Annotated in this window: 62 protein-coding genes, 1 tRNA gene and 1 riboswitch (1 of these 64 only partly in view); of the genes, 32 read left to right on the forward strand and 31 right to left on the reverse strand. The window is 44.2% G+C overall.

The features are described from left to right. The 6 genes from VF412_RS06375 to VF412_RS06400 all read left to right on the forward strand — a co-directional run. On the forward strand, positions 1–185 hold a 185-nt coding region (locus VF412_RS06375; RefSeq protein WP_331338384.1), incomplete at its 5' end, for a methylenetetrahydrofolate reductase. A gap of 22 nt (positions 186–207) precedes the next feature. Further along, positions 208–3,801, forward strand: a complete 3,594-nt coding sequence (metH, locus tag VF412_RS06380) for a methionine synthase (protein ID WP_331338385.1) — start codon at positions 208–210, stop codon at positions 3,799–3,801. Between the two features lie 102 nt (positions 3,802–3,903). Next, on the forward strand, positions 3,904–4,803 hold the full coding sequence (locus VF412_RS06385; RefSeq protein ID WP_331338386.1) for an FkbM family methyltransferase: 900 nt from the start codon (positions 3,904–3,906) through the stop codon (positions 4,801–4,803). Positions 4,804–4,927: 124 nt separating this feature from the next. Further along, positions 4,928–6,277, forward strand: coding sequence for a UDP-glucose/GDP-mannose dehydrogenase family protein (locus tag VF412_RS06390; RefSeq protein ID WP_331338387.1), 1,350 nt, complete (start codon positions 4,928–4,930; stop codon positions 6,275–6,277). Between the two features lie 27 nt (positions 6,278–6,304). Further along, complete coding sequence (locus tag VF412_RS06395; protein WP_331338388.1) at positions 6,305–7,135, forward strand: N-acetylglucosaminyltransferase; 831 nt, start codon at positions 6,305–6,307, stop codon at positions 7,133–7,135. 23 nt (positions 7,136–7,158) lie between these two features. Further along, on the forward strand, positions 7,159–7,674 hold the full coding sequence (locus tag VF412_RS06400; RefSeq protein WP_331338389.1) for a class I SAM-dependent methyltransferase: 516 nt from the start codon (positions 7,159–7,161) through the stop codon (positions 7,672–7,674). On the opposite strand, the gene VF412_RS06405 is transcribed toward VF412_RS06400, so the two are convergent. Continuing rightward, positions 7,675–8,157 (reverse strand): hypothetical protein, encoded by a 483-nt coding sequence (locus VF412_RS06405; protein WP_331338390.1) that lies wholly within the window; start codon positions 8,155–8,157, stop codon positions 7,675–7,677. A gap of 214 nt (positions 8,158–8,371) precedes the next feature. Further along, a complete protein-coding gene (locus tag VF412_RS06410) occupies positions 8,372–8,797 on the reverse strand; it encodes a PPC domain-containing DNA-binding protein (RefSeq protein ID WP_331338391.1) in 426 nt (141 codons plus the stop codon). A gap of 128 nt (positions 8,798–8,925) precedes the next feature. Here VF412_RS06410 and cysK point away from each other — a divergent pair, with 128 nt between their 5' ends. Further along, entirely contained in the window at positions 8,926–9,915 is a 990-nt protein-coding gene (gene cysK, locus VF412_RS06415; RefSeq protein WP_331338392.1) for a cysteine synthase A, read from the forward strand. Between the two features lie 6 nt (positions 9,916–9,921). Further along, a complete protein-coding gene (locus VF412_RS06420) occupies positions 9,922–10,671 on the forward strand; it encodes an endonuclease/exonuclease/phosphatase family protein (RefSeq protein ID WP_331338393.1) in 750 nt (249 codons plus the stop codon). Between the two features lie 48 nt (positions 10,672–10,719). Here the strand turns inward: VF412_RS06420 and VF412_RS06425 are convergent, their stop codons facing one another. Together VF412_RS06425 and VF412_RS06430 are read right to left on the reverse strand one after the other, a co-directional pair. Next, a complete protein-coding gene (locus VF412_RS06425) occupies positions 10,720–11,247 on the reverse strand; it encodes a hypothetical protein (RefSeq protein ID WP_331338394.1) in 528 nt (175 codons plus the stop codon). After that, positions 11,234–11,767, reverse strand: a complete 534-nt coding sequence (locus VF412_RS06430; RefSeq protein WP_331338395.1) for a sigma-70 family RNA polymerase sigma factor — start codon at positions 11,765–11,767, stop codon at positions 11,234–11,236. Before VF412_RS06430 ends, VF412_RS06425 begins: the two co-directional genes overlap by 14 nt. 68 nt (positions 11,768–11,835) lie before the next feature. On the opposite strand from VF412_RS06430, the gene VF412_RS06435 reads away from it, so the two are divergent. From VF412_RS06435 to VF412_RS06445, 3 genes are all read left to right on the forward strand, one after another. Then, positions 11,836–12,468 (forward strand): hypothetical protein, encoded by a 633-nt coding sequence (locus tag VF412_RS06435; protein WP_331338396.1) that lies wholly within the window; start codon positions 11,836–11,838, stop codon positions 12,466–12,468. A gap of 11 nt (positions 12,469–12,479) precedes the next feature. After that, a complete protein-coding gene (locus tag VF412_RS06440) occupies positions 12,480–12,758 on the forward strand; it encodes a heavy-metal-associated domain-containing protein (RefSeq protein ID WP_331338397.1) in 279 nt (92 codons plus the stop codon). 518 nt (positions 12,759–13,276) lie between these two features. After that, the gene (locus tag VF412_RS06445; RefSeq protein WP_331338398.1) at positions 13,277–15,349 is read left to right on the forward strand and encodes a sodium-translocating pyrophosphatase; all 2,073 of its coding nucleotides are present in this window, start codon (positions 13,277–13,279) and stop codon (positions 15,347–15,349) included. 113 nt (positions 15,350–15,462) lie between these two features. Here the strand turns inward: VF412_RS06445 and VF412_RS06450 are convergent, their stop codons facing one another. Then, positions 15,463–15,819: a hypothetical protein gene (locus VF412_RS06450; RefSeq protein WP_331338399.1), complete on the reverse strand. Its 357-nt coding sequence runs from the start codon at positions 15,817–15,819 to the stop codon at positions 15,463–15,465. 142 nt (positions 15,820–15,961) lie between these two features. Between VF412_RS06450 and VF412_RS06455 the strand changes: the two genes are divergently transcribed. Further along, positions 15,962–16,549 (forward strand): exopolysaccharide biosynthesis protein, encoded by a 588-nt coding sequence (locus tag VF412_RS06455; protein WP_331338400.1) that lies wholly within the window; start codon positions 15,962–15,964, stop codon positions 16,547–16,549. Between the two features lie 70 nt (positions 16,550–16,619). Then, the gene (locus VF412_RS06460; protein WP_331338401.1) at positions 16,620–17,006 is read left to right on the forward strand and encodes a cysteine rich repeat-containing protein; all 387 of its coding nucleotides are present in this window, start codon (positions 16,620–16,622) and stop codon (positions 17,004–17,006) included. Here VF412_RS06460 and tsaA read toward each other — a convergent pair whose 3' ends face one another. The 4 genes from tsaA to VF412_RS06480 are packed head-to-tail and all read right to left on the reverse strand — an operon-like array spanning position 17,007 to position 21,462. Beyond that, positions 17,007–17,771 carry a tRNA (N6-threonylcarbamoyladenosine(37)-N6)-methyltransferase TrmO gene (tsaA, locus tag VF412_RS06465; RefSeq protein ID WP_331338402.1) on the reverse strand — a complete coding sequence of 255 codons (765 nt, stop codon included), beginning with the start codon at positions 17,769–17,771 and terminating at the stop codon, positions 17,007–17,009. Continuing rightward, positions 17,753–18,541: an RNA methyltransferase gene (locus tag VF412_RS06470; protein ID WP_331338403.1), complete on the reverse strand. Its 789-nt coding sequence runs from the start codon at positions 18,539–18,541 to the stop codon at positions 17,753–17,755. Before VF412_RS06470 ends, tsaA begins: the two co-directional genes overlap by 19 nt. Further along, entirely contained in the window at positions 18,541–20,610 is a 2,070-nt protein-coding gene (metG, locus tag VF412_RS06475; protein ID WP_331338404.1) for a methionine--tRNA ligase, read from the reverse strand. Before metG ends, VF412_RS06470 begins: the two co-directional genes overlap by 1 nt. A gap of 3 nt (positions 20,611–20,613) precedes the next feature. Then, entirely contained in the window at positions 20,614–21,462 is an 849-nt protein-coding gene (locus VF412_RS06480; RefSeq protein ID WP_331338405.1) for a carbonic anhydrase, read from the reverse strand. Between the two features lie 133 nt (positions 21,463–21,595). Between VF412_RS06480 and VF412_RS06485 the strand changes: the two genes are divergently transcribed. Continuing rightward, positions 21,596–22,570, forward strand: coding sequence for an aminotransferase class IV (locus VF412_RS06485; RefSeq protein ID WP_331338406.1), 975 nt, complete (start codon positions 21,596–21,598; stop codon positions 22,568–22,570). Positions 22,571–22,603: 33 nt separating this feature from the next. Here the strand turns inward: VF412_RS06485 and VF412_RS06490 are convergent, their stop codons facing one another. Both VF412_RS06490 and VF412_RS06495 read right to left on the reverse strand, forming a co-directional pair. Beyond that, a complete protein-coding gene (locus VF412_RS06490; RefSeq protein WP_331338407.1) occupies positions 22,604–23,647 on the reverse strand; it encodes a rod shape-determining protein in 1,044 nt (347 codons plus the stop codon). Between the two features lies 1 nt (position 23,648). Continuing rightward, positions 23,649–24,263 (reverse strand): hypothetical protein, encoded by a 615-nt coding sequence (locus tag VF412_RS06495; RefSeq protein ID WP_331338408.1) that lies wholly within the window; start codon positions 24,261–24,263, stop codon positions 23,649–23,651. Between the two features lie 148 nt (positions 24,264–24,411). On the opposite strand from VF412_RS06495, the gene VF412_RS06500 reads away from it, so the two are divergent. The 6 genes from VF412_RS06500 (at position 24,412) to VF412_RS06525 (ending at position 28,179) form a co-directional block, all read left to right on the forward strand. After that, a complete protein-coding gene (locus tag VF412_RS06500) occupies positions 24,412–25,176 on the forward strand; it encodes a glycosyltransferase family 2 protein (protein ID WP_331338409.1) in 765 nt (254 codons plus the stop codon). Next, complete coding sequence (locus VF412_RS06505; protein ID WP_331338410.1) at positions 25,154–26,131, forward strand: hypothetical protein; 978 nt, start codon at positions 25,154–25,156, stop codon at positions 26,129–26,131. The genes VF412_RS06500 and VF412_RS06505 overlap by 23 nt, the downstream gene beginning before the upstream one ends. A gap of 91 nt (positions 26,132–26,222) precedes the next feature. Next, positions 26,223–26,298, forward strand: a tRNA-His gene (locus VF412_RS06510). Between the two features lie 100 nt (positions 26,299–26,398). Beyond that, complete coding sequence (locus VF412_RS06515) at positions 26,399–26,815, forward strand: hypothetical protein (protein ID WP_331338411.1); 417 nt, start codon at positions 26,399–26,401, stop codon at positions 26,813–26,815. A gap of 604 nt (positions 26,816–27,419) precedes the next feature. Beyond that, positions 27,420–27,710: a DUF4258 domain-containing protein gene (locus tag VF412_RS06520; RefSeq protein WP_331338412.1), complete on the forward strand. Its 291-nt coding sequence runs from the start codon at positions 27,420–27,422 to the stop codon at positions 27,708–27,710. A gap of 1 nt (position 27,711) precedes the next feature. Beyond that, the gene (locus tag VF412_RS06525; protein WP_331338413.1) at positions 27,712–28,179 is read left to right on the forward strand and encodes a hypothetical protein; all 468 of its coding nucleotides are present in this window, start codon (positions 27,712–27,714) and stop codon (positions 28,177–28,179) included. 135 nt (positions 28,180–28,314) lie between these two features. Here VF412_RS06525 and VF412_RS20140 read toward each other — a convergent pair whose 3' ends face one another. The 5 genes from VF412_RS20140 to VF412_RS06545 are packed head-to-tail and all read right to left on the reverse strand — an operon-like array spanning position 28,315 to position 30,593. After that, complete coding sequence (locus tag VF412_RS20140; RefSeq protein ID WP_422653090.1) at positions 28,315–28,428, reverse strand: DUF7309 domain-containing protein; 114 nt, start codon at positions 28,426–28,428, stop codon at positions 28,315–28,317. Further along, positions 28,425–28,997, reverse strand: a complete 573-nt coding sequence (locus VF412_RS06530; protein WP_331338414.1) for a DJ-1/PfpI family protein — start codon at positions 28,995–28,997, stop codon at positions 28,425–28,427. The genes VF412_RS20140 and VF412_RS06530 overlap by 4 nt, the downstream gene beginning before the upstream one ends. After that, the gene (locus VF412_RS06535) at positions 28,994–29,692 is read right to left on the reverse strand and encodes an aspartate/glutamate racemase family protein (protein WP_331338415.1); all 699 of its coding nucleotides are present in this window, start codon (positions 29,690–29,692) and stop codon (positions 28,994–28,996) included. The genes VF412_RS06530 and VF412_RS06535 overlap by 4 nt, the downstream gene beginning before the upstream one ends. After that, entirely contained in the window at positions 29,689–30,096 is a 408-nt protein-coding gene (locus VF412_RS06540) for a GNAT family N-acetyltransferase (RefSeq protein ID WP_331338416.1), read from the reverse strand. Before VF412_RS06540 ends, VF412_RS06535 begins: the two co-directional genes overlap by 4 nt. Continuing rightward, positions 30,093–30,593 carry a MarR family winged helix-turn-helix transcriptional regulator gene (locus tag VF412_RS06545; RefSeq protein ID WP_331338417.1) on the reverse strand — a complete coding sequence of 167 codons (501 nt, stop codon included), beginning with the start codon at positions 30,591–30,593 and terminating at the stop codon, positions 30,093–30,095. The genes VF412_RS06540 and VF412_RS06545 overlap by 4 nt, the downstream gene beginning before the upstream one ends. A gap of 295 nt (positions 30,594–30,888) precedes the next feature. On the opposite strand from VF412_RS06545, the gene VF412_RS06550 reads away from it, so the two are divergent. Continuing rightward, the gene (locus tag VF412_RS06550) at positions 30,889–31,242 is read left to right on the forward strand and encodes a hypothetical protein (protein ID WP_331338418.1); all 354 of its coding nucleotides are present in this window, start codon (positions 30,889–30,891) and stop codon (positions 31,240–31,242) included. 241 nt (positions 31,243–31,483) lie between these two features. Here the strand turns inward: VF412_RS06550 and VF412_RS06555 are convergent, their stop codons facing one another. Next, positions 31,484–31,771: a hypothetical protein gene (locus VF412_RS06555; protein WP_331338419.1), complete on the reverse strand. Its 288-nt coding sequence runs from the start codon at positions 31,769–31,771 to the stop codon at positions 31,484–31,486. A 198-nt stretch (positions 31,772–31,969) separates the two neighbouring features. Between VF412_RS06555 and VF412_RS06560 the strand changes: the two genes are divergently transcribed. After that, positions 31,970–32,161 carry a hypothetical protein gene (locus tag VF412_RS06560; protein ID WP_331338420.1) on the forward strand — a complete coding sequence of 64 codons (192 nt, stop codon included), beginning with the start codon at positions 31,970–31,972 and terminating at the stop codon, positions 32,159–32,161. A 32-nt stretch (positions 32,162–32,193) separates the two neighbouring features. Here the strand turns inward: VF412_RS06560 and VF412_RS06565 are convergent, their stop codons facing one another. Next, positions 32,194–34,482 carry a DUF1566 domain-containing protein gene (locus tag VF412_RS06565; protein ID WP_331338421.1) on the reverse strand — a complete coding sequence of 763 codons (2,289 nt, stop codon included), beginning with the start codon at positions 34,480–34,482 and terminating at the stop codon, positions 32,194–32,196. A gap of 356 nt (positions 34,483–34,838) precedes the next feature. Here VF412_RS06565 and VF412_RS06570 point away from each other — a divergent pair, with 356 nt between their 5' ends. Continuing rightward, positions 34,839–36,170, forward strand: coding sequence for a hypothetical protein (locus VF412_RS06570; RefSeq protein ID WP_331338422.1), 1,332 nt, complete (start codon positions 34,839–34,841; stop codon positions 36,168–36,170). 27 nt (positions 36,171–36,197) lie between these two features. Here the strand turns inward: VF412_RS06570 and VF412_RS06575 are convergent, their stop codons facing one another. The 4 genes from VF412_RS06575 to VF412_RS06590 form a co-directional block, all read right to left on the reverse strand. Further along, positions 36,198–36,560, reverse strand: coding sequence for a DUF1304 domain-containing protein (locus tag VF412_RS06575; protein ID WP_331338423.1), 363 nt, complete (start codon positions 36,558–36,560; stop codon positions 36,198–36,200). A 17-nt stretch (positions 36,561–36,577) separates the two neighbouring features. Then, the gene (locus tag VF412_RS06580) at positions 36,578–37,126 is read right to left on the reverse strand and encodes a hypothetical protein (RefSeq protein WP_331338424.1); all 549 of its coding nucleotides are present in this window, start codon (positions 37,124–37,126) and stop codon (positions 36,578–36,580) included. A gap of 50 nt (positions 37,127–37,176) precedes the next feature. After that, on the reverse strand, positions 37,177–37,491 hold the full coding sequence (locus VF412_RS06585) for a hypothetical protein (protein WP_331338425.1): 315 nt from the start codon (positions 37,489–37,491) through the stop codon (positions 37,177–37,179). A gap of 92 nt (positions 37,492–37,583) precedes the next feature. Beyond that, entirely contained in the window at positions 37,584–38,303 is a 720-nt protein-coding gene (locus VF412_RS06590) for a hypothetical protein (protein ID WP_331338426.1), read from the reverse strand. A gap of 201 nt (positions 38,304–38,504) precedes the next feature. Between VF412_RS06590 and VF412_RS06595 the strand changes: the two genes are divergently transcribed. The 3 genes from VF412_RS06595 to VF412_RS06605 all read left to right on the forward strand — a co-directional run bounded on the left by VF412_RS06595 (position 38,505) and on the right by VF412_RS06605 (position 41,446). Beyond that, positions 38,505–39,038: a hypothetical protein gene (locus VF412_RS06595; RefSeq protein ID WP_331338427.1), complete on the forward strand. Its 534-nt coding sequence runs from the start codon at positions 38,505–38,507 to the stop codon at positions 39,036–39,038. 147 nt (positions 39,039–39,185) lie between these two features. After that, positions 39,186–39,896, forward strand: a complete 711-nt coding sequence (locus VF412_RS06600) for an HD domain-containing protein (RefSeq protein WP_331338428.1) — start codon at positions 39,186–39,188, stop codon at positions 39,894–39,896. 113 nt (positions 39,897–40,009) lie between these two features. After that, positions 40,010–41,446: a methyl-accepting chemotaxis protein gene (locus tag VF412_RS06605; RefSeq protein ID WP_331338429.1), complete on the forward strand. Its 1,437-nt coding sequence runs from the start codon at positions 40,010–40,012 to the stop codon at positions 41,444–41,446. Here the strand turns inward: VF412_RS06605 and VF412_RS06610 are convergent, their stop codons facing one another. The 3 genes from VF412_RS06610 to VF412_RS06620 all read right to left on the reverse strand — a co-directional run bounded on the left by VF412_RS06610 (position 41,447) and on the right by VF412_RS06620 (position 43,939). Continuing rightward, positions 41,447–42,355, reverse strand: a complete 909-nt coding sequence (locus VF412_RS06610; RefSeq protein ID WP_331338430.1) for a polysaccharide deacetylase family protein — start codon at positions 42,353–42,355, stop codon at positions 41,447–41,449. It abuts the gene before it with no gap. 282 nt (positions 42,356–42,637) lie between these two features. After that, positions 42,638–43,156: a nuclear transport factor 2 family protein gene (locus VF412_RS06615; protein WP_331338431.1), complete on the reverse strand. Its 519-nt coding sequence runs from the start codon at positions 43,154–43,156 to the stop codon at positions 42,638–42,640. Between the two features lie 27 nt (positions 43,157–43,183). After that, the gene (locus VF412_RS06620) at positions 43,184–43,939 is read right to left on the reverse strand and encodes an SDR family oxidoreductase (RefSeq protein WP_331338432.1); all 756 of its coding nucleotides are present in this window, start codon (positions 43,937–43,939) and stop codon (positions 43,184–43,186) included. A gap of 128 nt (positions 43,940–44,067) precedes the next feature. Here VF412_RS06620 and VF412_RS06625 point away from each other — a divergent pair, with 128 nt between their 5' ends. The 3 genes from VF412_RS06625 (at position 44,068) to VF412_RS06635 (ending at position 47,470) form a co-directional block, all read left to right on the forward strand. Next, positions 44,068–44,976 (forward strand): LysR family transcriptional regulator, encoded by a 909-nt coding sequence (locus VF412_RS06625; RefSeq protein WP_331338433.1) that lies wholly within the window; start codon positions 44,068–44,070, stop codon positions 44,974–44,976. 110 nt (positions 44,977–45,086) lie between these two features. Next, positions 45,087–45,184: riboswitch (purine riboswitch) on the forward strand. 10 nt (positions 45,185–45,194) lie between these two features. Then, positions 45,195–46,184 carry a DMT family transporter gene (locus tag VF412_RS06630; RefSeq protein ID WP_331338434.1) on the forward strand — a complete coding sequence of 330 codons (990 nt, stop codon included), beginning with the start codon at positions 45,195–45,197 and terminating at the stop codon, positions 46,182–46,184. A gap of 131 nt (positions 46,185–46,315) precedes the next feature. Next, the gene (locus VF412_RS06635) at positions 46,316–47,470 is read left to right on the forward strand and encodes a DUF1513 domain-containing protein (protein ID WP_331338435.1); all 1,155 of its coding nucleotides are present in this window, start codon (positions 46,316–46,318) and stop codon (positions 47,468–47,470) included. 72 nt (positions 47,471–47,542) lie between these two features. Here VF412_RS06635 and VF412_RS06640 read toward each other — a convergent pair whose 3' ends face one another. From VF412_RS06640 to VF412_RS06650, 3 genes are all read right to left on the reverse strand, one after another. After that, entirely contained in the window at positions 47,543–48,376 is an 834-nt protein-coding gene (locus tag VF412_RS06640) for an alkaline phosphatase family protein (RefSeq protein WP_331338436.1), read from the reverse strand. Positions 48,377–48,465: 89 nt separating this feature from the next. Next, positions 48,466–49,197, reverse strand: coding sequence for a L,D-transpeptidase family protein (locus tag VF412_RS06645; RefSeq protein ID WP_331338437.1), 732 nt, complete (start codon positions 49,195–49,197; stop codon positions 48,466–48,468). Between the two features lie 148 nt (positions 49,198–49,345). Further along, positions 49,346–49,732 (reverse strand): hypothetical protein, encoded by a 387-nt coding sequence (locus VF412_RS06650; protein ID WP_331338438.1) that lies wholly within the window; start codon positions 49,730–49,732, stop codon positions 49,346–49,348. 118 nt (positions 49,733–49,850) lie between these two features. Between VF412_RS06650 and VF412_RS06655 the strand changes: the two genes are divergently transcribed. Continuing rightward, positions 49,851–50,684, forward strand: coding sequence for a LysR family transcriptional regulator (locus VF412_RS06655; protein ID WP_331338439.1), 834 nt, complete (start codon positions 49,851–49,853; stop codon positions 50,682–50,684). Positions 50,685–50,798: 114 nt separating this feature from the next. Here VF412_RS06655 and VF412_RS06660 read toward each other — a convergent pair whose 3' ends face one another. After that, positions 50,799–51,239, reverse strand: coding sequence for a hypothetical protein (locus VF412_RS06660; protein ID WP_331338440.1), 441 nt, complete (start codon positions 51,237–51,239; stop codon positions 50,799–50,801). Positions 51,240–51,326: 87 nt separating this feature from the next. On the opposite strand from VF412_RS06660, the gene VF412_RS06665 reads away from it, so the two are divergent. Further along, positions 51,327–52,187, forward strand: a complete 861-nt coding sequence (locus VF412_RS06665; RefSeq protein WP_331338441.1) for a LysR family transcriptional regulator — start codon at positions 51,327–51,329, stop codon at positions 52,185–52,187. A gap of 15 nt (positions 52,188–52,202) precedes the next feature. Here VF412_RS06665 and VF412_RS06670 read toward each other — a convergent pair whose 3' ends face one another. Together VF412_RS06670 and VF412_RS06675 are read right to left on the reverse strand one after the other, a co-directional pair. Then, entirely contained in the window at positions 52,203–53,669 is a 1,467-nt protein-coding gene (locus VF412_RS06670; RefSeq protein ID WP_331338442.1) for a HAMP domain-containing methyl-accepting chemotaxis protein, read from the reverse strand. Positions 53,670–53,922: 253 nt separating this feature from the next. Continuing rightward, positions 53,923–54,741 carry a hypothetical protein gene (locus VF412_RS06675; RefSeq protein ID WP_331338443.1) on the reverse strand — a complete coding sequence of 273 codons (819 nt, stop codon included), beginning with the start codon at positions 54,739–54,741 and terminating at the stop codon, positions 53,923–53,925. A 378-nt stretch (positions 54,742–55,119) separates the two neighbouring features. Between VF412_RS06675 and VF412_RS06680 the strand changes: the two genes are divergently transcribed. Then, positions 55,120–55,815 carry the 5' portion of a DegT/DnrJ/EryC1/StrS family aminotransferase gene (locus tag VF412_RS06680; RefSeq protein WP_331338444.1) on the forward strand. The gene runs 423 nt beyond the window's last position, so 696 of the gene's 1,119 nt are visible here — the first part of the coding sequence; its start codon is at positions 55,120–55,122; its stop codon lies off the right edge, out of view.

A 55,815-nucleotide genomic window follows, 5' to 3' on the forward strand; every position in this document is an offset into this window, starting at 1 on the left:
ACATCGATTTGCCAAATGCTTTGGTAGATGAGGTCAATGCTTCCCCAAATCATGCGGCCGAAATTGGTTCTCGTTGGGCTCAAAAGCAAGTGGAAGGCCTTTTAGCAAAAGGCGTCCCAGGCGTGCATTTCTATGTATTGAATGACGTTCAATGTATCGCGAATATCGTTAAAAGTTTTAAGTAAAAGAATAGGAAACTTGTAAGAGATGATCAAAAATCCGGTTCTGATTGAACTTGAAGGCATTTTAAAGCAACGTTTAATGTTCCTCGATGGGGCCATGGGAACCATGGTTCAATTGCACAAGCTTTCAGAATCAGATTATCGTGGCGAGAAATTTAAAAATCATCATCGCGACCTTAAAGGCAATAACGATCTTCTTGTTTTAACAAAGCCTGAGGTCATCTATGACATTCACATGAAATACCTTGAGGCGGGTGCAGATATCATTGAAACGAATACGTTCAATGGAACCCGCATTGCGCAGGAAGATTATGGCTTGTCAGATCTTGTTTATGAGCTAAACGTGGCAGCCGCACGTTTGGCAAAAAAAGCGTGTCACGATTATCAAGCAAAAACAGGAAAACGCTGCTATGTCGCGGGTGCCATTGGACCCACGAATAAAACGGCCTCTTTAAGTCCTGACGTCAACAACCCGGGATTTCGCGCGACCAGCTTTGACCAATTGAAACACGCCTATAAAGAGCAAGTCGAAGGTTTGCTTGAAGGTGGCGCCGATATTCTTTTGCCCGAAACTATCTTCGACACCCTGAATGCAAAGGCTGCTCTTTTCGCGATTTCTGAAGTTGAAGAAGAACGTCAGGAAAAATTCCCGTTAATGATCTCTGTGACAATCACAGATTTGTCAGGAAGAACCTTGTCAGGCCAAACGGTTGAGGCCTTCTGGAATTCTGTTCGTCATTCAAAGCCACTCAGTGTTGGTATTAACTGCGCTTTGGGGGCTAAAGAGATGCATCCGTATATTCGTGAGCTAGCCCGTGTCTCTGATTGCTATGTGTCGTGCTATCCGAATGCGGGTTTGCCGAATCCTTTAAGCCCAACGGGTTACGACGAGACTCCAGAATCATTGGCATACCAACTAGGTCTCATGGCTGAAGAAGGTATAGTAAATATCTTAGGTGGATGTTGCGGAACAACGCCAAAGCATATTCAAAAAGTGGCAGAGTTTTTAAAAGATCAAACACATCACGAAAAACCGGCACATATTGAACCTATGATGAGGTTAAGTGGGCTTGAGCCATTTAACCTTTCGCGGGAAAAAGTCCGAAACTTTGTGATGATCGGTGAACGTACGAACGTCACGGGGTCCCCTAAATTTGCGAGGCTTATCAAAGAAGATAAATACGATGAGGCTCTTGAGGTTGCTCGTAACCAAGTCAACACGGGCGCAAATATTTTGGACGTGAATTTTGACGAGGGAATGATCGACGGTCCTGCGGCCATGACGAGATTCTTGAATCTTCTCGCGGCCGAACCGGATGTTTCTAAAGTTCCGATCATGGTAGATTCCTCAAAATGGAGTGTCTTAGAGGCAGGTCTTAAGTGCTTGCAGGGAAAAGCCATCGTGAATTCTATCTCTCTGAAAGAGGGGGAGGCTGAATTCCTAAGGCAAGCGCGCCTCGTTCAACGCTACGGCGCTGCAATCGTCGTTATGGCCTTTGATGAACAAGGGCAAGCAGCCAGCAAAGAGGATAAAGTACGTATTTGCAAACGCGCCTACAAACTTTTAACGGAAAAATTAGACTTCGGTCCGTCAGATATTATTTTTGATCCGAATATTTTGACTGTGGCGACAGGCATGGAAGAGCACAATAACTATGCCATGGATTTCATCGAAGCTATTCATGAAATCAAGAAAGAGTGCCCTCATGTCTATACAAGCGGCGGTGTTTCCAACTTAAGCTTCAGTTTCCGTGGTAACAATAAAGTGCGCGAAGCGATTCACTCGGTCTTCTTGTATCATGCCGTTCAAGCCGGTCTTGATATGGGCATTGTGAATGCCGGAATGCTTGAGATCTATGAAGAGGTTGAACCACACTTAAGAAAACTTGCAGAAGCTGTTGTTCTAAATGCGTCGCCAAAGGCCGCTGAAGACCTTTTGAAAGAAGCGGAAAAATACAAAAATGAAAAGGGTACTGAAAAGCACGTCGTCGATGAAGACTGGCGTAAGCTACCTTTGCAAGAGCGCATTACTCACGCCCTTGTGAAGGGCATTGATGCCCACATCGTTGAAGATGCCGAAGAGGCTCGTCAACAGTTTGGCCGTCCTTTGAACGTTATCGAAGGCCCATTGATGAATGGAATGAAGGTTGTCGGTGAGCTTTTTGGTTCCGGCAGAATGTTCCTTCCTCAAGTTGTAAAAAGCGCGCGCGTAATGAAAAAAGCCGTAGCTCATCTTGAGCCTTTCATGGAAGAAGAAAAGAAAACGCGCACGGGGCTTCAAGGCCAAGGAACGATGGTTATCGCCACGGTGAAGGGTGACGTTCACGACATTGGTAAAAACATCGTGTCAGTAGTGATGGCGTGCAATGGATACAAGGTTGTCGATCTAGGTGTTATGGTTCCAGTGCAAAATATTGTCTCCGCCGCGAAAGAAAATAACGCGGACTTGATTGGCCTGAGTGGTTTGATCACTCCGTCCCTTGAGGAAATGGCATTCAATTTGACTGAATTCCAAAGAGAAGGATTTGATATTCCAATTCTGATCGGTGGAGCAACGACCTCTAAAGTACATACGGCAGTGAAGCTTGCACCTCATTATAAAGGAGTGGTCAGTCACGTGGCCGATGCTTCATTGGTTGTTGAAGTCGGCAATAAGCTTCTAAGCCCCAATTCGAAAGAGTCTTATTCTAAAGAAGTAAAGACTTTGAACCAAAATCTAAAGACGCAATATGAAAGCTCGTTAGGTCAAGGAAATCAAATTTCCGCTGAAGAAGCGCGTTCGAAAAAATACACATGCGATTGGGCTAAGGTGGATATCGCCATCCCTCAGAAAAAAGGCATCATAGAGTTCAATGTTTCTGTCGCGGAACTTCGTGATTACATCGACTGGGGGCCTTTCTTTTGGGCTTGGGAATTAAAGGGGCTGTATCCGAAAATTTTCGAAAATGAAAAATACGGTGTCGAGGCGCGAAAACTCTATGATGATGCTCAAGGCATGTTAGATAAGTTGATTCAAGATAATCGCTTGAAACCAAAATCTTTGGTCGGAGTTTTCGCGGCAGATTCGAAAGATGAAGAAGTGAATGTCTACTCGGAAGATGGCTCTCTTCTTGAAAAATTACGTTTTGATCGTCAACGTCGCGAAAAAGTCGTGAATAACGGTATTCACTACTGCTTGGCAGATTTTATTGCTCCGAAGGAAGTAAATCGTCATGACCATATTGGCCTTTTTGTTGTCACTGCCGGCGACGAAGTCGATGTCATCGCGAAAGAGTATGAAGCTCAATACGATGACTATAATTCGATCTTAGTGAAAGCTATAGGCGATCGTTTGGCTGAAGCTCTGGCTGAGTACACACACAAGAAGGTGCGCGGTTTGTTTGGTATCGCCGAAAGTCTTAGCAATGAAGATCTGATTGCGGAAAAATACCGTGGAATTCGTCCTGCACCTGGCTATCCAGCATGTCCAGATCATAGTGAAAAGAAAAAGATCTGGAAACTTTTGGACGCTGAGAAGTTGACGGGTGTTGCTTTAACAGAAAACTTTGCAATGACCCCTCCAGCAAGTGTTTCGGGATATTATTTTATGCATGAGGGTGCAAAATACTTCGCGATATAAAATGGCTGTAATGTTGAAATCTTGTTTTTTGGCGCGACGAGTAAAGAGCTCTGCTGAAAATAAAGAAATTGCCCTCTTCAGAGACTCGCTTATGTTTCTGATATGGCAGTTATTAATATCAAGAATAATAAGATAGCATTAGCAATTGCTAAACGCCGATGGCTTCGGCGGCTTAATATTTTCTCTATCCCTGACCGTGGATTTATCAATTGGAAGTCTTGGCGCTTTTATCTATTTCTAAAGGATTGGAAGGGGCCATCGTTTCACGTTCTTACTTCAGGTGTGGAAAGTTACGAAGAGCAGAATTATCGTCTGATTAAGTGCCTATGCAACGGAAGTTCAGTATTTTTCGATATCGGCGCAAATATCGGATTGTTTTCGTTGCGTCTGGCTCGTGATGAGAAGAATGTCAAAGTATATGCCTTCGAGCCGGAGCCGCAGGCATTTAGTTGTCTTAGCTCTACACTCAGCGCCAATGCTATCACCTCGGTGCAGTTAAGCAAGTTGGCACTTTCAGACTTTGAAGGCTCAGCAGTTTTTTATTTCGACGGAGAAAATCATGGCGGGCATTCTCTAGAGGCCGATGCTATCATTCGAGACGGAAGTGTCATCTCTAAACAGCTCTCTGTAGGGGTGACTACATTGGACAGCGTAGTGAAATCACTTTCTCTTGCTGAAGTGACTTTAGTTAAAATAGATGTTCAGCGACACGAACTAAATGTTATCAACGGGTCTCGTGAAACGATAAATAAATTTCGGCCTATTTTTTTAGTTGAAATTTTCTTTGAAGATCTCATGCAGGCAAATATTTTTGAAGCATTTAGATTGGCGGGAGGCTACTCGGTCTACGACATGATCTCCGGCAAATTTGTCTCTCTTGAAGCTTGTGCGGAGGAAATTCAAGCTCGAGAGGGTGAACTTTTTCGAGATTTATTTTTGGTTCCTGAGGAAAAAAAAATTCTACTCATGAGTAAAGACGCACGCAGATTAACAATTGTGTAACAATTGTGTAACAATTGTGTCGTCAAGTGGCGCAATGAAATGCTTTCGATGGCTGTAGAGCCTTGCCTTTGTCCTTCTACAAGAGTACGAATTAGAGTTCATCTTTTGTTTTGGGAGATTGAGGTTGCTAAAAATTTCCGTTTTCGGAACCGGTTATGTCGGACTTGTAACCGGTGTCTGTTTCGCTGATATGGGCCATAATGTTACTTGCGTTGATATTGATGCAAGTAAGGTTGAACTATTGAAACGAGCGCAATCTCCAATTTATGAACCCGGCCTTGATGAGATGTTATCTTCGAATATTAAGGCTCATCGACTTCATTTCACCACTGACGCAAAAGAGGCCACAGAAGGAGCAGATGTCATCTTTATCGCCGTTGGCACTCCGCCGAATGAAGATGGTTCGGCAGACTTACAATATGTCTTAAAGGTTGCAGAAGACATCGCTAGTCATTTGAATGACTACAAGGTTATTGTGACCAAGTCGACTGTTCCAGTCGGCACTTGGCGCAAAGTTAAAAATAAAATCAATGATGTTTTAAAAAAACGTAACCTCGATATCGAGTTCGACATTTGCTCAAATCCAGAGTTTCTTCGCGAAGGATCTGCGATCGAAGATAGTTTGAAACCAAATCGTGTCGTTGTAGGGGTTGAATCCGAAAAAGCCGGCAAGATCATGCGCGAGCTTTACGAGCCATTTTTAAACGGAAATCCACTATTGTTGATGGATCCATTTTCAAGCGAAATGACCAAATATGCTGCAAACTCTATGTTGGCGGCTCGTATTAGTCTGATGAATGAGTTCTCGCGCGTGTGTGAACAAGTGGGCGCCGATATAGAGTGGGTTCGTCGTGGCATTGGGGCCGATCATCGCATTGGTCCTCACTTCTTGTTTGCAGGCGTCGGTTACGGTGGCAGTTGCTTTCCTAAAGACGTTCGCGCATTGATTCGTACAGGCGATGAGCTTGGCGAGAGTTTAGAAATTTTAAAAGCTGTCGAATCAACAAATCTTCGTCAAAAAAATAATTTCTTTGAAAAGGTTGAAAAACATTTCGAGGGACAGTTTAAAAATCGCAAAGTTGCAATGTGGGGTGTGGCTTTCAAGCCGGGAACGGATGATATCCGTGAGGCTCCTGCATTGCATTTGATTGAAAAAATCTTGGCTGCCGGTGGAGCTGTTTCGGTTTTTGATCCTGTAGCTGCGAATTCTGCTCAAAAATATTTTAGCCATTATTCTTCTGTGAAGTCGCAAGCAGCGACTCATCTTCATTTCATCGACGATCAATACGATGTTCTTGAAGATGCCGATGCTCTTCTTATCGTGACAGAGTGGAAAGCATTCCGTGAACCAGTATTCGATAAGATGAAAAAGAATTTGAGGAAGCCCGTGGTCTTTGATGGCCGCAATATTTACTCTCCCAAAAAAATGCAAGAGAGAGGCTTCCATTATATATCGATCGGTCGTCCTTCATAGGATGGATCGATCTGGTTTGAGGGTACCATGATCTACGATTGTTTTTCGTTCTTTAATGAACTTGATCTTCTAGAAATACGTCTGAACGTTATGAACGATGTGGTAGATCGTTTTGTGCTTGTCGAAGCAACTAAGACTTTCCAAATGAAAGATAAACCAATGCTCTTTGAAGCTAACAAAGAGCGTTTTAAGCCGTTTCTTCATAAGATTGATCATATCGTTGTGGATACTTACCCGACTTTTTGGACAAAATTTCGCAAAGTGAAAACTTGGGATTATCACGACAATCAGAAAGAAGCGAAGATGCGTGGTTTGAAGGATGCAAAACCTGATGACACGATTATCGTTTCTGATTTAGATGAAATTCCTCGCCCTGATTTGGTTTTGAAATATGCAAATACTCCCGAGATTAAGGTCTTTCAGCAAAGACTTTATTATTACTATTTGAATTGCTTTGTGAAAGATTATCCCGAGCCGATTGAAGTTTATAACGGCTATAAGCCGTGGCAGGGTACGGTCATGATGAAGCGCAAAGATTTGAAGTCTATCAAAAAAGCGCGCTTGTATCGCGGTGAAAGGCACGATTCAAATAAAGTAAAAATTGTCCGCGAAGGCGGTTGGCACTTTAGCTATTTAGGTGGCGTAAAAGCTGTTATAGAGAAGATCGAGGCTTATTCTCACAAAGAGCATAATGTTGAGTCTTTCAAAGATCCAAAACGTATTGAAGCTTTGATTAAACAAGGCAAAGGGCTTTACGGACAGAATGTTGTGTCTGAATTCGTGGCTATTGATGACACTTTCCCGCAGTATATTTGTGAGCACCAAGATAAGTATAAAGATTTGATTCTTCACCCGTAAGGTACTTTTAGGAAGGCATGAAGATGAAATTGATCGATATCGGTTGTGGTCCAAAAAAAGCGGAAGATCATTATGGTATCGATTGCTTTCAGTTTCATGGCGTAGATCAAGTTTTTGATTTTGATGCCGGGAAGTGGCCGATAGAAGATAACTCCTTTGATGGGGCTCGCAGCGTTCATGTAATCGAACACATTACTGACACAAAGAATTTCCTCAGCGAAATTCACCGCATCTGTAAAAACGGAGCAGAAGTCTACATCGAAACTCCGCATTTCTCATGGGTCGATTCATGGAGCGACCCCACGCATCGCTGGCATTTCTCAGCGGGCTGGTACCGCCCCTTAGCAAAAGGGGAGTATTTATCTGCGATCACGGGTGAGTTTGAACACGTAAAAACCGTCATTGAATTCAACAAATCTGCGCGCAGTTTGTTCCCGCGCTTGATCGTAAAACTTTTCGGTATTGAAACTTACGAGCGTTACTACGCCTTCAAGCATCCAGCACGCAATATCCACACTTGGTTGCGAGTGAAAAAGTAACTAAAACCTCACCCGCAAGCCAATCCCGATATCCAAATCCACATCTGTACTTGGAACAATATCGAGAGCTAAAGCCAATTCGGCGAAAACCTCGATGTTGGGATTATTGAAATTATAAAGCACTCCCAAAGGAGCCCGAGCACCCAGGGCGATGTCGCCGTCGTGGTCTCCGTGATTAATAAAAATCATGCGAGCGCCAAGACCATAATACATATTGATAGGACCTTCAGTGGTTTTAAAGCTGCGGGCATGGTCCCATAAGTAGGTTCCATGAATCTCGGTTCCTTCATAATGACCAAAGGAATACGCGAAAGCTCCTTCGAGTGAGTGAGCGTTATCTAGTCCAAAGCGACCGGAAATGCCTGTTGGATCTCCGATAACTACCCCTAGAGCGTTGTCTGCGTGGGCTGCCTCTGCGCCTAAGAATTCAACCAGTGCGAAAGAAAGTAACAAGGTGCAAGTAACGATGAGCGCCTTCTTCATGAAGTCCTCCTCAGTCAAAAATTTTACCTTCCTCGAGAAAGGTTTCCACTCTTTCTTAGTAGCGTGTTTCAACTGAGACGTGCAGCTGTAAAAAGTTTTAACGAAAAAATACAACTTTCAGAACAGCATATCTTGTTTTGCGATTGCAAAAGTAAATTCTTGTGCGCGGTTTGTCTGGCACAGAGGGAAGTAAGCAGAAGCGACGCTGGAAAAATTAAATACGTGGACGAACAACCAACTCAGGATAACCGGTCGCGGGATCCACTTCGCGTGTGAAAATCACGTCATCATTTTCAAGCAAAACAATTTCAGCCGTCGTATGAATCTCACACCCCTCCATCAAGTGACCACCAAGGACCTGACCTTTTTGATCAGCTATAGAGATGTGAATGTGGACTCCATCTGCTGAAATTGTCCCCGTTGCTGACACGATTTCGAACGGGCCCGTAAAAGTCGTCGCATTTTTGCCATTTGCCAGACGTAACTGAGCGATCTTTAAACTTCCTACGGCACTCGTAATAACAGCCGCTTTTAATCCGTGAGTTTGTGCGAAGTGTAAAAGCTCTTTCTTCAAATCCTGAGAGGGTCTCAATCGGAAACAAAAACTTGTCACTGCGCTGGAATAAAGTGGGGCTAACATAAACAAAACCGCCTGTTTTTAGTCGAAGGTCTTTGAAGACCTCAGTCATAGGAGTACACTATTTGAACCTGCTTCGGCAAAAGCTGATTGTAGGATAACTCATCATCGTCTGGACCCAAAGGACATCTATGAAAATTTACTCAGACATTACAAAAACTGTTGGTCAAACTCCTCTCGTGGAAATGCAAAGACTTGGGAAGGGCTTGCCCGGAAAACTCTGGTTGAAATTGGAATTTTTCAATCCACTGGGATCTGTGAAGGACCGTATTGGTCTTGCGATGATCGAGCAAGCAGAGCTTGATGGAAAACTCAAACCCGGCATGGAAATTATCGAGCCGACAAGTGGTAACACCGGTATTGCGCTGGCATTTGTGGCGGCGGCCAAAGGCTACTCTCTAACACTGACGATGCCCGAGACGATGTCGCAAGAGCGCCGAACTTTGCTTTTACTTTTGGGCGCAAAAATCGTTTTGACTCCGGGGCCTTTGGGGATGAAGGGCGCTATTGCAAAGGCGATGGAGATGATCGAGAAAACTCCGAATAGCTGGATGCCGGGACAGTTTGACAATAAAGCAAATCCCGCTATTCATAGAGAGACTACGGCTCTGGAAATCTGGTGCGATACTGACGGCAAAGTTGATATGGTTGTCGCAGGGGTTGGAACTTCGGGAACAATCACAGGTGTGGGGCAGGTTTTAAAAGCCAAAAAGCCCTCTGTAAAGATGATCGCAGTTGAGCCAACAGAAAGCCCGGTGCTTTCTGGAGGTAAACCGGGTCCCCATAAAATCCAAGGTTTGGGGGCGGGCTTTATACCTTCGGTGATGGATCGTTCCGTTGTTGATGGTGTCGAACAAATCTCTTCGGAAGAGTCTATGAAGATCGCGCGCGAAGTGATAAAAACGGAAGGCATTCCGGTGGGAATTTCTTCTGGCGCTTCGATCGGTGTGGGATTGCGTTTAGCGGCTCGTGAAGAAAATCGTGGCAAAAATATCGTCGTGATTGTTCCAAGTTACACAGAAAGATATTTATCAACTTTGCTTGCTGAACAAGAGCGTTCACAGGCGCAACAGATGACTGTTTCTGAAGTGGACGAGAAATATCTAAGTCGTATTAAGTAAGGCGTTATGGTTCCTTTTATTGTTCCAGCCCATGACAAAGTTTTGATGAAGATCGGCGAGGGAGAGAACACTCTTCCCGCGACTTCGGATTTGAACGTGTTTGTCTGGAATGTTTATAAGGGACAAAAAGCTCATATCTTTGAAAAAGACTTTAAGAAATTAGGCAGCGGCAAAGACTTTATTCTTTTGCAAGAAGCCCTCGTCGACAGCCGTATGCCTTTGCTTTGGAAGAATGATTTTTCCGCTTACGAATGGCATCTCGCTCAGAGTTTTCACTATAAGAAAGATCTGACAAGCACCGGAGTTGCCATTGGTTCGAAAATTTCACCGGTGACGGTGGACTTTATCAGATCCAAGGCGCGCGAATTCTTTTGGCTCACACCGAAGCTGACTTTGTTCAGTGAATATGACTTCGAAGGAAAGAAGGTTCTTTTCGTCTGCACTCACGTTTTGAATTTTGTGACGACAGCGGCCTTTTCGGCCTCACTATACGAAATAGCGCAGAAGATTTCTTTATTTGAAGGACCCGTGGTTTTAGCCGGCGACTTCAATACATGGAACGTGAAGCGCTACATGATTATGAAGAGCATCTTCCGTGATTTGAATCTCGAACATTTGGATTTAGAAAATGATGGACGTCTTTTAAAACTAGATCACGTTTTCGTTCGCGGATTCGATGTTCTCAAAGCCGAGGTTCATCACACGATCATGAGTTCGGACCATTTTCCTATCGAGATTAAATTAAAGCTTAAATAGCCGCATTCACAACAGATCTGTGAAGTTTTCTAAAAGCTCCAAGTGATCTTATTTTCTGAAGACAAGAAACTTTTGAAAACCATTCTTTGACAGAGTCGCAAGTTCGCCTGCAATCGCGGCGCCCACTAACCACAAAATTCCAGTTTCAATTGAAACCTCGCGATTTAGCATCGCAAAAATTCCTAGTGACACCAAAGAAAGTCCAGCGATCGTCAGCGACCGGGAACGAACAATGACCAACCACTCATCGTACTTTAAAACAAGACGAGCTAACAAAATCGTTGCTGCTAAATAAAAAGCACCACAGAAAGACTGACAGAAAGTAGGTGAGATCTTCATGAAAAGATCCATTAAGCCATCGCCCGAAAAAAATAATCGCAAACCAAATTGCGGGCAGGCCATCAAAGTCACAAAAGAACTTACCAAGTGAATCGCGCCTAGTTTCATCGCCACCGAAGAACGACGCGGAAGAGACTTCGCAATATCAGCCTGCACCTTTTGCAAAATAAAAGAAGAGCCCGCAGCGGTTCCTGCATCATCAACAAAAGATTTAAAATCTTTCTTAATGTTTTTCATGACGTCTCCTTAAAAGTTTCAAACTGCGACTGACAATTTGGCGAATGTTGCTTGTGGATTCGTGAAGTTTTTCTGCGATCTCTTCGTATTCTAGTTCATCGAGGTAGCGCATTTTCAAAACCTCTTTTTCTCTCACCTTTAGACTGTCCAACAAGACTTGCGATTCCTCCTTCTGTTCTAGAATAGGAGGCGAGGGGTCACTTTGTGACAATGAATCGTCCCATTCGAGGAAATCTTTAATTTCCCGATTCCTATAGTCTTTTAGTTCGCTGCGAGTGATGACGTAAATCCAGGCTAAAGCGCTATGTTTAACATCATAGAGATGCTTTTTGCGAAAGACCTGTAGAAAAACGATCTGCAGGACATCGTCAGCCTGCTCGCGGCTAAGGCCTCTTTTCAGGCCATAGGAAAGGACGCGGCCAGAGTGTCTCAGATAAAGATGATCCAAAGCCTTTGCGTCGCCCTCGGCAAGGGACACAAGAAGTTCTTCATCTGATTGGTCTTGAAAGTTTTTTTTCATCGGTTTGTCACAAAGAGTATGTGCCCATCCTAATAGCCTATGAAAGAACACACAAGAGAGATTTGAAAATGAAAATACAAATGATCGGTCTTCTGATCTTAGCAGCCTTTCATAGTACTGAGGTCTTCGCACATCCAGTTTCCTATCAGGGAGCGACGTCCGTGATGTCTTACAATAAGGACCAAGAGAATGAATTGTTAGTCACATATTCAATTAAGTCTTATCTTGCCGTGGCCCTTGAGTACTACAAAGTTGAGAAAGTAACTTACACGGTTCCGCGCTTGGACTTTTTGTTGAAGCGTTGGAATAGCGAGGACTCTCAGGCTAATATTTATCTCAGCGGAGGATACGGGGCCGAGCGATCTTATGAGGAACAAGTCGGTGTCGGATTTGCTTCGGCCGAGGCCGACTGGGAGTCGCGAAAATACTATACCTCCTTGCAATACAATCGCTTCTTTAGAAAAGACACCCCGAGCGTGGGGCGCGTCGACTTTGAAGATACAAAGTTGAGAGCGGGTGTGGCTCCTTATCTCGCGGACTTTAATGAAATCAACACGTGGTTGATTCTTGAAGCGGAAAAGATGAATGACAAATCTGTTCAACTCACTCAATTTGTCCGCCTATTCTATAAGAATGTATTAATAGAAGTAGGGGCGGGTTTTGATGGGGGCTGGGCTTTTAATTATATGGTGCACTTTTAATAGGAGAATTTATGAAAGCATTTTTATTAGCGGCTTTGATTCTAACATCCTCCGTGAGTTTCGCTGCAGAGTCTGAAACGGTGAATGTCAAAGGCATGGTTTGTTCTTTCTGTGCTCAAGGCATCACTAAAAAATTTAAAGAGCAACCTGAAGTCGCAGAAGTTGAGGTCAGCCTCGAAAAGAAATTTGTGAAACTGACTTATGCTGAAGGAAAAAAACTTTCCCATGAAAAAATTGAATCCTTGTTGAAAGAGTCAGGCTATGAAGTCAGCTTTAACGCCCAAAAATAGTTTCTTCACCTTTCTGACTTTATTCAGTTCGGCGAGCACTTTGATTTGCTGTGCTCTGCCGGCTTTATTTGTCAGTTTAGGGATGGGAGCTGTGCTTGCAGGTTTAGCCACTAAAATTCCAGGGCTTATTTGGATTTCTGAACACAAGCCACAGGTTTTTATTTTTGCGGCAGTCATGCTGGCTGGAAATGGACTGTGGCTGTGGAGGAATCGAAATGCTCCTTGTCCATTGGACCCTGAACTTAGAAATGCCTGTTTAATGGGCAGAAAAATTTCCGTCCGAGTGTATCTCTTATCAGTGATCATCTTCCTGATCGGATTTTTCTTCGCTTTCGTCGCGTCATCTCTCTATTAATAGAGTCCATCAATCCGTCGACGCAACCCATCGCAAAAAGGTACGGCGTACCTTCAAGGGGCGTTGACTGGATGCAGTGTTTTGAATTATCCCTAAGTCTTCGTAATTATAACAGAACTACTCTGGTGACCCCAGAGGCAGACAGCAACTATGGAGAGCAAAAATGTTTAGTGAATCTTTGCTGATTTCTCCCGCTATTGCAGGGGCAGTTGGTTTGGTCGTTGCTTTGTTCTTGTACCTTCGTGTGAAGGCACAACCAACAGGCAATGAGACAATGAATCGCATCGCGACTTACGTTCGCGAGGGCGCAATGGCTTTCCTTGTACGTGAGTACAAGGTTCTTTTCGTTTACGCAATTGTCGTAGGCGCAGCTCTTTGGTTCGCCTTGGGCGGAATCGCAGCGGGATCATTCATCCTTGGTGCGTTCTTGTCTTTGCTTGCGGGCTTCTTCGGTATGAAAGCCGCAACTTATGCGAACGTTCGTACTTCTCAAGCAGCTTCTACAGGTTCAAAAGCAGCAGCGTTGCTAGTTGCTCTTGATGGTGGCGCGGTGATGGGTCTTTCTGTTGCGGGTCTTGGTTTGATCGGTCTTGGTGTCATTTATATGATGTTCAAAGATCAAACTGAAGTTGTTGGTACTATTCTTCACTCTTTCGCTGTAGGTGCTTCATCTATCGCTCTTTTTGCACGTATCGGTGGCGGTATCTATACTAAAGCTGCTGACGTTGGTGCAGACATCGCTGGTAAAGTGATCGAGAATATTCCAGAGGACGATCCACGCAACCCTGGCGTTATCGCAGATAACGTGGGTGATAACGTTGGTGACGTTGCTGGTATGGGCGCTGACATTTACGAATCAATGGTTGCAGCGATTGTTTCTGCCATGGCGATTGCTTTGACAATCCCAGCAGAAAAATTGACGAACTTGATGGAAAATGCTTCTGACGCTAATGCAACTCGCATGGCGGGTATCACTCTTCCTTTGTTGCTTTCAACTTTGGGTCTTGTGATTTCTATCATCGTCATCTTTGCAGCTCGCGCATTCAAAAACGGCAAGCCTGCAACTGTATTGCGTAATGCTTTGATCTTCCCTCCGATCATTTTGACAATCGCGGCTTACGTTGTGTTGCCAATGTTCGGTATCAGCCAAGCAGTGACTGTGGCTTTGGCAGCGGGTGCGTTTGGTGGTGCTTTGATCGGTTTGATCACTGAGTACTACACAGCAGCTCGTCCTATCAGATTGGTTGCTGAAGCAGCTTTAACTGGTGCGGGTACTGGTGTGATCCGTGGTTTGGCAGTAGGTATGGAATCTACAGCGATCCCAATGTTGATCGTTGTTATCGCCGCTTACGTCGCAGACCGCGCTTTGGGTCTCTACGGTATCGCGATCTCTGCAGTAGGTATGTTGGCTGGTACAGCAGTTGTTATGACTGTTGATGCTTACGGTCCCATCGCGGATAACGCTGGTGGTATCTCTGAGATGTCAGGTCTTGGTAAAAACGTTCGCGACATCACTGACGAGTTGGATGCAGTTGGTAACACAACAGCAGCTATCGGTAAGGGTTTCGCGATCGGTTCTGCGATCTTGACAGTGTTGGCGCTTTTCTCTGCGTTCAACATGGAAGTAAACCACGTTCGTCTTAAAGCTGGCTTGCAAGCTATGTCTTTGGATCTAACTTCTTCTGGCGTTTTGATCGGTATCTTGATCGGTGCAATTCTTCCGTTCCTAGTTGGTTCAACAACTATGACTGCGGTTGGTAAAGCGGCTCAAAAAATCGTGGTAGAAATCGCTCGTCAATTCAAAGAAATCCCAGGTCTTCGTGAAGGTAAGGCTGAGCCTCAACCTGCGAAAATCGTAGACATCGCAACTCAAGCGGCTCTATGGGAAATGATCTTGCCAGGTATGATCGCTATCCTTGCTCCAGTAGCAGTGGGCTTCATCTTGGGTCCTCAAGCTCTTGCAGGTCTTCTTGCGGGTGGTTTGGCTGTTGGCGCGACATTGTCTTTGTACATGGCAAACGCTGGTGGCGCTTGGGATAACGCTAAGAAATTCATCGAAAAAGGTGGATTGCCAGGTCATCCAAAAGGTTCTGACGCTCACAAAGCGGCCGTTGTTGGTGACACTGTCGGTGACCCGTTCAAAGATACTTCAGGTCCTGGTATCGCGATCTTGATCAAAGTTATGTCTGTCGTTTCTTTGTTGATCGCTCAGTTGATCGCTACTATCGGCGGTTAGTTCTGAAGACACTCCGGTTCGCCGGAGTCTACAGATTTGAAATAAAAAAAGGCTTCCATTGGGAGGCCTTTTTTATTTGTAAACAACGAAAATATCTTAAACTTCGACGCAAATTATTCAGCAGGAACGATTTCTTTAAAATCACCTTTGGCTTTTTCAGCGGCTTTTTCTTTTTCCAATTTCTCTTTCACCTTGGCTGCAACTTCATCGGCTAACTCATCTGGTGGAGTAGGGACCCCCCACATCTGGCGACATGATTTGATGGCATCACCGGATTGTCCGCCTTGTTGAACCTTCGTAACAGTGCAGTCAACGACATCGCCAGAGCTTTCGTTACAGATTTTTTCCGCATCAGTAGAAGAGATCGACATGGAACGCGCTCGCACTGTCGACAGACATTGGCTTTTCGATTGGATTTGCGCCAAAGAAAAGCTTGGCGCTAAAAGAAGCAAGATGCAGATCGTTTTCATAAATCCCCCGAGAAACTTCCTTTAGTTTAACATGATTCAAAGGGGGCCTGTCCACGTTCGGTCTTGATTTGAGACACCTAAGCCTTTCGAACTAGCTTTTAGTTATGCCATAATGAAGCTCACAGGATACAGGAGGGCAATTTTGAGCAGTCCATTTATCGAAGCCATGGAAGTGCTGCACACCGAGGCCCAAAAAGGGGACCTCACTCTAAGACGCATCGTGGACCTTCTTGGAGAAGAAGCTCACATCATTTTAATTCTTCTTTTTTCCCTGCCTTATATGTTGCCGGTAAGTATTCCTGGGCTTTCGACTCCGGCGGGACTTTTAATATCTTTGCTGGCAATTATGCTTTTTCTGAAGCGACCGACGTGGATTCCCAAACGCTATGAGAATATTGCCATTGGGGCCCGGACAGTTTCAAAAATTTCGACGTTGGCAGAGCGAATGTGGATAAAGATTTCCGGGGTTGTAAAGGAGCGTTGGCTTACTCTGCATGATAATTCTTTTTTTCGCAGTTTGAATTTAATCGTCTTTGTTCTGAACGCGATTCTTTTAGCGCTGCCCTTGCCAATTCCGTTCACCAATACTTTGCCGGGAATTGCCATTGTTCTATGTGCCCTAGGACATTTAGAGCACGACGGAGTTTTCATTTTCTTAAGCTATATTTGGACCATCGTTGTGTGTGCGTTCTTTTCGGCACTTGCGATGGGCGCGGTTCGTTTCTTCTAACAGGGCCCGACCTCAAGCTCTTTGTCAGCTTTAGTTTTTACATCTATTCTTTGTTTATTAGGAGGTCCCAATGACAAAATGGATTTTGATGACTGTTGTGGCGTGTTTTGGTTTTGCTTATCAAGCCCAAGCTCAAGGTGGCATGGGAAATGGCCCCTGCGCGAAAGATATGCAGACTTTGTGTGGTACTGCGGGCACTGATAAAGGTGCCATGATGAAGTGTATGATGGAAAATAAGGACAAGCTTTCTCCAGAGTGCAAAGCCCGACATGAACAAATGAAAGCGGCTATGAAAGAAGTGAAAGATGCCTGCCACGAAGACTATGAAAAGTTCTGCAGTGAAGTGAAGCCAGGAGGCGGCAGAATTATGAAATGCATGAAAGAACATGAGCAGGAACTAAATCAAAACTGTAGAGATGAAATCAATAAAGCAAAACAAAAAAGACATCGCGGTTAATTAACCACGTTGTTTGAAAAGGCGGTGAAGACTCTTATCCGAATAGGGGTCTTCACTATTCACTAGGTCTTGTTCCGAATAGCCAGAGAAAATATTTTCCACGACAACCTTTGTATCCGTCACATAAAAGAACGCACGCCATGTGCGATAAGCTATCACAAAGCCGTCATCTATTTCTTTGACACGTTTCTTTTTAGAGTTCGTCGGTTCGTACTCCAGTTGATGAATCAAGAATGCACGCAATTGATCTAGACCATTTTTTTCGAGCCAATTCAACTGTTGCGAAACCGTATCCGAAAAAATAATCTGATGTTTTACTGCGGACTTAAGCCATTCAGGTTCACTATCAAAAGCATCCGAGTAAGCGACATAAGGTTTAATGTCGATAATCGGTGAGCCATCAAGAATATCAGCACCTTCAACTGTGATTTTAAGTTTATCGATGGATTTTACTTTCACACAGCTTATCCCCACAGGATTAGGACGGTAAGGGGAGCGGGTCGCAAATACCCCCACCTTCGCGTCAGTTCCACGCGGAGGAAGCACCATCGGATTCCAATGTTGATTGTGATGGAATAAAAATAAAATCCAAATGCGTTCACAACCTTCAAGTCCAATAAGAGCTTGTTCAAAATTGTGACCTGGGGAAAGTTCAATCACACCTTCCGAGTGATGACTGTCAGGTTGTCGGCCTGCCTCATAGGGATGCACCTGAGGACTTCTAAAATAACCAATGGGAGTAAACTCTATTTTTTCGCTCGCCATTGTCTCATCCATTCAAATCCTGCCACAGCCGCCGTCACACCGACGTTTAAAGAGTTCTTTCTTCCGCGCAAGGGAACGATACGAACTTCATCAATCAATTTCAAAATCTCAGGATCAAGGCCGAATCGCTCGTTACCTAAAATAAATGCTGTGGGCTCATCAGAAAAATCCTCGTAAAGGTCTTCAGCACTAGCCGCGGTTTCAAGAGCGATCAGACGGTAGCCTTCTTCTTTCAGCGATTCAAGGCACTCAAAAAGTTTTCCGCCCTCAGCCCAATCCATATACTCTTGTGTACCCATGGCGGTCTTTTCAACCTTACCTTGCGTCGGCAGGGGAGTATAACCACAAAGCAGAACCTTCTCTGCGCCGAGACATTCTGCAGTTCGAAAAATAGAACCCACGTTAAAGGCAGAGCGAATATTATCCAATACAAAAATCAAAGGCAGTTTTTCAGCCGGTCCTACATCTTTGTCGTTTTCTACGATCAAGAAATCATCATCTTGCAGAATCTTATGAAGCAAACGCTCAAAAGGAATCGCAAAAGCCACGAAGTGCTTCATCGTCATGGTAGGAATTAAGTGCTTTTCAATAGAGGCCAGGCGAGAGACATCACCATCTTCTGAAGTTGCCAAGGCCGCGATGGAGTTCTTCAAAACAGAAAGCTTGCTCGTATCAAAAGAAAAATCCACTGCGTTTGAGGCAGTGGATTTTTCAAGATCTAAAAAAAGCCTGTGAATGTCTTCAAGGGATTTTTTATCTTGCGGAGTCATTACTTCACACGTTGGCCGACTTGAGCGCCTTCATCAGCAGAAAGAACAAACAGATCGCTGCCGCCATTTCCTGCTGCTAGGATCATACCCTCAGACATACCGAATTTCATCTTACGTGGCTTCAAGTTGACACAAACTAAAACTTTACGACCGACAAGTTGCTCAGGCTTATAGGCAGCCTTTATGCCAGAGATGATCTGACGGATCTGACCACCACCGATATCTACTTTCAACCGAAGAAGCTTGTCAGCTTCTTTGATTTCTTCAGCTTCAACAACCAAACCAATACGCAAATCCACTTTTTCAAAATCAGTGAATTCGATTTCAGCAGGCGTGCCGCCAGTATCCGCTTTCGCAGGCGCTGGAGGTGCCGCAGATTTGGCTGCCGGAGCCGTCGAAGAAGCTTTCTTCGCAGCTTGAATCTCTTCATTGATTTTACGGCCTTCTTCAACCATGGCTTTCACTTTGTCGCCCTCTACACGAGTTGCCAAGTGTTCATAATCGTTGATAGGACGATTTGAAAGCACCGTGTGAATGTCAGACCATTGATAGTCTTTTTCACCCAACAATTGAGCCACTTTCGCAGTGTAATGCGGAAGAACTGGTTTTAAGTAAATCGCCAAGATACGGAAGATATTCAAAGTCGTCGTGATAACTTGCTTCGTTCCAACAGGATCTGCTTCCAATGTTTTCCATGGAGCTTTCTCGTCAAAATATTTATTCGCCTCATCCGCCAAAGAACGAATTTCTGTCGTTGCCTTCGCAAAATCACGAGCTTCAAAGTGCGCAGCAATCACTTCGCCTTTGTCTTGAGCAAGCTTGATAAGCTTTGCACCTTCAGTATCAGGTGTGCTCATCATGCCATCCATTTTCTTTTTCAACATTTGGCCGCCACGAGAACCCAAGTTCGTGATCTTGCCTACAAGGTCCGAGTTCACGCGGTTCACGAAATCTTCCAAGTTCAAATCGATATCATCGACAGAACTATTTAATTTAGTGGCGTAGTAATAGCGCAAATGTTCAGGATTCAAATGATTCAAGTAAGTGCGAGCTGCGATGAATGTCCCTTTTGATTTAGACATTTTCTCGCCATTCACCATCAAGTGTCCGTGAACGAAAACTTGATTTGGTGAACGAAGCTCAGCTGCCTTCAAGAACGCAGGCCAGAAAATCGTGTGGAAGCGAGCAATGTCCTTACCGATGAAGTGATAGATTTCACGGCTAGGGTCTTGCCAGATGTCTTGCAAAGATTTGCCTTGAGCTTTCGCCCATTGCTCTGTGGAAGACATATAACCCATTGGAGCATCCACCCACACATAGAAGAACTTTTTATTGTTCGTTCCAGGAATAGGGAAGCCAAAGTAAGGTTCATCACGAGAGATATCCAAGTCATGAAGATCTTCGTTGAACCACTCGAGCATTTTTTTAGAAATCTCTGGGGAAGAATGTTTCGGAATCCACTCTTCCAGATATTTTTTGAAATCATTCAGTTTAAAGAAAATACTTTCGCTATCTTTCAATACCGGCGTCGTTCCACATAAAGAACAATGAACGTCCTTCATGTCACTCGGAGAATAAGTGGAACCACACACGTCGCAAGAATCGCCGTACTGTTCTTTCGCGCCACACTTAGGGCACGTGCCTTTAACAAAACGATCCGGCAAGAACATCTTGTCATGATCGCAGTAAAGTTGCTTGATGGCCTGAGAGCGAGTGTGACCGCCCTCAACCATTTTTTTATAGAAGTATTCACACAGAGCTTTGTTCTCTGGCGAGTTCGTAGAACCGTAGTGAGAAAACTGAACTTGGAAATCCGCAAAGTCAGCCGTGTGCTCTTTATAACTTTGCGCGATCAATTGTTCAGGAGTGATTCCCAATTCACGAGCTTTCACCATGATTGGCGTGCCATGAGTGTCATCTGCACAGATGTACACGCACTCGTTACCGCGCATGTTTTGAAAGCGTGCCCAGAAGTCAGCTTGCAGATATTCAACCAAATGCCCAAGATGGATATAACCATTGGCATAGGGAAGGGCACATGTGATTAGGATCTTTCTCTTTTGGGACATAGTTTACTTAAACTCCACATTTCCAGATTCTAGATGATACATTCCTCTGACAATCTTTACCTCACCAGAGGTCACAGCGTCACGCAGGATTTCCGAGCGAAGAAGCAGATCTTTTGCGATGCCGTCAACGTTAGACCATGACTCTTCAATCATAGCAGGAGAAGGCTTAATTCCTTTATACTTTAAAAGGCGAGGTTTCAAATCGTTCACCACCGCGCCAAACGAAGGGCTGCCCACGTCTGCGCCATCCATCGCTTGCAAAGTGGCTTTGACAGCGCCGCTATTTTCTTGACCCATAACGACAATCAGATTCACACCTAAATTCGCCACTGCGTATTCAATACTACCGATCACATTTTCACTCAAAGAAGGACCTGCTGTGCGAACTGTATATAGTTCACCTAGTTTTTGGTCGAAGATCACCTCTGGAGGAGCCGAAGAATCACTTGAGGAAAGCACAACCGAGTGAGGTGTTTGTCCCGCAGCAACACGCAAGCGATCTTTCGCCAATGCGCCATCTTTACGGAAGAAGCCCTTTACGAAGCGAGTGTTTCCATTGCGAAGCCAGCCATAAGCTTTCTCTGCCGGAACAGGACCTGCTTCGCGGACCGGTTTGCCATGTGTTTCCTTAATGTGTTGGGCTGCTTCTGCCACAGCATTTTTAACTTCTTGCGCTTGAGCTTGGCCTTCAGTTTTGGCAACTGGGGCGCCTTCTTTAGCAGCCGGTACAGTAGTTGGAGTCATTTGAACCGAAGCCTCTTTCGGAGCTTCCGTATTGCTACGACGTTTCGAGAAATAAGAACAAGCAGAAAGATTCACGAGTGCCAGAATAAGTGCGACACGAATAACCATTTACATCCTCCCTGATGTGACTTTCTTATTGTCTGGATTTCCATCGCATCCGGTCAAATTAAAAAGCAAAAAAACTTTTCTGCCGTCAGAGGGAAATCTAAGATATTTTAGTCTCTTCCCGAGGGAGCTTATCATGTCGATTCCAGTTTTAACGCCCGAACAAGTTCAAAAAAAACTTCTGGAGAAATCCTATCAAGCCCAAGAAAGCTATTACGCGATGTACAGCACTTGGTGGGGAGGCATTATTCAAAATCCCTCGCTGATGATGGTGCCCATCGATGACCACATCGTCCACCGTGGCGATGGAGTCTTCGAAGCTATTAAAGTCATCGAAGGAAAAGTGTTCCTTCTGGACGAGCACTTAGCTAGGCTTGCTCAATCGGCGGAGCTTATTGGTCTGCCATTGCCAATGAACATTCAAGAAATGCGTAAAACCATTCTTGAAACCATGGCGGCAACCCAAAAACAAGAAGCGATCCTTCGTCTGTACATTTCCCGTGGTCCAGGTGGATTTACGACAAATCCTTATGAATCTGTGTCCTCACAAATGTACTTGGTGGTCACAAGTTTTAAACCCGTGGCCGAAGAGAAATACCAAAAAGGCGTCAGTATCGGAAGAAGTGCGGTCCCTCCTAAAGACCCGTGGTTTGCACGGATTAAAAGCTGCAATTATCTGCAAAACGTTTTAATGAAAAAAGAAAGCGTTGATCGCAAGCTCGACTTCACCGTAGGTTTTGACTCCAACGGAAATTTGACAGAATCAAGCACTGAAAACATTGTGATTCTGGATCATGACGGAAATTTGGTAAGACCCAAGCTTGTTCAAATCCTCAGAGGCACAACAATGATCCGCGCCTTTGATCTTTCGGAAAAATTAAAGACCCAAGGATTGATTAAGTCGATTCAAGAGCGTGACATTCACGAAGACGATATCCGTAATGCCAAGGAAGTGATGATGATCGGCACAACATTAGATGTTTTACCAGTATCATCATTCGAGGGAGCGAAAATCGGAGAGGGTCATCAAGGCCCTGTCGCCAAAGAAATGTTAAAGCTTCTTCGTGCAGATATTAAAAACGGCCCCAAGGCCACGGCAGTTTACGCATAAAAAAAAGGCTGCTCATCGAGCAGCCTTTTTAATTTAAACTTCAAGTTGAATTTTATCTAGCAAATCTGGATCGCTAAGAACCGCTTCGCCACCTTTGGCAATGGCGATCAGTGGGTTCTCGGCGACACGAACTGGTAAGCGCACTTCGTTTTGAATACGCAAATCAAAATCGCGAATCAAAGCGCCACCGCCAGCTAAAACAACGCCGCTCTCGATAATATCCGAAACAAGTTCTGGAGGAGTGTGTTCTAAAGCTTTGTGAATCGCATTGATGACTTCTTGAATGCCGCTATTCATCGCAAGACCCACATCTTCGGAGCTTACTTCGATGGATTTGTTCATGCCGGTTTCAGCATCACGGCCTTGAATTGTAGCGACGCGGATGTCTTTTTTAGGAACCGCCGTGCCGATAGAAACTTTCAAATACTCTGCCGTGGCATCGTTGATGATGAACTTTTTGTAGCGCTTGAAATAATCGATGATCGCGTCGTCAATTTTGTGACCACCGACGCGAACCGCTTGGCAATAAACAATGTCGGCAAGAGCGATAACGGCCACTTCCGTGGTGCCACCGCCCATGTCAATGATCATGCAGCCTTCGGGTGCTTTCACGTTCAAGCCTGAACCAATGGCCGCCGCCATGGGTTCATCGATCAAGAACACTTCTTTTGCTCCGGCCGCTTTACAAGATTCAATCACGGCTTTCTTTTCAACTTCAGTCACGCCGTAAGGTAAAGACACGACAACGCGCGGACGAGAGAACGCAGATTTCACGCCTGGTTGAGATAAAAAGTGTTTCAACATCACTTCTGTTGTTTCGAAGTCTGCGATCACACCATCGCGAATTGGTTTTTGCGCGAAGATGTTGCCTGGGTTGTTTGCGAGTTTTTCTTTCGCATCAGTGCCAACGGCGATAACGCGTTTTTTTCCTGGGCTTGTTTGTTGGTAAGCGATCAATGAAGGTTCATTCAAAATAATGCCTTTGCCGCGGGCTGCGATCAAAGTGTTCGCAGTTCCTAAATCCACGTAAAGGTCAGCAGCCGTTCCAGCTTCGTCTTTAAAGAGCCAAGAAAACATATTATTTACCGAATCCTTTTGCGCTATCGAAAGGGAAAGTGGCGAAAACAGAAAGGTAAGTCCAAGACTTGTTTAAGTCCAAACCGACTTCACCACCCAAAGTGACGTCCTTCCATTCATGATAATGGAACTCGGAGCCCACTGTCAGGTTTGTCGCAACAAAATTGTCGTCTTTCGTGTTTACGAAGGTAAATGGAACCGCAAGATACGGAACAGACATGCCGTAATCTGTGTCAAATTTCTTGCTGACCATTGGAGCTACTTGAAGTTGCAGAATATTCTGGTCTTCATCGCGCGCGACACCAGCACCCACACGTAGACCCATTGCCGGTTGTTTATCAACATCTGGGAACGGCATCCACTTAACACTCGCAAAGGCATTGAAATCAACACTGCCACCACCCAAAAGAAGGCGAGCACTTGTTGAATCATTTAAAGGAGCATCAAAGAACAGATCTAAGTTTCCGCCAGGATTTTTATCGGTCAAAAGCTGTGGCTCAACGCCCACTTGATAAGTGTTGGCTGGAAGAATCTCTCCGGATTCAGCAATACTCATAAATGCATGAGCATTTGAACCTACAAGAAGACCTAAAACTAAATATTTAGCAAATTTCATGAAGTAAAACCTTTCGGGCCTTGAACCTATCTACACTTCGACTCTGTCGGAGCAAACCGCTTCAAATCATTTTCAGCGGCCCATTCAAAAATGTTAGCGAGCTGCGAATCATTTGACAAGACTTTGATCTGAAGAGACGCTTAGGGGCGTGACGAAACTTCCCATTTCTTTAGTGATTATTACCTTGAATGAAGAGGCTCACATCGAGCGCTGCATTCGTTCAGCTCCCTTTGTCGACGACGTTGTTGTGGTGGACAGTTTTTCGACGGATCGCACCGTTGAAATCGCCAAAAGCTGTGGGGCGAGGGTTTTCCAAGAAAAGTGGCGCGGTTTCGGTCCGCAGAAGGCTTTTGCAGCCAGTCAGGCAAAAAATCCATGGGTTATCTCTTTGGATGCCGATGAGGCTCTGAGTCCCGAACTTGGCGCCGAAATTATGGAATGTTTTGCAGATTTAAATCCTGAAGCAGGTTATCTTTTTCCGCGCAAATCCTATCATCTAGGACGCTGGATCGGCCATGGTGGCTGGTATCCTGATTATCAACTGCGCCTGTTTAATAAAGATAAATCTCAATGGAATTCCGCAGCTTTGCACGAGAAAGTGGAAGTGACGACCCAGATTAAAATGAAGTGTGATTTACTTCATTGGGTGTTTGATAACTTGAGTGATCAAGTGGTGACGAACGATCGTTATTCAAGTTTGGGAGCTCAACAATTGAACGCGGCGGGAAAGAAGTTTTCTTACTTTAAACTTCTGACGAAGCCAGTTTCTAAATTTATTGAGTGTTACTTTTTTAAAGCGGGCTTTCGCGACGGCCTTCCAGGTTTCATTATCGCAGTCGGTGCGGGGTATTCTATTTTCTTACGTCACGCCAAATTATGGGAGATTCAGCGTGTTCACAAAAAAACTTCCTAAATTACTTCAAGTATTTTTAATTGTGATCGCTTTAGCTGTGGCGGCTCGTGGGCAGGCAGCGCCCAGATATCCTATGGTGAGTGAGGTTCAAGGCCAAGTCACTTGGTTGGGCAAGGACGACAAGAAGTTCCCGGTGAAAGCAAGGACTGTTTTAGTCGAACGTGCCGTTCTTGAAACTGGCGAGGGAGCAAGTATTAAAGTAAGTCTTGATCCCGAGCGTACGTTCACGGTTCTTGAAAACTCCCGTGTCTTTTTGCCAAGTATTAGTTGGGAAGGGGGCGAGGCTCCCATTCTGATTTTGAAAAGCGGCCGGCTTCGTTGGCAACAAACTGATGGGAAGACCGCTTACAATGTGGCTTTAAGTTCAGACTTGTTTCAATTTCTGGCACCCAAAGGGGACTTCGTTTTCTCGATGTATCCGGATAAAGCCTTTGCAGGCGTAAAGGTTTTTAAAGGATCATTAGAGTTTTCGGCCCTCAATGGTGAAGAGACGGCACAAGTTCACGAGGGGCAAGAGGTCGGATTTCAAGGAATTCTTGAAGATAAGAAAATCGCTTACGATATTTTGTTAAAGGGAAAGAAGATTCCCCGTGGGCGTCTAACTCCGGTCTCAGAGATCGAAAAGAAAGAGCTCGCAGCTTATTCCTCCGAACAGACCAAAAAACAAAAGGCTGCGGCTGCAAAAAAGGCTCAAGAAAAGAAGGCTCGTGAGGCTGCGAAGAATTCAGAGTTTATCTGTTCGGCTCCGCCTGCGAAGTTCAATCAATGCGCATGGGTCTGTTTGAACAACCCTAAATCGGAAAAGAAGGCCTGCCTGACATCAAGGGCCGAAGTTTCCTGTGTCCGTAGACGCTGTAATGCCAATGGTGTGTGGGCCGAGGAAACCCCGGTTGATGCGGAAAAAAACGGCAGCCCCTGTAAGGCGCAGCCCGTCGTAGCCCCTTGTGATTACTAATAAATTCAAAAAACCGCGAACTTGCCATTTTTTTGATCTTGCACTTTAGCTGAGGACACTGCTATAACAGCATCTCCTTTTTAGGATTGTGGTGGGTATAGCTCAGTTGGTAGAGCATCGGATTGTGATTCCGAGTGTCGCGGGTTCAAGCCCCGTTACTCACCCCAAATTTCTCTTCTCAAAATTCCTGGAAAACTTAAGCTATTAGAAACCTTGGAGACTCTCTCTCAGAGCGGAAGATCGTTTATTTCGATTAGGGGACAGTGAGTGTCAGGAGGGGGCAGTCGTTGGCTGACTCTGGCTGACCCAGTTTTAGGTCAGAGCAGTTCAAATAAATTTGCAGCCAGTCTAAATTCAAGCCTTCACCAGAGGGCTTTTTTATTTCCTAAAGGCAACCGGTCAAAAATCACTGAATTCGGACAGCAAGGTGTCTGGAAATTGACAACCGGCTCTTGCTTACGAACGCAGTTGGAAAGTATTGTTCTTTCGGACTTTGGGGAGTTGGTGACTTCAGAGATTCCAGGTATCAATTTATTCGAGGCCTATACTCAATCAAAGATCATTTTCTTGTTTTTAGATTCCCGCCGGTATGGCGAAACAGCCAAAGCATTAGGTCGTTTTATCCTGCAGGATTTAAAATCCGTTTCAGCAAGAGTTGATGGTGAAGTTCCAAAAGAACAATGAAAGCCATTTTCGGTGATCATCGACGAATTCGCAGATTTAGCCCAAGAAGACTTCATCGGTTTCCTCAACCGGGCCAGCAGTAGTCGGATGTCCGTGGTCGTTGCACATCAGGAGATTTGCGATTTACAGCGTATTAGCCCCGAGTTTGCAAGTCGGCTCATGGGAAAAACACTTCAACCTTATACTCGTTCCTCCAGAAGCACCCAGGGAGCGCAGAGATTATTTCTGGAATGGCGGGGACTCGGACGGCCTGGAAGCAGACCCGGCAGACGGAGCGGTTCGGATTCTTTGAAATTGAATCCGGTGGCGGAAGTCGGCGCGAGGTAGAGGAGTTCTGTATTCACCCCAATGCCATCAAATCGCTGAGACTGGGGAAGTGCGTTTGTATTAAGAAATATCCAGAGGCCCGGGTGTACCTGGCTAATGTGGCATTTGGCTAAAAGTAGGTAGAAATGGAGTTGTATCAAATTGAGACATTGCTTGAAAATAAGCAGAAATACATTATAAGTTACTGTAAATACTATATAAAATGTATCGTATTGTGTAATTATGAGCATTTTGGTAAAGTGCGGGTAGAGATATGTCGATAGAGAAACGACAGAATGTGATTCAGGCTGTGATTGCCGCATTGGAGTCCGGTCAGTTGATTCCTTCGACGCATGCTCAGCAGCAGATGGAAAAACGAGATATTCAAATGAGTGATATCGAGGAAGCCATCTACTCTGCCCATCGCGAAGAAAGTAAAGACAGCCTGACCGACGACGGAAAAAGCTGGAGGTACTCGCTGAGAGGCAAAAACGAAAACGGCGATAAAGATCTCAGAATCATTGTCGCTTTTGCTGATCCGAAGACAATTATAGTGACGGCTATAGATAAGAATAAGAAGGAGGATTAAGATGTCGAAAGTTATAGAGACCTACACATTTACAGGCTTTGGCTTCGATGTACTCCTTAAAAATGTCGTCATTAAAAAGGCCCATGGTGAGGAGTACCCAGATATCAACATGAATGAGTTAAAGCTTTTAACGGCTAAAGCTCTTCTGCGAAGTCAGCAACGACTAACCGGCAATCAGCTGAAGTTTTTGAGAACTTTCTTAAAGATGTCATTCGACGATGTTTCAAAAAAGATTCTGGTGGCAGCTTCCACTCTTCGTTCTTGGGAAGGTAAAGGGAAAGAATTTACCGGACTAAGTTTAGAACAAGAGAAAGCTTTTCGAATCATGGCTATTAACAGAATTCTTGAGAGTGAGAAAAGTCAGTACGATATTAATCTTACTCTAACGAAAGAGTTCTTTGCACCGAAAGAACAGCCAGCTCTTGATATTGCCGCCAATTTAGATTTCTCATTCGTTTCTAATGGATAGATATCTTTAAACTTACTGAGCCCCCTTCAAGAAGAGTGGTATCAGCCTGAAAGAACAACCCACAGATATGGTCTGTGGGTTGCTTATTATTAATTGCAATATGCAGTATTGCCGTACTGACCTGCACCCCTTCACTTATCCACGGTAAATGCAGAGGCCATACGTCTGTTTGGCATTGCCCATTATGCAAATGAAATAGATCTCTTTAGTTTCGGGTATCTCCACGCCGAAAAGTTCTTCGTCACTCACCCCAAATTTTTCTCCTCTAATGGTCGGACGGTCTCATAAATCTTCGCGGCTATTTCTTTTCCAATCAGTTTTTCAATCATCCATAAAGCTAGTTGTGTACCACTCAGACAACGAGATGCCGTCGCAATGAATTCCTCTGCCACAAAAGACTGCTTCTGCGGAATAGCCCCCAATCTTGCCAACTCTTGAAATGCTGTTGGATAGGTAGTGGCGGGTTTTCCATCTAATAAACCTAGCGCCGCCATGATAAGCGCACCAGAATCAATCCCAGCTATGAAAGTTTTCGAAGTATCGAATTTAAACTGTGACAAGAAACCAGCGTCGTAAATTAAAGTTCGAGTTTGCGGGCCACTACAGAATAAAAGGGCGTCGCAAGAGGCAGCAAAGGCATAAGGCCTGTGAGTTTGAACCCATAAGCCTGCTGCAGACTTGAATTGGGGTTGATCGCCTAAAATAAAGACCTGCCAGTCTTGCGACAGGTTCAACAAGCGGACCCTATTTAGTAAATCCCAAGGTAAATAAAAATCCAAATCGGTGAACTGATCAAATAAAACAATACCGATATTCATGGACGTCGCATCTTCATTTCTGATTGGGTTTCCAGCCACTTGGTGACTATGTTGCAAGCTAGGACTTCACTCGCATCAACCAGTGGAATCTCAGACGCAAAGTATTCTTTGACGGAGCTCAGATCCAAACAAGCCAGCAGAATGACTTCAGCACCTTGCTTCCGGGCCGTCTCAATCAAAAAGCGAGCTTCTTCTTTTACTCTTTCAGGTCGAAGTCGCACTGAAGAAATCAGTTGGTCAATTTCATTTTGCCAGAGAGGACGAATCACTTCATAAGATTTCTCCTCGAGTTGCTTTTCGTAGATCTGAGATTCCGCTGTCACTCGTGATGAAATCACTGCGACTTTGGTGTTTGGGAAAGGCAGCGCTTCAACCGCTAAATCGATCATATTCAGTAAAGGCTTGCGGATTTTGCTTTGAAGCTGTGGAAAATAAGCGTGTGCTGTATTGCAAGCAATAGCCATAAAATTGACATTCGTACTTTCAAGTTCACGAAGCCCGCTATCAAGCGCTAGCAGCATTTGTTCATGATCGATGTCTCTGTCGGGATAAAAGGGAGTCGGCACAGAGTAGATAAGAATCTTCGGGAAATCGATGTCATGCTGAGCTCCATACTGAAGCTCGCACTGCCTGAGAATTTGATTTAAAAAAGGACCGGTTGAATAAGGCCCCATTCCCGCGAGAATTCCGATCATGCCTTTTGAGCCTTTCGTTCCATATAACGCCGCGGCTGCTCATTGACGGAAAAACCGAATTTCTCATAAAGGTGATGGGCATCTCGAGTTCTTAAAAACCAGGCGATTCCGATTAAGTCTGGATGATTCAGAACCTCATTCATAAGAAGCTTACCGACCCCTTGACCTTGATGCTTTTTGACGACGAAGACATCGCAAAGATATGCGATCGTCGAAAAATCGGTGACAACTCTGGCAAAGCCTATTTGCTCTTGATCTATATAAGCACCAAAGCAAAGAGACTGCTCAACGGATTTTTGGATTTCGCGTGCGGTTCGATTGCTCGCCCAATAAGTGGCCTGCAACTCTTTTGTAATGAGCTCAAGATCTAATAGTTGTTTGTCCGTTGAAAATTTGTAAATCATGCGAGCCTCCGTTTTGCGCCGTGATAACGAGCTTCCTCAACTCGTCGATAGAGGGATTTTTCAAGCAAGGCTTTTTCGACATTTTCGATGGCCTCTAAAAACCGGGGTTCCGATTCCTTCAAAAGGCGCTGCACCGCCTTGTCGATATAATCCCAGATAGGTTGAAGCTGTTTCGCCGTAGACAGACCTTTGCGACTTAAAGATAAAACTTTGCTTCGCCCATCATCAGGATTTGCCTTAAATTGAACAAGTCCAGCGGCCGCCATCTCTTTAACATAGAGACTCACGTGCGGTTGAGAGATCTGCAAAATTTCCGTCACTTGGGTTATGGTCAGTGCTTTCTTTTCCAGTAGAAGCGTAAACACAGGAAACCATCGCGGCTCAAAATCAATCCCGCTTTCCTTATAAAGCAACCCTACGTCTGCAAGGCACTGGTCGCTTAAGCGTTTTAAACGACTGCCCAGCCCCAGTCCTCCAACATCTTCAAAAATACTCATTAGTATTCCTTTGCATAAATGATTTATATAAATTATTTATGCAAATGGCAACTTCTTAAATTGGTAATTGCTTGATAAGTCTTTAAAAAATGATGTTTTTGAAGCCTGTCGGTAAAGAGGCTCGAAGAAAAAGCCCTGATTACAGCGCTATTAAGACAATGCTCCAAAATACCCATGGTTTCCAGTGCTCACGAAAAATAATAAAATTCAGATGCATCACGCGTTGACTCGTTTTCTCGATCAGATAAGACTCCTGGTGGACAAAAGAAGTCACCACTAAAAAAAGGAGAACACGGTGAAATTTATTATCTGTGCATTGATCGTAGTAGCTTCAACTCAAGTCATGGCTGCAGATGCGGCAACACCGGTGCAGGCACCAAATGCTCAAGGCAGCTTGCAAATCGAATGTGAAGGAATGTTTTTATCACAGCAGTTTTCAAAAACAGTCACGCTTCAAGGAACAAACAAATCTGAAGAGTTGGTTCGTGTCGGAAAAAATAGTTTGGTTATCGGTGGCAGCGACAAAGAGATGTTACTTGCTACAGACGATCACAACATCTTGGTGGAAATTTATGGACAGGCTTTGCTCATTCAAGATGCTAGTCACAACCTTTACGTGAAATGTCTTAGACAGGTGTCATCTAAATAATGAGTCGTGGATTTGTTGCTCAAGGTGAAGAAAATCATGAGCGAGAACTATAATAGATGTAGCTTCAGAAAAATTTTGTACGTGACCAAACACGGCCAAAAAAGAAAAAGCACCGCTCATCGGGGCGGTGCTTTTCAATTTACAGACCTTCTTGGAAACGAAGCTAATAAGTGTGAAAGTTTTTTAGCAAAATTTCTGCCTAAAAAATTTAAGGCTGAAATGAATGGACTGTGAGTAGCCGTTATTGAGGCGATACGATATTATAAACCTGTAAGTCGCCTTCTACAGCACATGCATCAACGCAAACCTTTGTTTTTCCATCCGCATAACTTTTGAGTTCCGCTGAGATACTATCATTAACTCCGTAAATGGAAGATCCATCACTAAACAGTCCGTTGGAACTAATGACGCCGCAGTAATCCCGTAAGTTTGTTGGAGTACCTGCCTGTGTTGTTTCGCATTTATAAGCTAAAGCATATTGTGCTGAAGTTGTGACTGCTAAAATGAATAAGATGTTGAAGAGTTTCATAACATTGTTTCCTTGTGACTATTTGTATTTAATGCGCTGATATTGAAGTCATGTCTATTGTATAGATGTATAAATGGGGGCGGAGTGTTCCTATGAAAAATCTGAGAACACCTACGCAAGGAAGCGGGTCTTTATCCATGCATACGGGGGGCAGGGATGAAGCCTGCCTCAGAGTGAAGTAACTTTCGGAATCCTTTAATGTTTCGTCTCGTGCGCACTCATTGCGTGAGAGATCTTATTAAAACCACTGAGTTTATTGTATTTGAAAAGAACAAAACCCAAAGCGCGGCTCAAGCAGTTCATCTGGTGACACGTCTTGGGGAAAAATATCCGAAGCGAACACAGCTTATCATCGACTTGCATCGTGGATTTAAAGAGAAGAAGTTTTAAACAATTTCACACTTAGGCTTTATCAGCCCTCATTAAAATCTTCGAATGCAACGGACATAATAGGCAGTCGTCTTTGTATAATAATTGCTAGTTCCAAAGCCAAGAGTGCGGTACCAGGCGGTGCCTGTACCGGCTTCAGTGCTAGCCCAGTATGCGCCGGTATAGGAAAAGCCACCGAGTGTGGCTTTATTTTCGGTGATGAACACAAGCTCTTCTTTCGCTGGCAGATACCAGTCTGAATAGCCTGCATAAACCATGTTTTCGCAAAACTTCGCAGCGTCGGTATCAGTGTAATTCGCTGCCAATGCTGCAGACTGAGCAGCTCCGTATTCCATATCATCAGTTGCAATCGCATCAATACCATTTGCTGTTGTGCCGGAATTATTTGCCCAGGCCTTCATTACGGAATCCGTTCCTCCTGCGCATGTGGGTGTACTGGAATCCGTGCAGCCCCCAGGGGTCGTGAAGTATTGATGGCCTTTGTAGGTGCCGGCATAAATCTGCGTCATGCCACTTGACGAATCCGCAGTCCAACAGTCCTGGCCGACAGTGCAATCATCGGTTTGGTTGGTGAGCGCCCATAAGGATCCTAATTTCATAATCGTTGCAGATTGAAGATTTTTACCCTGCATTTCAATGCTCGAAATGCCCGCGGGAAATTTGTCTGAGCCGTTTGGTGTGATAGTCAGGGATTGCGACACTTGTCGATGTATGGTGATGCTAAAGCCATTACTGACTGAACTGAGTGCTGGTAAATTAATTACACCACTGGCATTGTTGCTGTAATAAAAAGCCTTGCCGTTATCCGAAGCCGTGACCGTATAGGAAGCACTTGAAAGGTTGACGGCTCCTGTGATTCCATTGCCAGCGGCTTGCCAGCCGGAGCCGTCATACCACTTGAGCTTATTGGAATCACCCGAATCCACAGCGACGTCACCTGTTGCAGGTGTTCCAGGTAATGCTGAAGCAGTAACTCTTATCGGACCATTCACGTGAAGCAACCGAGCCGGATTCGTTGTTCCAATGCCGACATTTGTTCCATCATAATAAACAGAAGAATTACCCAAAGCCGTCGAGGAACTATAATATGGAACATATCCCGACGTTCCAGAGCCAGATAGAGTCCCCGATGGCAGATCGGCAGAGGTAATCGCTCTGAACGTCGGAGAGCCAGCACTTCCATTTGGTGCTGCAAGGAAGGTGTTCGCAGTTTGTGAGGAATAAGTGATCTGAGAACTTGAGATCGCAATATTGGTACAAGACAAATTATCGGTCGCCGCAGTCCAAGTCAGAGTTTGCCCCGCAGTACAACCCACTCCACCGAAAGCTTGAGCGCCGGTGATTGTAGATCGCAGATCAAACATACTCACAAAGTTCGGAGTCCAGCTTGCTCCATTCCATCTTAATACTTGCCCTGTTGATGAAGGTGCTGTGCCGCTGACAGAGACCCCTTGAATTTTACTAACGGTTGGAGACAATAACATCCCTGATAAATCTCCACTGACTGTGGCGCTGGATTGAATGGCATTGACAATGCGACTGTCATTGCCGGCAGCCACAGTATTTGCCGTTTGACCAACATTCACCGTTAATGCCGGAGTTGAAGTGCCGTTGGCGACACTCAAATATGAATTCGCTGATGAAACAGCGGTCACTGTTCCGCCACCGGTGCCAGAACCTGCAGAACAAGATAAAGAACTTCCATCCCAAGTTAGAAATGTTCCAGCCGTACAGGTAGGAAGTCCCGCCTTGATTAAAAAATCACTGGAAGAGTATGCTCCTAGCTTTTGCGCTGACAGAGAGTAACCCGCAAAAGGAACTGAGCGGATGACGTTATCGGGAGATATCGTTTGCCAGCCACTTCCATCATAAAATGAAACGCGCAGTTTGCGAATGTCACCTGTGGAGGCCGTATAGGTACTGCTTCCATCAGCACAGACATAAGTGCCAGCCACCAGGGAGCACGAACCGCAAGTAAAGATTTTTGTGTTATCGAAAACATCTAGAACACCGACGGTGCCACCGAGAGGATATTGAATGCTCCCGGTGCCGATGGCCACATCAAACACACCGCTTGAATTGACCATGCTGTATCCAGTTATAAGCTCTTGGTAGATGATGCAACTGCCGGAAGGATTTGTAATTTGAAAAATAAAACTGACATTGCTGGATTCTAGAGGAGTACCGTCTGATCTTACAATGCGTCCCTGATAAGTCAGTTGGCCCGGCGAAGCCAGCGATGAAACGCTCGCGAGGACACCCACTACCACAAGGGCCCATTTGACTATGAAATCGCACAAGATCATCCGAAAATTAGTCATAATATATTTTCGGATTTTCCCATTGAGGTCTTGATGAATTTATACAAATTTTGACAGAGAACCCATTTGTTCGATGCAGCATTTTAGAAACAGCATGAATATTTTGAGATTCTGATTCTCTGTCGAATAGCCTGTGTTTGACAGACATTTTTTGGTGAGCGTTCACAGCTTGCACATTCTCTTGTTCCTAAAACAACCAAGCAATTCCTCAGGAAGACTTTCTCAAATTGAGACGGGCACTTCCCTTGCATTTTCAAAGTCATATGGAAAAAATTTGTCTTCTGTTTTTGACCCTTTGTAGTACGAGCCTGGTGTGGGCGGCCTCGGCGCAACAAGCGGCCTTGTTGAGGCAACCCGTGAAAGACCTCTGCGAACAAAACATGGGGGGTGGGCGAGATATTCTTCTTGCTTACGATATCAAAGAACATTTCTTAGATCCTGCGACTTTAAGTATTGCTGATCGAAATAGTCTTTTTTCATCGCCCAAAGTTTTCCGCGAGAACATGGATAAATATATTTTCCCGGATGGAATGGTCTTAAATCAAATTCCTAATAAAGAAGTGCGAGCTCTTTTGCCGGAAGCCTCAGGTCTGAAGTTGGAGGACTTTGATTTTCTTATGGCCACTAAGGGAGAGCACTCTACAGGTGATAGACTGACATTGACAGAATTCAAAAAATTAAAAGCCAGCCCAGAGCTGACAGATAAGGCCTTGGGAAAATACGTTCGCGCCAAGTACATGGCAGTTTGTGGGTTGACGCAATTAAATTCTCTTCAAGAATGTGCAGGTAATTTAGAGAAAATCTACACTTGGGCACAGCCGGTTATCGCTTCGAACAATATCACGAACTTCATGCTGCCAGAGCTTTATGAAAACGTATTTCTTGGTTCAAAATATACGGAAGGACTGAAGGTCGCAGCGAAGAAAATCGTAACATGGGCTCTTGAAAATAACCTTTCTTCTAACGACAATCTTTTCTCTGTTTTGCAAAAGTCATTTGTGCAAACCGGTGACAGTCAGGAGGTCGCAGAAGCAAAAGCCATGGATGTATTAGGATTTATATCCACTGGGGGACCGAATCTTCCTGGTAGGCTATGGCAGTTTGAATACTCTACAGATCAACGCTGGCAAAATATTGTGGCGCTGGGATATATTTCTGCCACGACGCCCATGTTAGATTCAATGGCTCTTGAAAAGTATGGCCATACATTCAGTCTTCCTAGCGAAGTTAAAAGCTCTTGCGATAACGGCAAGCTTTATCATTTTTGGATGACGAGCTATTTTTCGTACAGACTTGTGAAAGAAGGAAGTTCTGCTAAAGCTGCCGCAACCGCAGCATTCTTAAGTGAAAAAGGCTATCAGATGCTTTCAAATACTTTTGGTCGCGACCCAGACAGAGTCTTCATGACAAAAGCGTTCGGAGGTTGGAATAACATGATTCGCATTGATTTGTCTCTGGCGTCTGCAGGTGCGGCCTTCGGCGCGAATTTAGCGAAAGGAAAAGTGCGATTGATCGACGTCGATTCCGGCATTCGCAGTGTCTTCGCGGAAAGCAAAGATTTACCTCCATCAACTCAAATTCAAACGAATAATTTGTGGCAGGATCTTCAAGGGCTTCCAGCCTACGAGCGGTTTAATACTTTGATTGCACCAGATACATTTTTGAAGTCATTACTGAAGTCGATGTGAGATTGTGGCAAGTGAGTACTGATTCACTTAGTCCATCAATAAAAGGATCATAGCGATGGCTGCAGGAACAGCTTGCACAAAAAGAATCTTTTTACTCACACTGTAGGCTCCGTAAAGGCCTGCTACGATGACACATCCAAGAAAGAACGCTTTGATCTGAAAAGCAAACTCAGGAAGAGGGTGAACAAGTCCCCAGATCAGTCCCGCGGCAAGAAAGCCATTGTACAGTCCTTGATTCGCAGCCAACACAGCAGAGGCTTGTGCCTTCGCAAGAGACTGTCCGAAAACCTTAAGGCCTTTGGGCTTTGTCCAAAGGAACATCTCTAAGATCAAAAAGTAGATATGCAATAAAGCGACGACGGCTACGAAAATATTTGTAATTACAGTCATACGATTAGTATGCCTGGTTATGGCTTTAAGTAAATAGAAACAGTTTCGGCCCTAGAAACTTGTTGTTTCAAATAGGCACTTCGACCCCGTCGATCGACAACTTGCAGGCGATATGATTTATTTGACGGAACGTAAAATTTAAAACTTCCGGTTTCAGTGGTCAAAATTTTTGCGAGTTCTTTTTCTGATGCGATATCTAATAGTCTCACGGTCACGCGCGAACAAGGTGATGTGGCAAACTGCTTTTCTTCTTCACCGTAATAGCATGTTCCGGAGATATAATGAGCGGATTTAGTATCGCTGTTACTTATGACTTTGGCGATTCCTTCAACGGCTCCATAGAGCGCAGCCGCTGCCGCATTTCCGATGACAGTAGCTTGAGAACTACTTTGAATCAATCCTGTGTCCATAATAGGTGGCCCGATGGGGACTTCTTTTGCACTTTCGGCGGAAGGCTCGGGGGCAAGATAAGATTGGTTCGAGGGAACGGATTGTGCTTTCTTTGTCGAGACTGAACAAGCCGTCACAAGACTTATCAAAAGACCAAGGAGGATGTAATTCTTCATGTTAGAATTAAACCTCCTTATAAGGCGCACTTTCAAGAAAAACCAGTGCGTTAATCAGCGCAGTTGCCGGTGCTTTGTCCGCTTTCTTGAGAGTTAAAGTAAATATCGATGATCCAAGAGCCGTCTTTGCATGTGAAAGTCGCGTAGCCTACGCCGCCAGCGAAGTCTGTGGAAGCTTCAACAATCTGAGATGAGCCAGAGGGCGCCGCATTGATAGGGCCGGCGCACTCGGCATGGTCAAGCCATGGTGAATGCCCATCGCTGTCCCAGTGAATGATTTGAGCCGGGCAGTTAGGTTGTGAGATATTTTGTGCAAATGCGTTGGTGCTTAAAAATAGGCCGAATACAACAAACAGACGTTTCATGCAGAGTTCCTTTTTGAGAGAAACATTCTTACCTGAAATTGCTGTCAAGAATTGTTAGGATTCGGCTAGGATTTTTTGTCTTATTGAGGTGCTCAGTAGTGAATCTCAATAGCCTTGTACTTAATAACTCGGCGATTTTGCGGAGCAATTAAATGCGCCCAAAGAGGTTGTGGAGCTAATCCAGAGTCTGTCAAAGTATAGAGCTTCTTCGAATGAATTTCTCGAAGCGTTAAGGTGTATCTATGAGTCCATGTGTATGGAATATGCTCTTTGAAAACTTTGATCACATCAAAAGTGGTATTGGCTGGGATCGTTTGATTGTTAAGAGTGACGGGCAGGGAGTTTATCAATTGATCACCCACTTTTGCCTCACGAATGATTAGACTTGGATTTTGTGAAAGTGGATCTCTGATCTGTGCGAAGTTTGCGACGACGATTTGCGGGGCAGCCTTTGCTCCTAAATCGATAGAGTTGCCTGTGGGCTGAAGATTCTGATCCAGCTCTTCAACGGTGATACCATAAACTGTGTTAGGACTTTGTGGATCGTTCGCATAGGTATTAAACGAATTTGCGATAGAGACACGATAAAGATGATCCTTATAAAGACCCTTTTGATGGTATTCGGAAAGTGTCAAAGCAATCTGCTGATCCTTGTCGGGCATCGCAATTTCTGGGTTCGATTCGACTTCAAAGAAATCCTGCCGAGCCTGAAGCAAAAGGCGTGGGCGTAAATCATCAAAGGTTACCGGCAGGCTATCAGCCCAAGAACATGAGCTATAAAGAAGGACCAATCCTAAGAGCAGCTTTATCATACCGATTGTGATGCAGGTGTCATTCCTGCTCTGGGCGCTCTATAAGCGAATGGAAGGCCTTTAGTCATGTATTTTATGCCCGACGAAGCTCAAAGTGAGCCACAAACAATGCATCATGTGGCTTTGCGATGAGTCATGTCCCATTTTTATTTGCCTGAGACAGTGAACGCCTGAACACTTTAACTTCACGGAGGATACTAAATGAAATCACTTGTTCTTATTTTGGCATCTGTTTTCTCAGCTAACGTATATGCATCTTTAAATGTCACATCTAGTACTAAAGAAGCTTTGGTTATTCCGGCCAGTGCATCGAGCTGCTTAGCTCGAAAGCAAGCAGGCTCTTCCGCTCCTAAAGCAGATATTCCTGCGGCTTACTTTAGAATTCCGAATATCACATTCACGAAAAGTAGCAGCAAAGATATGTATATTGCTCAGATCAAAGTTTCTTTGACTGTGCCGGGCTCATCTTCGCCGTACACGTGTGTAATTGCTGGTGATGCTTTATCTGCATTAAGTCAGCAATGGTGGCCAGAGGCGACGCCGGTTGACAGTTTGATTCCCGCAGGTACGGCTTCACTAAAAACGGATTGCCCATTATATTGTGGTAATATTCCGACTGATAAAATGTTCTCTGCGACGGCAACTATGCGAGTTGATGGGTACGAGCAGGATCGTAACAGCGATGATCAATCTCCCGTAAGCGCACACCTGAATTTCACTGTAACGAATCAATAAATTTAGATTTTCTGAATTTTAAATGGAAGCCTGTTCAAAGTGAGCAGGCTTTTTTATATCCCCTGTGGGTCAGATTTTGACCTTTGAATTATCAATCTCGTAAGTGGGTTTATATTGAGATAATTGTTCACTCAAGGCAGGTGTCCTATGAAAACAATGATTCTTTTTAGTTTTGTATTCTTGTCGGCTTTTGCGCATGCTGAGCTCATCGCGGCGACATCTCCAGCGTCTACAACAGCGACAGGTATTCCAGTAAATACTCCGTGGAAACAAAAGGTGTATGCTTTTGCTCAGCAATATGTCGTGCATCCGTCCTGGGGAATGGCTCATTCAGAACGTGATTATCAAATGACCTTAAAGTTAGCAAAGCTTTCAAATATTGAAATTGATGAAGAAGTGCTATTCGTATCTGCTTTCCTGCATGATGTAGGAGGGCTTCCTCCATTTTATAAAGAAGACGTCGATCATGCTGTGCGCTCGGTGCAAGTCATCGAGCCATTGCTTCCGACCTGGGGCTTTCCGATGCAGAAATGGCCTCAAGTTAAAGACATGATTTTAGGTCACACTTATTATGGGCCATTGCCAACATCGAAACCTGCTGAAGCTTTTCATGATGCTGATGTATTGGATTTCTTGGGTTCCATCGGTGTCGCACGCATTATGGCTGTGACAGAGGAACAAAATCACATGAACTCGACATTAAAGCCAGGAGTGGGAACTTTAAAAAGCTTCGCAAAAACAATGGCGGCAAAGTGCGTCTTAGATCCTTGTAAGGACTTAGCTAAACCTCGTCAGGCAGAAATAGATCAGTTCTTAAAGTCCATCGAGGAAGAGAGTTTATCTTACCAAGCTCTTTGAAAAAATACGTGGCCAAAAGTCTGGCTTTAAGGCGCGATTGATTAAAGGATCTTAAGTTTAAGATGGAAGTCCCGACCAGTTGATTGTTATTTCAAACCGAGATCGAGAACTTCATGAGTACGTCAACGTTGAGCCTTAATCTGCGCGCAAAGATTTTACTTTTAACTTTAATTACAGCGCTATCTGTTGGTGGCGTTTTTAGCGTTGTATTGATTCTTACAGCTATTCAAAATGAACACGTCGTTAATAATCTTGTGAATCGTGCACAAAAAATGCGTGATGTTGGCAAAATTTCTTTTGTTTTTAAAAGCGAAGTGCAGGCGTGGAAAGACGTTCTAATTCGCGGAAAAGACCAAGAGAGTTTCGCAAAATACTCTAAAGAGCTTACCGACAAAAGCCTTGAAGTACGCTCAATGACTCAAGACCTTCAATCTCGTTTAACGGATCCTGCTGATCGCGCTTTGACAGAAGACTTTCTTTCTGCGGAAGCGAATTTGTACAATCAGTATCAAGAGGCCAAAAAGAATTTCCTACGGGAAAACGATCATAATTACCAAGCTGCGGATATGGCTTTGAAAGGGAAAGATCGTCCAGTAACGGAATCTCTGAATAAGCTGACTGCAAATTTTGATAAGAAACTTGAAAAAACAAGTCAGGAAAGTATCGAGGCGATTCATAAGACTATGAATACCGGCTTTATGATTGCAATCGGCGTTACATTGGTTGTTCTTCTTGCGGCTTCCTTTATGTTAGGTCGGATTTCCAAGAAGCTCACGGCAATTTCAATGTCCATTGAAGCCGTATCTTCTAGTATCGATGAGGCCGTTGTAGAGATTTCTACAGCCAGCAACCGTCTTGCTAGTGCCAATACCGAGACTGCGGCGTCTATCGAAGAGACATCTGCCTCTTTAGAAGAAATTGAAAGCATGGTGAAGAAAACCAATGATTCACTCATAGCGACTGTGAAGCTTGCTTCTGACGGGAACAGGACAGCGGGGCAAGGCGAAACAGAGATGACCCATCTTGTAAGTTCGATGAACGATATCAGGAAAAGCTCTTCCAAGATGGAGGAAATTATTGCGGTTATCGATGATATCGCATTTCAGACCAATCTTCTGGCTTTGAATGCTTCCGTCGAGGCGGCTCGGGCTGGCGAGCAGGGAAAAGGTTTTGCGGTTGTTGCCGATGCAGTAAGAACATTGGCGCAAAGAAGTGCGACCTCTGCGAAGGATATTTCTGCTTTAATTAAAGACAGTGTCGCTAAAATTGAGGGGGGCGCACAAGTCGCCAATAACAATGAGACTGTTCTTAAAGATATGTTAGTGTCGATTAGGAAAATTTCTGAATTAACTTCAGAAGTGGCATCGATGGGCAGTGAACAGCTATCAGGGGTTAGCCAAATCTCAAAAGCGGTCGGTCAACTTGATCAGGCTTCCCAGACAAATGCGGCATCCGCTGAGGAAACCGCAGCTTCAAGTGAGAGACTTAGAGAGCAGTCTAAAAGCTTACAACAGGTCGTTAGTGATCTTCGCCGTGTCGTAGAAGGATAATCATAGACCTAAGGCATCCATCTTGGGCTTTTCGTAAACATCATCCTCACCAGGATAGCGAAGTTCCGAATCATATTTGCCGGTTTCCTTTGCCAAAGCCCAGATAAGACTTTGTCCAGAAGGCATGCTTTGAGGTCGTTTTTCAAAAACAGGGTCTTTAAATGCTTCCTTTGCATCGATTATTTTCCAGCCTTTTGACTCAAACATCGTCAGTAGATCGTCGAGGAAAAGAGCATTCAGCAGAGTGTAATGAACCAGAATCGTGTGCTTCACTTCGCGACCTAGAATCTTTTTGGAAAGCTCGTTATAGTATTGAGCTCGATCCCAGATATGGGCGAGATAATAATCGCGATAGGGTTTTAGATCGGCGTTTGGATCTGCTGCCAATTTTTCTCGAAGTCTTTGATCAATATACCAATCCGACGTATCGATAGTGACCGCTCCGATCTGATAGCCACGGTTTTTCAACCATGTACGAAGTAAATCTCGCTTCTCAATTGTGTTACCTTCGGCAAGCATGGGGAAGCGAAAGATCTTTTCGAAGTTCGGAATTTTTTCTAAAATTTCTTCACAAGCAATGATTTCTTGTTTCTCGTCGTGAAAAGTCACTTTCGCATTATAGGGTCTGTGATTGAGTGTGTGATTGCCGATCAGGTGACCTTGGCCGCTCCATGCATTGAGAAGCTTCTTATCTTGCTCATTTTGGATATATTTTCCAACAACGAAAAGAGCGGCTTTAGTATGATGTTTTGATAGTGCAGAAAGAATTTTTTCATTTCTTTCGGGGGCGGTCAATTTCATTTCCTCATGGACGTTGAAATCATCCATTGTGATACTAACTTCGGCCGAGAAAGAATTGAGTACGAAAAAAAATGTACTGCCTAATAAAATGAATCCTAATTTTGTCATTTTTTAAAAATATCAGCGAGGAGAGTTTGGAAGCAAATAAATTTCGCTATCTTAAGTCAATCTGCCGCAGAGGCTTCCACGTTACGAATATCAACGCTGAAAATCTGCGCAGGCATGGGAACTGAGTTTTTTGAAAATATAAATCCAATGAATAATAGCGAGTGCATAAATGCGCTCGCTATTATTCCAGCAACAAATTTCTCATTTCTGACGGTCATTTCATGTATGACCTTGATTTGTTAATGCAGTAATTTGCATTAACAAGACGTGGCGATGTGGAGTCTAGCGGGGTTGAAGTGATCCCGCTAGATTTCCAAGGACTCCAAGTTGTCCTAAAAGTTGAGTCGCAGCTGTGTAACAGTGAAATGAAACCACTTTGCCATTTTTGATTTTAAAAATATCTAAACAAGGTGTGCTCATTTTTTTATGAGTCGCTGGCAGATCTCCTATGGGAAAGCCAAGGGGGCCTTTTTGAGTTCCGTTTAATGAAAGCTCCACAAAGACCATGTCGCCGACGGTCCACATGCTGTAAAGTTCGCGGTGCATGTCGGGGAATGCCTTCGCATAAATCTCGACCACTTTACCAGTTTCTTTGCCATAATAATTGATTCCGGCAGAGACATCCCAGAAGTGTCCATCTTCAGTGAAAAGATCCGCGAACGCTTTCGCATCTTGTTTTTCTGCGACGGCATAAAGGCCGCGAATGATTTCTTCGTTTTTTGAGTTACCACCGACAACATCTTGGCGTGTTGCTAGGGCAGGTGATGCGAATGGATTGACTGTTTCGATTGTGTTATACATTTTAAACCTCGTAATAGTGTTATATTTTTAAATTTGAGTCATGCCGCCATCAACGATGAGCTCGATCCCAGTCACATAGCTGCTGTCATCGGAAGCTAAGAACGTCACGGCTTTTGCAATTTCATCTGTAGTGCCAGCGCGGCCCAATGGAATCTGCTGTGACATCTGTGCTGTAAACTGTTCGATTTGTTCCGTAGAAAGTCCTAGTTCTGTTTTGTAGGCCTCGGTAGGAACAAGACCTGGCATGATTGTGTTCACACGAATTTTTCTATCTTTAAGATCTGTAGACCAACCCCGAGCAAACGAGCGAATTGCTGCTTTTGTCGCTGCATAAGTGCTGAAGGCAGGCATGCCTTGAAGTGCTGCTGTCGAACCCGCAAGAATGATCGAAGATCCGTCGTTAAGTAGTGGAAGGGCTTTTTGAACTGTAAACACGGTGCCTTTAACGTTGATGTCGAACTCTTTATCGAATTGTGCTTCGGAAATTGAACCCAAAGGGGCGAAGCTTCCGCCGCCAGCGTTTGCGAAAAGAATATCAAGTCGTTTGCCTGACTCTTGGATCTTAGCCATCACACGATCTAGGTCTTGAAGTTTAGAAATATCCCCTTGAATCGCGGTTGCTTGAGCACCAAGCTCGAGGGCCGCTTTGTCTAGTTCAGTTTGTCTTCTGCCAACGATAAAGACATGGGCACCTTCGCTGATAAAGCGTTTTGCTGTTTGAAGGCCGATGCCGCTTGTACCACCAGTGATAAGAGCTGTTTTGTTAGTTAGTTTTTGCTTCATTGTATTCTCCTTTGTTGTGACGTCGTTAATTTGTGATCGTCTATGCAATTAATATATCGGCGATTGCACTGTTTGATTAGATAGATTAAAGTGAAATCATTGTTTCCTATAACGAACAATGAGGGGTTATGTTGGATTTAAATGCAGTTATGATCTTCACGAGAGTGGTAAAATCCTCTAGCTTCTCGAAGGCGGCATCTGAATTGGGTGTGACGAAATCAACGATCTCAAAAAAGATCTCAGAGCTAGAGACGTACCTAGGCGCAACACTTCTAAAAAGGACTACACGCAGTCTGCAACTCACAGACATGGGAAGACAGTTCTTTGATCAGGCCTCGCGCGGTCTTTCCGAAATCAAAGAAGCATCGGATTTAGCGCAAGCTTCTAGCTTAGAGCCTCAAGGAAATTTACGAATCACCGCACCGGGTGATTTTGCCCCAAGCATTGTGGCTCCGTTGCTTGCGGGATTTCTAGAAAAGTTCCCGAAGGTTTCTGTCGAGATGGTTTTGACAGATCGTCTTTTGGATTTGGTCGGCGACAATATCGATGTCGCCATGCGCGTGGGCAAGCTTAGTGACTCTTCTTTAAGAGCAAGAAAAGTAGGGCGTGATGTTTTCAAATTTCTGGCTTCACCCAGTTATGCAAAAAAAATGAAAGATGCGAAACATCCCGAAGATCTTAAAAAATACAAATGTCTTTTGTTTGCACCGAAGACCGAGCTTAAAAAATTTCAGATCAGATCTGGAAACAGTCGTTACATCTATGAACCAAAACCGATGTTTGTTGCGAATAATATTCTTTCCGTCAAATCGCTAGTGATGGAAGGATCTGGAGTTGCTCTTTTGCCAGTTTCGACTTGTCGTGAAGAGTTGCAGAATAAATCTTTGCAAATCGTTTTGCCGGATTGGGCCTTAGATGATGCTCCGGTTCACCTTGTCTATCAGAAGCATTTATTTACGCCACCAAAGGTTCAGGCCTTTATTGCGTACATGGAGCCGCTGTTGAAGCCATTCTTCCAAAGCGAATTTGAGTCTTGATTGCTTAAATTTTAGGGTGAGACCCGCTTTTTTCCTTTTAAAAACGTCATATTGCGAGAAGAAATGAAGTGGAAATGGTTGAAGACGTTGCCTTTTGGCTGCATCTTTATTATATTGAAACCCAACAATAGGGTATAAGTTCATAATTCGGTTGAACGTCTCTACCAACTACCGCCAATAGTTGACTACCTCGTTAGAAAAAATTTGGCGGTTACTCAATGCAAGTTTCATCACACAGATCTGACGCGCCCAAGGCGAGTCTTTTGAAAGGCGTGCTTTTTATTCTCATCGGCTCTTCGAGCTATGGAATGCTTTCGACCTTTGTAAAGCTCTCTTACAAGCAAGGCTATACAACAGCTGAAGTCACAGGGGCTCAGTTCGTGATTGGTGCGTTTGTGGTCTCTTTGTTGGCATTGTTTCTTCCCAAAAATGCTGCCAAAGCGACATTCTCTGATAAATGGAAGTTGATGGTGACAGGAACCACAACGGGACTGACGAGTGTTCTTTACTATGTTTCCGTGAAGTACATCGCGGCCTCTATCGCTGTTGTCTTATTAATGCAATCTGTGTGGCTCGGTGTGGTTTTTGAAAGCTTGTTCAAAAAGACTTGGCCGACATTAGATAAAGTCATTGCAGTCGTTCTTGTGTTGGTAGGAACTGTTCTGGCAACAAATGCTCTTGATACTGCGAGCACTCAATTAGATATTCGTGGATTTATTTTTGGTATTCTTGCCGCAATTTCTTTCAGTGGCACAATGATGTCGACGGGAAGCGTGGCTTCCCACTTGCCGTCAGTGAAGCGCAGTCAATTCATGTTATTCGGTGGTGGCCTTGTTGTTCTTGTTTTTGCATTTATGACTCAGTTGGGGCCTCGCTACTTCGGGATCGAAATTTTAAGTTCTGATTTTATCCAAAATAAGCCTTTTGAGTTTTCAATTTTTTGGACTTACGGACTTTTTGTTGCCGTCTTTGGAACGATTTTACCCCCTATCATGTTAAATAAAGGGTTCCCTATCACAGGTGTTGCTTTGGGCAGTATCATCTCGTCGATGGAGCTTCCATTTGCAACCCTGATCGCATTTGCCTTGTTGGGTGAACATATCGGTAGAGTGCAGCTTTTGGGCGTAGGGTTGATTCTGTTCTCAGTATTCCTACTAAATTATCGAATGATTCTGAAAGAGAAATTGAAGCTGGCCGTAGAGAAGTAATGCGCCATTGATGGAATACCTTTCCAAGCTTGCAATGGAAAGGCCGGTTCGTCTTGTTTTGCGACGAAATCTTGTGAGCCCACATGCTCGTGATATAATTGAGATAATTTCTCGGAATATCAGGAGCGTAAATGGAAAGACGAGAATTCTTGCGAAACTTCGTGCAAGGAAGTGGCCTTTTGTTGGCTCAAGGTCTCGTTTTACCTTCAATATTTCTTTCCCAAACCGCTGAAGCCTCATCCGATCTTAGCTTCCAAAGATATCTTGTCACAGCTCATACCGATAAAGATCTTAAACATTATCTCGATTTTGATAAGAAGATTTCTAAACCTATTGATGGTGAAATTCATATTCTTGATTTAGCTCATCAGTCCCTACGCAAAGTTGATGTTCCGGCGTATTGTCACGGATTTGCGCAACATCCGATAAATACAAATGTCATCTTTGGCGTAGAGAAGTGGGGAAATCGGGCCATTGTTTTTGATCTGAAAACCGGCAAGGTTCTACAATCCTTAAAGGCACCAGAGAATTTTCGCTATTTCGGCCACGGGGCTTTCGATCCTTCAGGGCAAAAACTCTACACTTCAGCAAGTCGGTATGATTCGAATTTAAACGCGGTTCTAGTCTACAATACAAAGACCTGGACTCACGAACAAAGCATCGAGCTAGGGCACGTTGAAAGTCACGAAATACGCCTTCGTGATGACGGAAGAAGCTTTTTAATTGCGACTCGGTTTCGACATCATTTCGACAATAAAGAACTTGATAGTGGTGGAGAGCTTGTCGAAATCAATATTTCTGATAACAAAATTATACGTCGTTATCCCGTGCCCTTTGCAGATCATATACTCAGGATCAGTTCAGATGTCTACGTTGTAGGGACTTCCATCTCGCGGCCTCACTCGAATGCCTACGCAATGGATTTAAAAAAAGGCAGTGTATTGGATTTACGAGATGCTAGCGGATACGATCCGGAATTCATGAACGGTGAAACGCTGAGTGCTGGAAAGATCGACAGTGATCATGTGGTCATGACTATCCCTGCATCACAAATGTTTTTCATCTGGAATATCAAGACCAATCAGGTGATAAAACAAAAAGCTGAGGGATGGGATAATGGAGTCGCTGTTGTAGCTGATTCACAGTTCATAGTGACAAGCGGAGACAATGGCGACATCAAAAGCTACAAGTTCATATCCAACAAAATTGTCTCACCGGACGATGTCTTTAATGAAAAGAAGGTAAAGCTCGGCAACGGGCGCCATGTTTATCTTTTCACTTCCTAAAAAATGATTCTTCGATCCTGTTATCTTTGATAAGAAGCAAAGGCGGCTTTTTATTTTTGTGCACTTTTCAATTTATTTCCAGATGTTCGTGATGGGGGTTGCCGAGGCATCTAATTTACCTAAATCACCAAGATTCCAGTTTTCTTCCACCAGGCGCAATAAACTTGGAGTCGTCAAATTGTCAGCGTAGTTGCCTGGATTGACAGCGGGGCCGACAATAGAAGTGTAAATTTGATTTTTAGGACCGCTACTGCCTTCGTCGAACGTAGATATCAAAATCGCATTGTCCATAAGTCTCGAGTCATTTAGAAGGGGACCGAATGTTTTTCCATACCAGGCATCGGCATAAGTTACGCCAGTGTTATGACCGTCATTTTGTATATCAGGCACATAGAAAATATATTCGGGCAAATCTCCATTCTGCAAATCTGAACTGAACTTTTGTGCGTTGACGATATGGGAGCATCGAGCTGGATTATTTTGAATATCGACGAAGCTCATGAATGGATTGTGCTTACGATAGTAGTTGCCGCTTTTCATTCCTTGAAAGCAGTTCTCGGGAAAGGACTCAGCATAAACCTTCCAGGTAATTCCTTTTGCCTCTAAAAGATCGACAACGTTAGAGACATTGAGATCGTATTGATTGTCATTTGTAACGCCTTCAGTATCTCCAGAGGTCAGAGCAATGTAGTTGCCCTGAGAGGGATGTGTTAAGGCCGTGAAGTTTGTGAAATTCGCTCCTGATGTTGCGAGTTTTGTAAAGAAAGGCTGCTGAATTGCAGTAGCATAGCTGGTATTCTCGAATACCACAAAGATCACACGATCAAAATATTTTCCCTTCGTCGGAGATCCAAAGCTTATCGCTGACACAAGTGTAAGAACTACAGCAAGAGTGAGAGCCTTCATTGGATGCCTCCTAGAATAAAAATTCCAGGGACCATCTTGGCAAATGAAGATTGCGTGAAGGTTGCTGATTAATTAAATTAAGATGATTGTTACGGCAGTTGAGACATCTCTTTAGTGATTTCACCATAGAGATCTTGCAGCCAAGGTCGGTGAGTCATTGAGATGGCGGGGACTTCGCCAAGTCTAAAATCAACGGGAGCCATGATTACCTTCCATCTGCGATAATCAGTTCTTGCAGCTAAAACGAAGAGTTCTTCGATATCTCTGTCAGCTAACGACAAGCAGCCCGTGGAGCCCGCCTCGCCATGAATCATGGTGTCGCCGCCAAGGTCTGTTCGGCCTTCATCTCTTGCGTATTTGAGATCATCCTGATTGGGGTAGTTCAGTCTCAAGGCCAAGTGATATTGGCTATTAGGGTTAAGCCCTTCGATGCCATAGATACCTTCGGGAACTTGCTCGTCGCCGTCTTTTAATTTTGGTCCAGGTTTTCCGCTTTGGTGTAGAACTGGGTAAGTTTTCACTAAGCTCCAACCACCATGTTCAGAGGGGGCGTACATTGAAAGTGTCTTCTGGGATTTAATATAAAGAAGGACGATGGATTTGGGCGGGTAAAGTGAGTTGCTATCGGTAAAGGCGGCAAGAAGTCTTGAATTCACTGCGCCCTCGTATTGCTCAAGGCGGTCCGCAACGGTTTTCTTGCCTTCAAATTTCAAACGAAGGGGAGCAAAGCGGGAAGAGAGATAGATCAAGAGAATGCCGCTGATGATTGCACCAGCGACGATGAGACTTTTGATAAAAGTACGAATGGAAAACTGTTTCACTTATTCTTAAATTATCGCTCGGTTCTAGGTGATGCAATTGTAAAATGTCGAAGCGCAATAATAGTTAAAACTTAAGCTCGCAATAAATTGAAAGTAAAAAGGCGGCCTGCCAGCCGCCTTTTTACTTTAGCATTTAGAGCAAATGAAATTACTGTTTTTTGCAATGAAGAATATTGCCATAGCCGAATTCAATTCTTCTGTCGGCACCCGCGTATAGTTGAAATGACTCTTCATCAGCTAGTGATGTGCTTCCGTACAGGGACACAGGAATCACCGGATGCATTTCATAAGCTGTCACGTTGCCAGCAGCAATGAACTGACCTGCCTCGCTGCTGTTGACCTGCAAGACGCCAGTATAAGTTTGATTTCTAGATTGGTTATAGAAGTGCAAAGTGATTTTGCCACTGTCAAAAACGATAACTTCAGCAGAGCCCGAAGGAAGCGTCGTTGAACAGTCGTAGTGAGCAGTGATTGTATCTGCCAAAGCTGAAAGTGACACGAGTATTGTTAAAATTCCAAAAGCTAGATTGCGCATAATCTCTCCTTAAGCGATCCTGAATGATTCAGGATGTCTTGTTCTGCAGGCATTTCTATAGTTAGTTATTTAATAGGTCAATTTGACATAAACCTATTAGTTTGTTAGGTAAAAGCCTATGGATTTTAGAATTACTGATCTTAAGAATTTTGTTGAAATCGCTACTTCTCGAACGATGCGCGAAGGAGCGGATAAACTGGGAATTACTCAGCCGGCTCTATCAGAATCAATTAAAAGACTCGAGCAAGATTTAGGAGAGGTTCTATTCTATAGATCCCGTTCTGGAATTGCGCTGACCCCAGGGGGACAGAAGAATTTGAAGCTGGCCCGAGAAGCGCTGGCTTCATTGGATAGCCTTGGGGCCAATCGCGCCCATGGCGACTCTAGGCTTATTACTATTGGTTGCCATCCTACAATCGCTTCGTATTTTCTACCCAAAGCATTTCGCGCCATTCAAAAGGAAAACCCTTCGTATCAAGTTCGCCTGAGTCATGATCTCTCACGAACAATTCAAACGGGGGTTCAGCAGGGGATGATTGATGTTGGTATTGTTGTGAATGCGGTTCCTTCACCGGATTTGATAGTGAGGCAATTGGCTCAGGACGAGGTTTGTATTTGGCGAAGCACTCACGTCCAAGATCAAGTGACCGATAAGGTTTTTTGCAACTTGGCTTTGTTTCAGACGCAAGCTCTACTGCGTAAATGGAAAGATCGCCCCGCTAATGTCATCGATACGGATAGTCTTGAGCTGATCGTACGGTTTGTGAATGAAGGTTTGGGCTATGGGATTGTGCCAGCACGTGCGGTGGCGTTATTGAATGCAAAAAACTGCGAACGGGTTCCAAAGACTCCGGCTTTTAATGATACGATCTCGATCGTCTATCGCCCCGAGTTTGGAAAGCATCCTGCGGAAAAGGCAATTGTCGAAAATTTGAAAAAATCAGTGAAGTGATCAGAAATCGCGCGACAACGAAGATTCAAAGCCAGCGATTTTTCTAAGGGATCTTTGTGTTTTATGGCGCATCTTTTAGATGCGCCCATAGTGCATTTAATGGCAAGTGAGTACTTACTCGGTCTGGCAAGCAGAAGAGTCCCTCGGAGTCCAATACCAAGCCGTCAGCGTCACACCACTTGCTAAAGTAGCAGAAACAACGCAAGTTTCGTAAGGTTGTCCTGTCACCTCTCCGTTCCAGTCGATAGGAGTCGCTTGATAGTCTGCAAAATTCACCTGGATTATATTGTTTGAATGAACTAGGTCGCAGGACTGAAGGGGCGTCGCAGTAAGTGTCACACTCTCATTCTGCTTGCCTAGATGAGTGAGCGTCAGTTGGGCGGACCCGATTTGAGAACCATCCGTTTGTGTGTTCATTTTGCAGGTAAGAGAGTAATCGCTCGGGTTGATCCTTCGAGCTGTTGAAGAAATGGGTTCGAAAATGCTGTCACTGGGACCAGATGCTAGGGCAGTGATAGAAAAAAAGAAAGACGTTATGAGCAAGACTGTTTTCATTGAGACCTCCATGGGGCAGAATTTAGCGGAAAATATAATTCAATAAAAATATATAATTTAAATACAATCCATGCTAAAAAGGCATGAATGAATTTACTCCATTTGCAATACTTTTACGTAGTCGCCAAGGAGCAGGGTTTTACCAATGCCTCTAAGGTTTTAAGAATCCAGCAGCCGGCAATCAGTCGCATGGTGAAGCTTCTTGAAGAAGATGTTGGATTTCCACTTTTTGAAAAAGTAGGGCGTCAAGTAAGGTTGACCTCCGGTGGCGTTGCGGTTTTCAATCACTGCAAGGCCATTTTTGGCGAAGTCGAAGAATTGAAGCAGTCCTTGGGGAAAATCAGTGGAGAATGTGCAGGGCCTTTGTTTTTGGGGGCTTCTGAACCGATTGCAAGCCATTATCTGGCATCCGTGTTTGCAAAACTGCTGAACAAGCATCCTAAAGTTTATCCAAATGTATTTTCGGGGCCGGCGTCTATGCTGTTTGAATCTATCATAAAAGGACAATTAGAGCTGGGCCTCTTCTTTCACACCCCAGAGCTTCCAGAACAGTTAGAGATCTTTGAAACAAAGGAAGTTCGATATCATTTAGTGGTGCGCAAAGATCTAAGAAGAAAGAAGGATGTCTTAGAATCCTTCATCGGCTCTCGCGAAATCGACGATGTGTCGGTGAAACGATTCCCCACGCTAGAGCGTCTACGCAAAGATTACCCCGATGCGAAGATTAAGATTTCAAGTAACAACCTGACAGCACATAAAGAAATGGTCTTTGAGGGGCTTGGGGTAGCGATCCTGCCGGATTTTTTAATTATGAAAGATCTTAAAGAGGGAAATTTATCTGACGTTTATCCGTCCGAAAACTTTAAGTTTCAAATGAAATTCATAAAAAGAAAAACCGGCATTCTATCAATGACGGCTTCTGAACTGATAAAAGCTTGCAAGGCTTGATGAAGAGAGCAGAGTTCAAGATTCTTTTGCTTGCGCTTTCCCGCCGTCAACGATGGCAAGAAGTTCCTGCACAGTATCCGCCATTTGATGAGCTTGCGAAGACAGAGTCTCGGCCGAAGCGGCAACTTCTTCAGAAGAAGCTGCATTACTTTGGACGTTTTTATCAAGACTATTCATCGCAATCGAAAGTTGATTCACACCTGTTGATTGTTCATGGCTGGCGGTTGAAACTTCACGATTTAGATCTGAAACCTTTTTGATTGCATCACCAAGCTCTTTTAAAGATTGATTGCTTTTTTCTGCAAGGTCGACACCGGCCTCTACTTGTTCTACGGATTGCCTGATAAGATCTGCGATATCTTTCGCAGACGTCGAACTTTTCTGCGCAAGATTGCGAACGGCGTCAGCAACTACTGCAAATCCCTTTCCTTGTTCTCCCGCGCGAGCGGCCTCGACCGCGGCGTTAAGAGCTAAGAGATTTGTTTGGAATGCGATGTCGTCAATGACTCCAATGATTTCTTCAATCTTTTTAGACGAACTTTGAATCTCAGCCATGCGCTGTGTGAGTTCTTCTAAGTTCTTGATGCTGGCAGATGCTTGTTGAGATCCCCTTTGAGAAAGATCGGCTGCTTGCTCTGCGTTTCCAGCATTGAGTTTTACCATGCCCGAGAGTTCTTCAAGGGATGCGACACCCTCTTCAAGAGAAGCGGCAGAGCCTGAAGCTCCTGAGGCCAGTTGTTGTGAAGCTGCCAGAAGCTGTTCCGAAGCTGAAGATACCTTTTCAGTGCCTTCAGATAATTTGTCACTGCTATTTTTGATGGCTTTTGAAAGAGAGCTAGCAATAAGAAACCCGGCACTTAATGAAACGAGCATGCCAATCAGTATCACAGTAATCGTCCAGAGATTTTTGTCCCTTTCGAGTAGAGCGGCGCTTGATGCTTTGTTTTGCGAGTCAGCGGTCTCTATTTGGATAATCTTGTCGAAAGTTTCACGAAGGGCTATGCGGGCTTTGCTGTATTCTGTCTCCCAAATTTTATCGCGATTTGTTTGATCGGCTTTATTTGTAGAGGCGGACAGCTCAATTATTTGAAAAGAAATATCTTTAAAATGTTTGAAGTCTTCTTGCTTAAACTTGTTCCAAAGATCTTCTTCGCCTGGAGCAAAAGGTAGCCCCTCATAGACCTTAGCGGCTTTGTCAAATTCAGAGGAGGCTTGTTGGAACTCGTCTTTAGCTTTTGCAGCTTCTTCGGCCGTTGTTGGTGAACCAACTAATTGAGCAATTGGTATAATCATTCTGACTTGCGCGGCGTTCATGTGAATGAATTGCACAAGATTCGGAACGTTGTCATTTACGACGGAGGTGTACTTCTGAATCACTTTATTGGCGAAGTAAAAGCCGATGACTCCCACAATAATGGATGAAAAAGAGGCGAGAATGAAGACACTTAAAATTCGGAATTTGAGACTTTTATTTTTAAACATTTCTTTTCGCCTCGCGAGAGAAAGTTGCTGAAATACAAATACATCGGGACTCTTGGTCTGAGAGGAAGTTTAGCAGTTTTGAGAATCAATAATAACAAATGTTAAGGCGCTTAGCCCTAAGTAATATAAAAGATGTGAACACTGTTAATATTCAGAGATATATAACGAAGTTTTGGGAAGACCATCAATACCAAAGCCTAATAGATAGCTTTTTTAAAAAAGGCGTCGTTCTAGCGCCTTTTCGTTTTGAAGTTTATTTCGCAGTTACTGAAAGTGATAGTTTCATCAAAACGTCTGTCCAATCTTCTTTCGCAGGCAGATTATCCGTTTGTTTTTCCAGCTGATCTTCCAGGGCAAATAGCAAATCCGATTTCACATAAATATTTTCTGCAATATCGACATGGCCATCGTTAAAAATTCGTACAAGAACTCCTTTTGTAAGCGATGGTGTTGCAAAAGGATTGGCGCTATTTGAAGTCAACCAAGATGCCAAGTAAGTTGTGCTCTTTTGATCCGAAACGAGCGGCATCGTCGAGAATGTATTCGCATCAATAATTGTTGAATCTTGATTGTATGTTCGTGACAGCTTTGCGATGTCAGCAGATTGAGTCATGCCTTGAGCCGTCGATAAAGTCGTAAGCTCTTGAGCCGCGACGAACGAATCAAAACTTGCTTGAGTTTGTTTTGCATCAAGTCCAATCCATGGTTGTCCACCCACATTATGAAAGGCTTGAACGGAGGCGTTTTGAAAAAGAAGACGGAATGTGTACTGAGGTTCTTTGTTGTTTCCAACATAAGCGTCAATAGCGACGATATGCTCCAGGTATTGGTAAATATTCTTATCGACCGCCACACTCGATGTACAAAAGGTCACTTCTTGAGGGCCTGCATTTCGCATAACTTGCTCTAAAGCGTGATGAACGTATTCAAAAGAATAAATATTCGTCAGTGCATTTTGAAAAAGAGAAGAGGTGGCTTTTAGTGAGTGGTCGCAGACTACGGAAGACTCGGCATGTGCAGAAAGGGATATCGAAAGTGCAATCAATCCAAGAATATTTTGAACCGTTTTCATGGCCGGATTCCTTTGTTGAGTGAAGGCGTACAGGTAACTCAAATTTCCGAGAGAATCTATGAAGTTCCTGGAATGGCCAGAAACTGGAAAAGATTTCAGCTGATTTAAGGCGGGATTTTGTTCTGAGAATGGAAAAAAGAGCTTTATAGGGCCGGGCCTAAATCCTGTCTGATTTTCCTAAGGGAAGATGTCTTTTCGTCACAGGTGTTGTGTAGAGGCATCAACTTTCCCTCTGAAAAAGCTATTTTTAGGGCTACGACGCAAATGAACACACAGCCCTTCTGTCAAAATCTAAGACCCTGTTAAAAATTGATTGAGCTTAAGAAAATCTGCATTATTCTTTCAAGTGAAACGACAACTAAATGAAGAGAGAGAATTATGAGCATTCAACAAGTTCCGTTTATTACTTTGAATCGTTTTGAACCTGGTTTTCGCGACGAATTCCTAGGCGGAGTCGCTTCATTGTTCGACAAAACCCAATTTGTGGGTGGTCCCATCGTTGGCGAGATGGAAGCCAATTTGGCGAAATATACAAAATCTAAACACGCTATCGGTTGTGCCAATGGTACAGATGCAATCCAAATTGCCTTGCGCGCTGTGGGTGTTGAGAAGAATGACAAAGTTCTAGTTCCTGACATGACTTTCTGGGCGACTTTCGAAGCCGTTGTAAACGTAGGTGCCAACCCTGTAACTGTTGACGTAAATCGTGAGGCTTGTCACTGGGATCTAGCTACTTTTCAAAAGGCGGTAGAACAATTCAAACCGAAAGCAGCGGTGATGGTTCACCTTTACGGTTGGGTGACTCCTCAAACTCTTGAGATCAGAAAGTACGCTCAAGAAAATGGCGTTATCTTGATCGAAGACGGTGCTCAATGTTTCGGAACGGAAATCAATGGTGAATCAGTTCTTGGGACTGCATTGATTGCGACAACAAGTTTCTATCCAGCAAAAGTATTGGGAGCTTCAGGTGATGCGGGTGCCGTATTCACTTCAAATGATGAGTACGCTAAAAATGTTCGCACGTTGATCAACCATGGCCGTACGGATCACTATTCTCACGGTATGATCGGTTGG

Origin of the sequence: Bdellovibrio sp. (assembly GCF_036384735.1) — a bacterium.
Lineage (GTDB): Bacteria > Bdellovibrionota > Bdellovibrionia > Bdellovibrionales > Bdellovibrionaceae > Bdellovibrio.

Excerpts from the sequence above, each read along its gene's own strand:
- VF412_RS06425 (WP_331338394.1), bottom strand. The coding sequence starts at position 11,247 with ATGAAAAACATTAAGAAAGATTTTAAATCTTTTGTTGATGATGCAGGA.
- VF412_RS06430 (WP_331338395.1), bottom strand. The coding sequence starts at position 11,767 with ATGAAAAAAAACTTTCAAGACCAATCAGATGAAGAACTTCTTGTGTCC.
- metH (WP_331338385.1), top strand. The coding sequence starts at position 208 with ATGATCAAAAATCCGGTTCTGATTGAACTTGAAGGCATTTTAAAGCAA.
- VF412_RS06650 (WP_331338438.1), bottom strand. The coding sequence starts at position 49,732 with ATGCGCAATCTAGCTTTTGGAATTTTAACAATACTCGTGTCACTTTCA.
- VF412_RS06440 (WP_331338397.1), top strand. The coding sequence starts at position 12,480 with ATGAAAGCATTTTTATTAGCGGCTTTGATTCTAACATCCTCCGTGAGT.
- VF412_RS06620 (WP_331338432.1), bottom strand. The coding sequence starts at position 43,939 with ATGAAGCAAAAACTAACTAACAAAACAGCTCTTATCACTGGTGGTACA.
- VF412_RS06610 (WP_331338430.1), bottom strand. The coding sequence starts at position 42,355 with ATGACAAAATTAGGATTCATTTTATTAGGCAGTACATTTTTTTTCGTA.
- VF412_RS06595 (WP_331338427.1), top strand. The coding sequence starts at position 38,505 with ATGAAATCACTTGTTCTTATTTTGGCATCTGTTTTCTCAGCTAACGTA.
- VF412_RS06410 (WP_331338391.1), bottom strand. The coding sequence starts at position 8,797 with ATGTTAGCCCCACTTTATTCCAGCGCAGTGACAAGTTTTTGTTTCCGA.
- VF412_RS06640 (WP_331338436.1), bottom strand. The coding sequence starts at position 48,376 with ATGAAGGCTCTCACTCTTGCTGTAGTTCTTACACTTGTGTCAGCGATA.
- VF412_RS06545 (WP_331338417.1), bottom strand. The coding sequence starts at position 30,593 with ATGAGTATTTTTGAAGATGTTGGAGGACTGGGGCTGGGCAGTCGTTTA.
- VF412_RS06540 (WP_331338416.1), bottom strand. The coding sequence starts at position 30,096 with ATGATTTACAAATTTTCAACGGACAAACAACTATTAGATCTTGAGCTC.
- VF412_RS06445 (WP_331338398.1), top strand. The coding sequence starts at position 13,277 with ATGTTTAGTGAATCTTTGCTGATTTCTCCCGCTATTGCAGGGGCAGTT.
- VF412_RS06580 (WP_331338424.1), bottom strand. The coding sequence starts at position 37,126 with ATGAAGAATTACATCCTCCTTGGTCTTTTGATAAGTCTTGTGACGGCT.
- VF412_RS06565 (WP_331338421.1), bottom strand. The coding sequence starts at position 34,482 with ATGACTAATTTTCGGATGATCTTGTGCGATTTCATAGTCAAATGGGCC.
- VF412_RS06535 (WP_331338415.1), bottom strand. The coding sequence starts at position 29,692 with ATGATCGGAATTCTCGCGGGAATGGGGCCTTATTCAACCGGTCCTTTT.
- cysK (WP_331338392.1), top strand. The coding sequence starts at position 8,926 with ATGAAAATTTACTCAGACATTACAAAAACTGTTGGTCAAACTCCTCTC.
- VF412_RS06420 (WP_331338393.1), top strand. The coding sequence starts at position 9,922 with ATGGTTCCTTTTATTGTTCCAGCCCATGACAAAGTTTTGATGAAGATC.
- metG (WP_331338404.1), bottom strand. The coding sequence starts at position 20,610 with ATGTCCCAAAAGAGAAAGATCCTAATCACATGTGCCCTTCCCTATGCC.
- VF412_RS06405 (WP_331338390.1), bottom strand. The coding sequence starts at position 8,157 with ATGAAGAAGGCGCTCATCGTTACTTGCACCTTGTTACTTTCTTTCGCA.
- VF412_RS06600 (WP_331338428.1), top strand. The coding sequence starts at position 39,186 with ATGAAAACAATGATTCTTTTTAGTTTTGTATTCTTGTCGGCTTTTGCG.
- VF412_RS06485 (WP_331338406.1), top strand. The coding sequence starts at position 21,596 with ATGTCGATTCCAGTTTTAACGCCCGAACAAGTTCAAAAAAAACTTCTG.
- VF412_RS06605 (WP_331338429.1), top strand. The coding sequence starts at position 40,010 with ATGAGTACGTCAACGTTGAGCCTTAATCTGCGCGCAAAGATTTTACTT.
- VF412_RS06435 (WP_331338396.1), top strand. The coding sequence starts at position 11,836 with ATGAAAATACAAATGATCGGTCTTCTGATCTTAGCAGCCTTTCATAGT.
- VF412_RS06660 (WP_331338440.1), bottom strand. The coding sequence starts at position 51,239 with ATGAAAACAGTCTTGCTCATAACGTCTTTCTTTTTTTCTATCACTGCC.
- VF412_RS06630 (WP_331338434.1), top strand. The coding sequence starts at position 45,195 with ATGCAAGTTTCATCACACAGATCTGACGCGCCCAAGGCGAGTCTTTTG.
- VF412_RS06585 (WP_331338425.1), bottom strand. The coding sequence starts at position 37,491 with ATGAAACGTCTGTTTGTTGTATTCGGCCTATTTTTAAGCACCAACGCA.
- VF412_RS06460 (WP_331338401.1), top strand. The coding sequence starts at position 16,620 with ATGACAAAATGGATTTTGATGACTGTTGTGGCGTGTTTTGGTTTTGCT.
- VF412_RS06555 (WP_331338419.1), bottom strand. The coding sequence starts at position 31,771 with ATGAAACTCTTCAACATCTTATTCATTTTAGCAGTCACAACTTCAGCA.
- VF412_RS06625 (WP_331338433.1), top strand. The coding sequence starts at position 44,068 with ATGTTGGATTTAAATGCAGTTATGATCTTCACGAGAGTGGTAAAATCC.
- VF412_RS06395 (WP_331338388.1), top strand. The coding sequence starts at position 6,305 with ATGATCTACGATTGTTTTTCGTTCTTTAATGAACTTGATCTTCTAGAA.
- VF412_RS06480 (WP_331338405.1), bottom strand. The coding sequence starts at position 21,462 with ATGGTTATTCGTGTCGCACTTATTCTGGCACTCGTGAATCTTTCTGCT.
- VF412_RS06560 (WP_331338420.1), top strand. The coding sequence starts at position 31,970 with ATGTTTCGTCTCGTGCGCACTCATTGCGTGAGAGATCTTATTAAAACC.
- VF412_RS06525 (WP_331338413.1), top strand. The coding sequence starts at position 27,712 with ATGTCGAAAGTTATAGAGACCTACACATTTACAGGCTTTGGCTTCGAT.
- VF412_RS06670 (WP_331338442.1), bottom strand. The coding sequence starts at position 53,669 with ATGTTTAAAAATAAAAGTCTCAAATTCCGAATTTTAAGTGTCTTCATT.
- tsaA (WP_331338402.1), bottom strand. The coding sequence starts at position 17,771 with ATGGCGAGCGAAAAAATAGAGTTTACTCCCATTGGTTATTTTAGAAGT.
- VF412_RS06665 (WP_331338441.1), top strand. The coding sequence starts at position 51,327 with ATGAATTTACTCCATTTGCAATACTTTTACGTAGTCGCCAAGGAGCAG.
- VF412_RS06400 (WP_331338389.1), top strand. The coding sequence starts at position 7,159 with ATGAAATTGATCGATATCGGTTGTGGTCCAAAAAAAGCGGAAGATCAT.
- VF412_RS06655 (WP_331338439.1), top strand. The coding sequence starts at position 49,851 with ATGGATTTTAGAATTACTGATCTTAAGAATTTTGTTGAAATCGCTACT.
- VF412_RS06495 (WP_331338408.1), bottom strand. The coding sequence starts at position 24,263 with ATGAAATTTGCTAAATATTTAGTTTTAGGTCTTCTTGTAGGTTCAAAT.
- VF412_RS06615 (WP_331338431.1), bottom strand. The coding sequence starts at position 43,156 with ATGTATAACACAATCGAAACAGTCAATCCATTCGCATCACCTGCCCTA.
- VF412_RS06675 (WP_331338443.1), bottom strand. The coding sequence starts at position 54,741 with ATGAAAACGGTTCAAAATATTCTTGGATTGATTGCACTTTCGATATCC.
- VF412_RS06635 (WP_331338435.1), top strand. The coding sequence starts at position 46,316 with ATGGAAAGACGAGAATTCTTGCGAAACTTCGTGCAAGGAAGTGGCCTT.
- VF412_RS06385 (WP_331338386.1), top strand. The coding sequence starts at position 3,904 with ATGGCAGTTATTAATATCAAGAATAATAAGATAGCATTAGCAATTGCT.
- VF412_RS06470 (WP_331338403.1), bottom strand. The coding sequence starts at position 18,541 with ATGACTCCGCAAGATAAAAAATCCCTTGAAGACATTCACAGGCTTTTT.
- VF412_RS06575 (WP_331338423.1), bottom strand. The coding sequence starts at position 36,560 with ATGACTGTAATTACAAATATTTTCGTAGCCGTCGTCGCTTTATTGCAT.
- VF412_RS06530 (WP_331338414.1), bottom strand. The coding sequence starts at position 28,997 with ATGAATATCGGTATTGTTTTATTTGATCAGTTCACCGATTTGGATTTT.
- VF412_RS06450 (WP_331338399.1), bottom strand. The coding sequence starts at position 15,819 with ATGAAAACGATCTGCATCTTGCTTCTTTTAGCGCCAAGCTTTTCTTTG.
- VF412_RS06590 (WP_331338426.1), bottom strand. The coding sequence starts at position 38,303 with ATGATAAAGCTGCTCTTAGGATTGGTCCTTCTTTATAGCTCATGTTCT.
- VF412_RS06490 (WP_331338407.1), bottom strand. The coding sequence starts at position 23,647 with ATGTTTTCTTGGCTCTTTAAAGACGAAGCTGGAACGGCTGCTGACCTT.